Source organism: Mesorhizobium sp. M1182 (assembly GCF_040318335.1).
GTDB lineage: Bacteria > Pseudomonadota > Alphaproteobacteria > Rhizobiales > Rhizobiaceae > Mesorhizobium.
In genome coordinates, this window is sequence record NZ_JAMYMD010000032.1 from 1 (window position 1) to 57,671 (window position 57,671).

Sequence of the window (57,671 nt, forward strand, 5' to 3'; positions counted from 1 at the left end):
GGACCGTCCTGGTCGATCCTGGCACGCGCAGGATTGTAAAGGTCATCGAGTGAGCAAGCGCGTCGCTTTGAAGGGACATGCGGCGCGTCCAGCATTGTCGACATCCCGACGCAGAAAGGCCCGCCGTTTCGAAGCACGGCGGGCCTCATAGCGGAGACGAGGTCCGGACAATTTCTGAACCAGCATTGGCCTAGAACGCATGATCTCAGCACGCCCTGTGCTCGCCAGGCCCGAAACTTTGAGAGAATATTCCCGGCTTCGCATCTCGCGGGAAATACGGTGCTTTGATCCGACGGTCAGCATTCCCGATGATGCCGACAAGGCTTGGCACTCCGCCTGGCCGCAACGACTTCAGAACCGACGGGATAGATCATGTCTGGGAACACCAACACTTTGCTCTCATTTCTCTCCGCAAGTATAAGCTGGCGCGCCGGTCTGGCTGTACTTTTCGCGTCGGCGGTTGCGATTGTCGGCCTTGCTGCGCCGTCGCTCGCCGAGGACAAGACGGCGGTCAAGGTCGGTATCATGAGCGGCGAGGACGAGGACGTCTGGCGCGTCGTCACCGCCCAGGCGGCGGAGAGGGGCCTGACAATCGAGACCGTGGTGTTCAACGACTATACCCAGCCGAATGAAGCGCTCGAGCGTGGCGAAATCGACGCCAACGCCTTCCAGCACAAGCCCTATCTCGACAACCAGATCAAGACGCAGGGCTATCACATCGTCCCGGTCGGCTATACCGGGGTCTGGCCGATCGGCCTTTATTCCAAGAAGTACGCGAAGATTGCCGACCTGCCAGAAGGCGCGGTCATTGGCGTGCCGAACGACCCGTCCAATGAGGGCCGCGCACTGCGCGTCCTGCAGAGCGAACATCTGATCAAGCTCAGGGAAGGCACCGGCATTCTGGCGACGACCACCGACATCGCCGAAAACCCGAAGCACTTGGTCATCAAGGAGCTGGACGCAGGCATCGTCGGGCGCTCGGTGGAAGACCTCGACGCGGCCGTAGTCAACACGGATTGGGCGCTTAAAAGCGGCCTCACACCGGAGAATCGCATCGCCCAGGAGGCGGTGGCCGACAATCCCTACCGCAATTTCATCGCGGTCAAGGCCGGCAATGAAAACCAGCCCTGGGTAAAGACATTGGTCGCCTCCTATCAGAACGAAAAGGTGAAGGCCGAATTCGATCGGGTCTACAAGGGAACCGGCATCAGCGCCTATTGATGCCGAGCTCGACTGGGCGCCGAAGCCCGGCATGGTAAAGCGGTCCGCGCTTCAACGCGGACCGCGATCGCGTTTGCGGGACACCAATACAGGAACTTTCATGAACCAGCATTTCGCCTCGGTCACCGAAGTCATGCGTCCCGTCGGCGGCCGCTCCGCCGGACCGAACGATGTCGTGCGCCTCATCGAGCTGAAACGCCGCTTCGGCGCGACAGCGGCGCTGGACGGCGTGTCGCTCAGCGTGCGCCAGGGCGAGATCCTCGGCATCATCGGCCGCAGCGGCGCCGGCAAGTCGACGCTGATACGCTGCCTGAACGGCCTGGAGCGGCCGGATTCAGGACAGGTCTACATCGAAGGCCGCGACATCAGCCGGCTCGGCGAGCGCGAATTGCAGCCGCTGCGCCGGCGCATCGGCATGATCTTCCAGCATTTCAACCTGCTGTCCGCCAAGACCGTCGAAGACAATGTAGCGCTGCCGCTCAAGATCGAAGGCCGGCCCAGGGCCGAACGCCTGGCGCGCGCCGCCGAGCTGCTCGAGCTCGTCGGGCTGTCGGAGAAGGCGAAAGCCTATCCGGCGTCGCTGTCGGGCGGGCAGAAGCAGCGTGTCGGCATTGCCCGGGCGCTTGCGGCGCGCCCGGCGCTACTTTTGTCCGACGAAGCGACCTCGGCGCTCGACCCGGAGACGACGCGCTCCATCCTTGCCTTGCTGAGGGACATCAACCGGCAGCTTGGCCTGACCATCCTGCTGATCACGCATGAGATGGAGGTGATCCGCTCGATCGCCGACCGGGTCGCGGTGATCGACGCTGGGCGGATCGTCGAGCAAGGGCCGGTGTGGTCGGTCTTTGCCGACCCGAAATCGGCGATCACACAAAGCCTGCTCGGCGGCATCCGGCGGCAATTGCCGGCGGAGATCGCAAGCCAGCTAACGCAGAACGCCGGCGTGGAGGCGATCCTCAGGATCGACGTGGCCGGTGAGGCCGCGCGAAGCCCGCTTTTGTCCGATCTTGCCTCGGCAGTTCCCGGCTCGTTCCGCCTCGTGCATGGCGGCATCGATCACGTCCAGCAGCAGCCTGTCGGGACACTGTTCGTGGCGGTCGCCGGCAGCAATGAAGCTCACCTGGCAGAGGTGATCGCGTTCTTGAAAGCCCGCCAAGCGCGGGTGGAGGTGCTTGGCCATGTCGCCGGTTCTGTTTGAGCTTCTCGTCCGTTCAATCTGGGAAACGATCCTGATGACGGCCGCCTCCGGCCTCGTCTCGCTGATTTTCGGGCTGCCGCTCGGCCTGGCGCTGGTCGCCACCGACCGCGGCGGCATCGCCGAAAACCTGTGGGTGAACCGCGCGCTTGGCGCTGTCATCAACGGCTTCCGCTCGGTGCCTTTCATCATCCTGCTGGTCGCGCTGATCCCGGTGACGCGGCTGATCGTCGGCACCTCGATCGGCACCTGGGCAGCGATCGTGCCGCTGTCGATCGCGGCGACGCCCTACTACGCCCGGATCGCCGAAGTGTCGCTGCGCGAGGTCGACCACGGGCTGATCGAGGCAGCACGCGCCATGGGCGGCAACCGCTGGACGATTATTCGAGAGGTGCTGGTGCCGGAAGCGTTGCCGGGCATCGTCGCCGGCTTCACGGTGACGCTGGTGACGCTGATCGGCGCCTCGGCCATGGCCGGCGCCATCGGCGCCGGCGGCCTCGGCGACCTCGCCATCCGCTACGGCTACCAGCGCTTCGAGACGTCCGTCATGATCGCCGTTGTCATCGTCCTGATCATCCTGGTCTGCGGCATCCAGTGGGCCGGCGACCGGCTGGTCGCGAGGCTGGACCACAGAGCGTGACCGGCGAACCGCGGCCAATCAACGCCTTTAATTTCTGAGAAAGTTCAGATTGTTCTCGATGGTCTCGCTGGCCCAAGCGAGCTTTTCGCGATCGTCGGGGCGCAAGGGAGCCTCGACCGCGACGGTGAACAAGTGCCAGGCGAGACTGTCGGATAGAAGCCATGTGGTGACCTGTTCGCTGAAGATCACGTGCCCCTTATCGAGTGTCTTGATGTTGCCGGTAATCAAGTCCGCACAGTGCAACATGGCCTCGGGGTAAGGGCTATCACGCCATGCCGCTAATGCAGCTGCTACATCCATTCCGGCAAGCACTATGCCCTCCAGCCAGGGAACCGCGTTCCCTTCATCGGGATGCATGGTCATCGCTTTTCGCCAGGCAGCCTGAAACAGCTCCTCGACAGCCTGCTGTTCTTCCAACGGCCAATCGCGCCAGGAGGTCCTTTCGAGCTTTGCGGCAATCACGTTGGCGTCGAACCCCATCGAAGGTTCGCCTTGGATGGCAAGTTCAAGCACTCTCGGCAGAAAGTGCCGGTAGTCATCGACGTCGCCGACCGTCCATATGGCCGATCCGGCATAGGCGCCGAGGTTTTCACCACTGAGCTCCCGAAGCGGACCACTGGATACTCCCCGAAAGATCGATTCCAAATCCTTGTACGGCGAGCCATGCAGGTGGCGGGGCGATGGATAAGACGCGAAAGCGGCATAGACGCGTTCGACTGCGTGGGCCAGTTCAGACGAGAGATCAGCCTCCAGGGGATTTGGGTTGCTCATCCGCTACGACTCCGAACAGGTCTCTGGCTTGCTCTGCGGTATAGTAGCCAAGCTTGACATCCCGAGCGACCAATTGCGGATCGCGCTGCAACGGATCGCCGTAGCCGCCGCCGCCCGGCGTGCCGACGCGCACGCGGTCGCCTGTCTTCAGCGCGATGTCCTGTTCCTTGGAGAGGTGCTGCGGCACATGTTCCTCGCCGTTGCGGAACACGGTGACCGTGTTGACCGCGCCGTCCTTGCCGCCGAGCGCGCCTTGCGGGCCGAAGCGGCCGTGATCCATGACGAAAGAGGCGCGGGCGTCGCCGCGCAGGATCTCTACCTCATAGGCGAGCCCAAACCCGCCGCGGTGCTTGCCGGCGCCGCCCGAGCCTTCGCGCAGCGCATAATGCCGGTAGAGCACCGGGAAGGCCTGCTCCATGATCTCGACCGGCGGCGACTTGGAGATGCCGATGGTAGAGCAGCCATTGGTCAGGCCGTCGTGACCGGCATTGCCGCCATAGCCGCCGCCGGAGATCTGGTACATGACATAATCGCGGCCACGGACCGGATCGTTGCCGCCGAGCGCGAAATTGCCGCTGGAGCCAGCCGGAGCCGCCGTCACCCTGTCCGGCAGGGCCTGCACCATCGCCGCGAACACCGCCTCGGCGATGCGCTGCGAAACCTCAGCCGCGCAGCCCGATACCGGCCGCGGATATTTGGCGTCGAGGAAGGTGCCTTCCGGCCGCTTGACGATCAGCGGCTCGAAGGCGCCGGCGCTGATCGGCACATCGGGGAAAATGTGCCGCATGGCGAGATAGACCGAGGACAAGGTCGTCGCCAGCACGCTGTTCATCGGCCCAGCGCAGGGCTTTGACGAACCGGAGAAGTCGAAGCTGAGCGTGTCGCCCTGTTTTTCGGCCGCCAGCGCGATAGTCAGCGGCTCGTTTACCACGCCGTCTGAATCGACGAAGGCCTGCGAGCGATAGATTCCGTCGGGAATGGCCGATATGTTGACGCGCATCTGTTCAGCGGCGCGGCGCCGCAATTCGGCGATCGCTTCGACAACCGTTTCATCTCCGTAACGATCCAGGATTCCGTTAAGCCTGTCCTGGCCGATCAGCAGTGCCGCCGCCTGCGCGCGGATATCGCCAATGCGCTGGTCGGCGACACGGATGTTGGAGCAGATGATGGCGTAGATCTCCGGGTCGAGCACGCCCTTCTTGAACAGTTTCACCGGCGGCAACCGCAAGCCTTCCTGCTCGACCGCCGTTGCCGAGGCGGAGAATCCGCCCGGCACCGAACCGCCAATGTCGGGCCAATGGCCGGTGTTCGAAAGCCAGCAGAATATCCTGCCGTCGCGGTAGACCGGCATGGCGAAGCGCACATCCATGAGATGGGTGCCGCCGAGATAGGGATCATTGACGATGTAGATATCGCCCGGCTCGGGCGGCAGGCAGCGTCCGTCGGCGATCATCTCGATCACGGTTTTGGTCGAATACTGCATGACGCCAACGAACACCGGCAGGCCCTGGCTGCCTTGCGCGATCAGCGAACCATCGAGCGCCGAATAGATGCCATCCGAACGGTCATTGGCCTCGGCGATGACAGGCGAGAACGCGGCGCGCGAAAATGTCAGGTCCATTTCGTCGCAGACTTGCTGTAGCGCCGCCTGGATGACCGAAAGGGTGATGGCGTCGAGTTTTTCCATCTCAGGCCTCGCCGATATCGATGATGATGTTGCCGTCGGCATCCGATCGCGCCCGGTCGCCGGGCTCCAGCACAGTCGTCGCGTCCATCTGTTCGAGGATCGCCGGCCCCATGATGACTGCGCCGAGCGGCAGCTTTTCCCTGCTGTAGACCGGCGTATCGTACCAGCGCCCGCCATACCAGACCGGCCGGATTTCGCGCCGCGCCTCTTCGAGCGTTTTGGCGCGCCCAGCCGGATCGATCAGCCGGGACAGATCGATGGTCGGCCGCACGCCAGTGACCGACGTGTTGAGGTTGACCAGATTGGCGCGGATCTCGGGTAGCTCGACCTTGAAGCGGGCGAAATAGGCACTCTCGAACAGTTGTTGCAGTACCTCGCGTGTCACCGCAGACGACGGCAGCGGCACGTTGATGATATGCGTCTGGCCGACGAACTGCATGTCGGCGGAATGCGTGATACGGATTGCTTCCGGCTTCACCGCTTCCTTGCCGATCAGCTCCTCGCCTTCGTTTCGGTGCCGTTCCAATGTCTCGTGGAGTTGGGTTTCATCGAGACTGGCCACCGGCTGGTTGACCGTGTTGACGAAATCATGGCGCAGATCGGCGACGACGCAGCCGAGAGCATTGGTGATGCCCGGCCGCGCCGGCACCAGCACTTTCGGCAGGCCTAGTTCGCGCGCCAATGCCGTCGCATGCAGCGGCCCGGCGCCGCCGAAGGCGAACAGCGCGAAATCGCGCGGGTCGTGGCCGCGCGACACCGAGACCATGCGGATGGCGCCAGCCATTTTCACGTTGCCGAGCCGCAGCACCGCACCCGCCGCCTCGACGCCGGACAAGCCTGTGGCGCGGCCGATCCTGTCCTCGAATATACCGGTGACCCGCTCGACGGTGACCGGGTTTTCCACCGCGAGCAGCTTCTTCGGCGCCAGCCTGCCGAGCACCAGATTGGCGTCGGTGATGGTCGGCTCCAAGCCGCCGCGTCCGTAGCAGATTGGCCCGGGATTGGCGCCGGCGCTTTCCGGGCCGATCTGGATCAGGCCGGCCGCATCGACGCGGGCGATCGAGCCGCCGCCGGCGCCGACCGTATGCACCGCCACCATTGGCACGTGGATCGGCATCGCATATTCGATCTCGATCTCGTTCGACACCGCCGGCTCGGCGTTGCGGATCAGCGCCACGTCGGTCGAGGTGCCGCCCATGTCATAGGTGACCAGGTTTTCGAAGCCGGCGCGTTTTCCGGTATAGGCGGCAGCGATGACGCCGGAAGCGGGGCCGGACATGACGGTCTTGGCCGACTCACGTGTGACAAAGCGGGCCGAGATCATGCCGCCATTGCCGTTCATGATCAGGAAGTCGCGGGCGTAGCCTTTTGACGCCAGCTCCTTGCGCAGCCGCTCGACATAGCGTTCGAGGATCGGTTGCACCGAAGCGTTGACCGAAGCGGTCACCCCGCGCTCGAATTCGCGCGCTTCCGAAAGCAGGGCGTGGCCTGTCGTGATGTAGCCGTTCGGCCAAAGCTCGGCCGCGATCTCGGCGGCGCGCCGCTCATGCGCCGGGTTGGCGTAGGAATGCAGGAAATGGATGACCAGGGATTCGCAGCCGGCTGCGATCAGTTGTGAAATCGCTGTCCGCATCTCGGCCTCGTCGAGCGGGATGCGCGCCGCGCCCGAGGCCTCGACCCGCTCCGACACTTCGAACCGCAGATTGCGCGGAATGATCGGGACGAACGTGCCCGTCATGCCATAGGCCTGCGGCCGTGTCCGCCGGCCAAGCTCGATGACGTCGCGAAAGCCGCGCGTGGTGATCATGCCGGTCTTGGCCAGCCGGCGCTCCAGGACCGCGTTGGTGGTGGTCGTCGTGCCGTGCACGATGAGGTCGATGCCGTCGACCGGAAAGCCGGTGGCGCCAAGTGCTGCAACGACGCCGAACGCCTGGTTGTCGACCGTGGTCGGGGTCTTGGCGATATGCACCCGGCCACCGTCACGGCCGTCGATCAGAAGGAGGTCGGTAAAAGTTCCGCCGACATCGATGCCGGCGACGACGCCGCCAGTCGAATCCAGCGCTTGCGCCGAAAAATTCTGTCCCATTGTCGAAACCCGAAATGCCCGAACTGCCTAGATGCCTTAGTTTGGAAAGCTGTTTTACGGTGGCGTCTTGACGCAAATATCGTTTGTATACTAATAAATTCCGGACACAAGAGCTTACCGCTTCGGAGTGTGCAAACGGCACGCTGGAACCTGACCGGTTCGGGCGCGCAGGTGGAGATTTGGCGCCGGCGCTGAGCCGGCCCAGAAGGTTAGGTTTGATGAACACCACATCCGCGTTCAACACAGCCGGCGCCCGGCCGCTGCAGTTCCCGATACCGGCCAATGTCTATGCCGAAACCGTCGTCTCGGTGAAGCATTATACCGACCGGCTGTTTTCGTTCCGCATCACCCGGCCGCAGTCGCTGCGCTTCCGCTCCGGCGAATTCGTCATGATCGGCCTGCCCAATGCCGAGAAGCCAGTATTCCGCGCCTATTCGATCGCCAGCCCGTCCTGGGACGACGAACTCGAATTCTTCTCGATCAAGGTGCCGGACGGCCCGCTTACCTCGGAGCTGCAGAAAATCGGGATCGGCGATACAGTCATCATGCGGCAGAAGTCGACCGGCACGCTGGTGGTCGACGCGCTGACGCCGGCCAAGCGCCTGTTCATGATCTCGACAGGTACCGGCATCGCACCCTTCGCCAGCCTGCTGCGCGATCCCGACACCTATGAGAAGTTCGAGCAGGTGGTCCTGACCCATACCTGCCGCGACAATGCCGAGCTCACCTACGGCCAGGAGCTGGTGACAGCGCTTGAGAAGGACCCGCTGATCGGCGAACTGACCGGCGGCCGCGTCACGCTGTATAATTCGACGACGCGCGAGACCTCCGTGCGCATGGGCCGCATCACCGCGCTGATCGGCTCGGGCAAATTCTACACCGATCTCGGCATCGACAGGCTCAATCCCGAGACCGACCGCATCATGATCTGCGGCTCGATGCATATGCTCAAGGACGTCAAGGAACTGGCCGAAAGCCTCGGCTTCCAGGAAGGCTCGCTGCACCATCCGGCAAGCTTCGTCGTCGAGCGCGCCTTCGTCGGCTGAGACGCGCAGCTCAGCGTCCACTGGTTCGAGACCCTGATTTTGATCATGCGGTCAAAAATCTGGCTGCCTTGACCGCCTTTTTCCGCTATGACTGCTTGAAGGACTCGTGAAGCGCTGCTTCACGGTCTATCTTCGGCATAAGTCGCTGAACAAGGGGCAGGAGATGAGCAGCACAATCCGCGAAACCGATCTCGGCACGTCCAAGATCACGCCGCTGCCGGCGCGCGCCGCCGCCAATGCGCCGATGCCGCAAGCCCATGGCATTGCTCGCAATCCCGGCATGAGGCTCGATCTCGGCTTCATGGAATCGATGCGCGGCGTCAACCGCTCGGCGCTGGAACGCCGCGTCGCCAGCCTGACCAAAAGACGCTCGATCAAGGCCGATAACCAGGCGGCCTGGCTGCTGCGCGCCGTCGCCTGCATGGACCTGACGACGCTGAACTCGAACGACACGGAAGAGCGTGTGCGCAGGCTCTGTGCCAAGGCGGTCAACCCGTTCCGTCGCGACATCGTCGAGGGGCTGGGCATTACTGGTGAAAAGATCCGCCCGGCGGCGGTCTGCGTCTATCATCCCTTCGTCGCCACCGCCGTAGAAGCGCTGCGCGGCAGCGGCGTCCATGTCGCCGCCGTTTCGACCGCCTTCCCGCATGGCCTTGCACCGCTTTCGACGCGCCTGCAAGAGATCGAAGCATCGGTCCGCGACGGTGCCGACGAGATCGACGTCGTCATCCCGCGCGGCCTGGTATTCGGGGCGAAATGGCAGGAGCTCTATAACGAGATTGTCTCGATGCGCGCCGCTTGCGGCGAGGCCCATCTGAAGGTGATCCTCGGCACCGGCGACCTCGCGACGCTGCGCAACGTCATGCTCGCCTCGATGGTGGCGATGATGGCGGGTGCAGATTTCATCAAGACCTCGACCGGCAAGGAAAGCGTCAACGCGACGCTGCCGGTCGGCCTTGCCATGGTACGCGCCATCCGCGCCTATTTCGAGGAAACCGGCTATCTCATCGGCTTCAAGCCGGCCGGTGGCATTTCCACGGCAAAAGCCTCGCTCGACTGGCTGGTGCTGATGAAAGAAGAACTGGGCCGGCCGTGGCTGGAGCCGGAGCTGTTCCGCTTCGGAGCATCGAGCCTTTTGACCGACATCGAGCGCCAGCTCGAGCATCATCTGACCGGCCACTACTCGGCCAATCATCGCCACGCGATGGCGTGATTCGGAGCGCGCCATGAACATTCTCGAACGCTATCACGCCATGGAATACGGCCCGGCGCCGGAGGCGCGCAACGAGGCGGATGCGTGGCTTGCCGCGCGGGATTTCGGCAAAGCGCTGTTTATCGGCGGCGACTGGAAGGCAGCCAGCGGAGGCAAAACCTTCGACACCAGCGATCCGTCCTCGAGAAAGCTGCTGGCCAAGGTGTCGGATGCCGGTGCCGCCGATATCGACGCGGCGGTTTCGGCCGCCACAAAAGCGCTGCCGAAATGGAGCGCCAGCACCGGTTATCAACGCGCCAAAGTGCTCTACGCGATCGGCCGCGCCATGCAGCGCCACCAACGGCTGTTCGCGGTGTTGGAATCGATCGACAACGGCAAGCCGATCCGCGAAAGCCGCGACATCGACGTGCCGCTGGCCATCCGCCATTTCATCCATCATGCCGGCTGGGCGCAGGCGCTGGACAGGGATTTTCCAGGCCATAAGGGGGTCGGCGTCGTCGGCCAGATCATCCCGTGGAACTTCCCGCTCTTGATGCTGGCCTGGAAGATCGCGCCGGCGCTCGCCGCCGGCTGCACCGTGGTGCTCAAACCCGCGGAATTCACGCCGCTCACCGCCATCCTGTTCGCCGAGATCTGTGAACGATCAGGCGTGCCGAAGGGCGTCGTCAACATCGTCCAGGGCGGGCCGGAAGCGGGTGGGGCAATCGTCAATCATCCCGGCATCCAGAAGATTGCCTTCACCGGTTCGTCCGAGGTCGGCAAGATCATCCGCAAAGCCACCGCCGGTTCGGGCAAGAAACTGTCGCTGGAGCTTGGCGGCAAGTCGGCATTCGTCGTTTTCGAGGATGCCGACCTCGACAGCGCCGTCGAGGGTCTGGTCGACGGTATCTGGTTCAACCAAGGTCAGGTGTGCTGTGCCGGCTCGCGCCTTCTGGTGCAGGAAGGCATCGCCGATGCCTTCATCGCCAAGGTCAAGACGCGGATGAGCCGGCTGCGCGTCGGCAGCCCGCTCGACAAGAACACCGATATCGGCCCGCTGGTCGACTTGACTCAGCTCGATCGCGTCAAGGGCCTGATCGCCGAAGGCGCCAAGCAGGGCGCGATCTGCTGGCAGCCGGACTCGGCACTGCCCGCCGCGGGCTATTACCATCTGCCAACGCTGGCGACAGGTGTTTCGCCGGCTAACATCCTGGCACAGGAAGAGGTGTTCGGGCCGGTGCTCGCCACTATGACCTTCCGCAACACCGAGGAAGCGATCGAGCTCGCCAACAACACACGCTATGGCCTGGCCGCTTCGGTGTGGAGCGAGAACATCAATCTTGCCCTGCACGTCGCGCCGCAATTGAAGGCCGGCGTCGTCTGGGTCAACGGCACCAATATGTTCGACGCCTCCTGCGGCTTCGGCGGCTACCGCGAGAGCGGCTTTGGCCGCGAAGGCGGGCGCGAAGGCATGTTCGAATATCTCTCGGCAAAACTGCCGCTCGGCCCGATCATCAAACCGGCAACGTCGTCGGCCCGACCTGTCGAGCAGGCGGAAGGTGGCGCCATCGACCGCACGGCAAAGCTGTTCATCGGCGGCAAGCAGGTCCGGCCGGACGGCAATTATTCCTTCGCCATCGCCAGCGCCAAGGGCAAGCTTGCCGGCGAGATCGGTCTCGGCAACCGCAAGGATATCCGTGACGCCGTCGCGACCGCGCGCGCCTGCAAGGCCTGGCCGGAGGCGACCGCCTACAACCGCAGCCAGGTGCTCTATTACCTGGCCGAAAACCTTTCCGGCCGCGCAGACGAGTTTGCCGCCCGTTTGACCCAGCTCACCGGCGCGACCGCCAAGGCGGCGCGTGACGAGGTCGAGCTGTCGATCGAGCGCCTTTTCCTCTATGCCGGCTTGGCCGACAAATTCGAGGCCCGCGTCCACCAGCCGCCGGCCCGCGCCGTCACATTGGCGCTGCACGAGCCAGTCGGCGTCGTCGGCATCATCGCGCCGGACAATGCGCCTCTGCTTGGCCTGATCTCGCTGGTGGCGCCGGCGCTTGCCATGGGCAACACCGTAGTCGCAGTGCCATCCGAAAAATACCCGCTGCTTGCCACCGACCTCTACCAGGTCATCGAATATTCCGACGTTCCGGCAGGGGCCATCAATATCGTCACCGGCCGTAGCGCCGAGCTTGCCGGCGTATTGGCCAAGCATGACGATGTCGACGGGCTCTGGGTGTTCGCCGATGCCGAGACTTGCGCCAAGGCCGAGGCCGAGTCCATCGGCAATCTCAAACGCGTCTGGACCGGCAACGGCCACAGCCTCGACTGGCCCTCGAACGAAGCAGCCGGCGATGCCTTGCTGCGCCGTGCGATTGAGGTCAAGAACGTCTGGGTGCCATACGGCGACTGAGTGTCCCGGAGGGACGTCCGGGCTTGACGGGCCAACAAATGTTCTTTACCGAGAAAAAACATTTGGCCGGCAGGCGAATATCGAAACAGGCGGGATGGTAGTGCCCGGCTGGCACATTGCGCCCCGGCCTAATGCCGGTAAAAAGCCGAACGATCACAGACGGGCGAGGAGAAAAGCATGGCGGATCTGACAGGCAAAATCGTTGTCGTCACGGCGGCGGCGCAAGGCATCGGCCGGGCGAGCGCGCTGGCGTTCGCCAAGGCCGGCGCCGTCGTCCATGCCACCGACATTAACGAGGTGGTGCTCGCCGACCTCGGCAAGACGCCCGGTATCAAGACCCGCAAGCTCGACGTGCTGAACGACGAGGCGGTGAACGCCGCTTTTGCCGAGATCGGCGCCGTCGACGTGCTGTTCAACTGCGCCGGCTTCGTCCATTCCGGCTCGATCCTCGAGATGAAGGACGGCGATCTCGACTTTGCCTATGATCTCAATGTCCGCTCGATGATCCGCGCCATCCGCGCCGTGCTGCCCGGCATGCTGGAGCGCGGGGACGGCTCGATCATCAACATGGCGTCGCTGGCCAGTTCGACCAAGGGCGTGCCGAACCGCTTCGTCTATGGCCTAACCAAGGCAGCCGTCATCGGCCTGACCAAGTCGGTCGCCGCCGACTATGTCGGCAAAGGCATACGCTGCAATGCGATCTGTCCGGGCACGGTCGAAAGCCCGTCGCTGCAGGACCGCATGCATGCGCAGGGCGACTACGAAGCAGCTCGCGCCGCCTTCATCGCCCGCCAGCCGATGGGCCGCCTCGGCACGCCCGAGGAAATCGCCGATCTCGCCGTCTATCTGGCCGGCGCCACCTATACGTCGGGGCAGGCTTATAATATCGACGGTGGCTGGTCGATCTAAGAGGCCATTTAAAAACCCTACTCCGCCGGGCGCCTGACGCGGCTTTCTGCGCTTCCGGTGCTCACGTACTTTAAGTACGCTCCGCTCCGGTTCTCGAAACCCACGCCATTCGCCGCAGCGGAGCGAGTTTGCAAACGGCCTCTGGTCGCAACTGGGAGAAAACTGCATGAAACTGCTGCGCTATGGCGAGGCGGGGAGCGAACGCCCCGGCCTGCTCGATGCCGATGGAACGATCCGCGACCTCTCCGCCCATGTCACCGACATTGCCGGCAAGGCGCTTGACCCGGCATCGCTCGAGACATTGTCGAAGCTCGACCCGAAGACGCTACCGGCGGTTTCCGGCAAGCCACGCATCGGCGCCTGCGTCGCCGGCACCGGCAAATTCATCTGCATCGGTCTCAACTATTCCGACCATGCTGCCGAAACCGGCGCCACCGTGCCGCCGGAGCCGATCATCTTCATGAAGGCAAGCTCGGCTATTGTCGGGCCGAACGACGACGTGCTGATCCCGCGCGGCTCGGTGAAGACCGACTGGGAGGTCGAGCTCGGCGTGGTGATCGGCAAGACTGCAAAGTATGTCACCGAGGCCGAGGCGCTTGATTATGTCGCCGGCTATTGCGTCGCGCACGACGTCTCCGAGCGCGCCTTCCAGGCCGAGCGCCAGGGCCAGTGGACCAAGGGCAAGTCCTGCGACACGTTCGGGCCGATCGGCCCGTGGCTGGTGACCAAGGACGAGATCAAGGACCCGCAGAACATCCCGATGTGGCTGACGGTCAACGGCAAGACCATGCAGAACGGCTCGACCAAGACCATGGTCTTCGGCGTCGCTTATCTCGTCTCCTATCTCAGCCAGTTCATGTCGCTGCACCCGGGCGACATCATCTCTACCGGCACGCCGCCCGGCGTCGGCCTCGGCATGAAGCCGCCGGTCTTCCTGAAGCCCGGCGACGTGGTCGAGCTCGGTATCGAAGGGCTGGGCATCCAGAAGCAGACGTTCAAGGCGGATTTGTAGGCGGCGCTTTGCCTTCTCCCCTGGGGGCTAGCGTGCGCACACATCTGCTTCGGAGAGGTGTGCGCACGCTAGCCCACAAGGGGAGAAGGGGAGTCGGCACCTGCGCTATTTCAGCACCTTCCCATCGGCCCCAAACCGGTATGTCTTTGCCGGATCCGGCGTCGCGTAGAGCGTGGCACCCGGTTCGGCGTTATAGACGCCAAAAATGCGCACTGTGATCAAGCCGGCCTTCTCGCAGTCGAGATAGAGATTGGTGTCGGCGCCAAGGTGCTCGGCATGGACAACCGTGCCTTTCCAGGCACCGGATTTCGGATCGACGGTCAGGTGCTCGGGGCGGACACCAATGGTCTTGGCCGTCTCGCCAAGCCTGGCCCCGTCGACGAAGTTCATCTTCGGTGAGCCGATGAAGCCGGCGACGAATTCATTTGCCGGCGAATTGTAAAGCTCCATCGGTCCGCCGATCTGCTCGATCTTTCCCGCGTTCAGCACGACGATCTTGTCGGCCAGTGTCATCGCCTCGACCTGGTCGTGGGTGACATAGATCATCGTGGCCTTCAGCCGGCGATGCAATTGCGCGATCTCCAGCCTGGTGTTGACGCGCAGTGCGGCGTCGAGGTTCGACAGCGGCTCGTCGAACAGAAAAAGCTTGGGCTCACGCACCACGGCGCGGCCGATGGCGACGCGCTGGCGCTGGCCGCCGGACAACTCGGCCGGCCGCCTCGAGAGGTAGGGCTCCAGCGACAGCATCGAGGAAGCGATGCCGATGCGGCGGTCGATCTCGGCCGCCGGCGTGCCCGCCTGCTTGAGGCCGAGGCCCATATTGTTCTTCACAGTCAGATGCGGATAGAGCGCATAGGTCTGGAACACCATGGCGATACCGCGCTTGGCCGGCGGCGTGGCGGAGACGTCCGCCCCGTCGATCACCACGCGGCCCGAGGTCGAGTCCTCCAGCCCGGCAATGACCCTGAGCAGCGTCGACTTCCCGCAACCGGATGGACCGACGAAGACGACGAACTCGCCATCCGTCACCTCGAGGTTGATGCCCTTCAGCACCTCGACCGGCCCAAAGGCTTTTTTCACGTTCTCGATGTTCAGCGAGCCCACGGCTTCGTCCCTGTTCTAGAGTTTCACGGCGAGGCCGCTGCGCACGCTCTCGTCTGCGGCAAGGCAGACGGCGAGCGACTTCACCGCGTCGTCCATGTGGCGGGTCAAGTCCAGATCCTCGCGGATCGCCTTCAGCACAAACGCCTGTTCCAGGTCGCAGAGGTCCTGATGGCCGGGCTCGCCTTGCATCGACAGCATTTCGTCCGGTTTCGCGAACTTGCCGTCGGCGCCGGTCGCCGCGCTGTGCAGGCGGATGGTCGAGGTCTTGGTGTGGGTGTCGATGTCGTCGGACCTGACACCCTCCTTCATGACGATCGACACGCAGCCATTGGGCGAGATCACGTCCTTGACGAAGAAAGCCGTCTCCGAAATCATCGGCCCCCAGCCGGCCTCGTACCAGCCGACCGAACCGTCGTCGAATAGCACCTGCAGATGACCGTAATTGTACATTGACGGCGCGATCTCGTCGCTCAGCCTCAGCCCCATGCCGCGCACCTCGACTGGCCTGGCGTCGGTGATCTGCAGCATCACGTCGAGATAATGCACGCCGCAATCGACGATCGGCGATGTCGTCTGCATCAACTGCTTGTGCGTCTCCCAGCTATGGCCGGAGGATTGCTGGTTGAGGTTCATGCGGAACACGTAAGGGCCGCCGAGCTTGCGCGCCTCGGCGATCAGCCGGATCCAGGACGGGTGATGGCGCAGGATGTAGCCGATCACCAGTTTTTTGCCGTTGGCCTTGGCTGCCGCGACCACGCGCTTTGCATCGGCGACCGTCGTTGCCAGCGGCTTTTCGACGAAGACATGGCAGCCGGCCTCGAATGCACTGACCGCATAGTCGGCATGGCTGTCGGAATAGGTAGCGATGCAGGCGACATCGGGCTTTTCGTCGCGTAGCGCCTCGTCGAAGGAACGCCGGATGGCGTAGGTCGAAAGCCCTTCCGGCAGCGGCACATCGGAGCGGTTGACCAGCGCGGCGATCTGGAATCCCGGATTGGTGTGATACGCCAACGCATGGCTGCGCCCCATATTGCCGAGGCCGGCGATGACAACGCGAAGGGGTTGGTCCATTTCAGTTTGCCTTTAGTAGAGCGCGGGCTTTCAGGTCCATCCTAATACTCGATCCATACTCACTGGCGATCTGCAGAGCAGCCTTTTCGCTTTCACAACGTGCCAGAAGTCCGAACCCGTATGTATCGACTCCCTCTTTGATCAGAGAAGACCTCCGGTCGTCCGGCAACGGACGATCCAGATCCAGCGCCTCGGTGAATGCCTTGGATTGCTCGCTAACCATCAGGGAGTTGACACGCCAGACGATATGACAGTTGTATTCCTTCGGTCGACGCTCGATCCCGAACCGAGTCAGCCAGACAGCTGCATTGAGATAGAACTGCGGTCCCCAGGCAGACTTCTGAAGGTTAAGCAGACAGACCGTTTCCGGCCATTCGCGATAATAGTTTGTTTTGCGAACGCCGCGGAATCTGTGGCGGATTGCCGACTCGGTGAGGCCTCGACTGATCGCGTCCCGACCCTCACTCACTTGACCGCTCCCGAAGTGATGCCGCGGATCAGCTGCCGCGAGAAGATGACGTAGAGGATCAGCACCGGCATGATCGCCAGCGACAGTGCCGCCAGGATGGCATTCCAGTTGGTGACGAACTGGCCGAGGAACAGTTGCGCGCCGAGCGTCACCGTCTTGGTTTCCTCCGACGGCGCCAGGATCAGCGGGAACCACAGATCGTTCCAGATCGGGATCATGGTGAAGACGGCGACCGTTGCCATAGATGGCCTGACCAGCGGCAACACCAGGCGGAAGAAGATGGTGTATTCCGATAGCCCGTCGATGCGGCCGGCGTTCTTCAGGTCGTCGGAGACCTGCTTCATGAATTCCGACAGGATGAAGACGGCAAGCGGCAGGCCCTGCGCCGTGTAGACCAGGATCAGCGCCGTCAGCGTGTTGACCAGCCCGCTCGCCACCATCAGCTGCAGGATGGCGACGGTGCCGAGGCGGATCGGGATCATGATGCCGAGCGCCAGATAGAGCCCCATCAGCGAATTGCCGCGGAAGCGGTATTCCGACAGCGCGAAGGCAGCCATGGCGCCGAACAAAAGCACGAAGAACAGCGAGGCGACGGTGACGACAAGGCTGTTCTGGAAATAGTGGATGAAGTCGCCCTGGCCGATCACCGTGGTGTAGCCGATCAGGTCGAAGGTCCCTGGCGTCGGCGGCGTCAGCGGCGCGCCGAAAATCCCTGCGCGCGATTTGAACGAATTCATGATCACGAGGATGACCGGAAAAAGCGCGATTGCGGTGTAGGTCAGAAGGATCGCATGCGCGCCGATGGTGCGGGGCAGCGAGCGGGTTGCGGTGCTCATGGTCGCGCTCCCCTAAAACTGGTAGCGACGCAAGCGCGTCTGTACGAGGAACAGATAGACGCAGACGCCGCCGAGGATGATCAGGAACATCATCGTGGCGATCGCCGCGCCCATGTTGGGATCGCCGACCTGCAGCTGGAAACCGAAGAAGGCGCGGTAGAGGAAGGTGCCGAGAATATCCGTTGAATAGTTCGGCCCGGCCAGCGCGCCTTGCGCGGTGTAGATCAGGTCGAAAGCGTTGAAGTTGCCGACGAAGGTCAGGATCGAGATGATGCCGATCGACGGCAGGATGAGCGGCAGCTTGATCTTCCAGAACTGCGCCATCCCAGTGATGCCGTCGCATTCGGCCGCTTCGATCACCTCTTCGGGAATGGACAGCAGTGCCGCATAGATCAGCATCATCGGGATGCCGACGAACTGCCACACCGAGATCAGGCTGAGCGCGGTCAGCGCATATTGCGCCTTGCCGAGCCAGGGCGTGAACAGGCTTTTCAGGCCGACAAGGTCCATCATATGCGGCGCCACGCCCCATAGCGGCGACAGGATCAGCTTCCAGGCGAAGCCGACGATGACGAAAGACAGGATCGTCGGCACGAAGATCGCCGTGCGGTAGAAGGCGGAAAACCGTAGCCTGGGGCTGGACAGAAGTGCGGCCAAAAGGACGCCGATCGGGTTCTGCACCAGCATGTGGATGATGAAGAACCAGACATTGTTCCTGAGCGCGTTCCAGAAATTGACCGACCAGTTGGGATCACCGAACAGCATGCGGAAATTTTCCAGTCCGACGAAGACCTGCGACTGGTTGATGTTGCGGAACAGCGACAGCTGCAGCGTGCCGGCCAGCGGCAGGATCATGATCGCCGTATAGACCAGCAGCGCCGGCGCCAGGAAAACGCCGATATGCCAACGGAACGGTCTTTTCAGTGCTGCGGCCATGCGTTCGGTCCCCGCCGATCAGGTCTTGCTATTGCCGCCAAAGGGCGCGGCGCCTCCCTCCCCCTCGAGGGGAGGGTACCTCGCAAAGCGAGGCGGGTGGGGTCGGCAGAGGAGCACGCCATCGTCGTTCGACCGTGCTTTCCAGCAGCGATCAAGCCGCAGTCTGCCTCGACCGACCCCCTCTGTCGCCTTCGGCGACATCTCCCCCTCGAGGGGGGAGACAACGCTTCGCCGCGCTTTACTTCGCCGGCTTGTACCAGCTGTCGAGGCCGTCCTGCAGCTTCTTGGCGGCAGCTTCCGGCGTGTCGGTGCCGTTGATGACGTTGGCCGATTCAACCCACGTCTCGTTTTCGAGGTTCGGCGTGCCGCGCGACAGGATCTGGTAGGTCGAGCGGATCGTCGACTTGCACTTGCCGCGCCAGGAGACGAATTCCTGGGCCAGCGGGTCTTCCATCTTCACCGGGGTGTTGTTCAGGCTGAAGAAGCCCGGCAGCGCGTTGGCGTAGATGGTGGCGAAATCCGGCGAGGCCACCCAGGACAGGAAGGTCTTGGCCGCATCCGCGTTCTTCGAGGCCGCATTGAGGCCCATGCCGATGTCGGTGTGGTCGGAGATGTAGCAGGTGTCGCCGGCCTTCTGCACCGGCGGCGGGAAGGCGCCCATCTTGAACTGCGCCTGCGTGTTGAACAGGCCGATCTCCCACGAGCCGGCCGGGTAGATGGCGGCGCGACCGAGCGTGAACAGGTTCTGGCTGTCCGGATAGGTCTGCGCCTCGAAGCCGTCGCCGAGGTAGTCCTTCCACTTGGCCAGTTCCTTGAAGGGCTCGACCCACTGCGGATCGGTCAGCTTCTGCTCGCCCTTGATCAGCGCCAGGCGACCTTCCTCGCCCTTCCAGTAGTTGGGGCCGATGTTCTGGTAGCCCATGGTCGCCGCTTCCCAGAGGTCCTTGGTGCCCATCGCCATCGGGATGTAAGTGCCGTCGGCCTTGATCTTGTCGAGCGCGGCGAAGAATTCGTCGCGCGTCTCCGGCACCTTGATGCCGAGCTTGTCGAAGGCGTCCTTGTTGTAGATGAAGCCATGGATGACGGAGGCCATCGGCACGCAGAAACTCGACTTGCCGTCGTCGGTCTGCCAGGCGGCCTTGGCGACGTCGGAGAAGTTCTCCATGCCGGGCAGGGTCGAGATGTCGGCGAGGTTGCCCTTCTTGAAGAGTTCCAGCGACTTGTCGAACGGGCGGCAGGTGATCAGGTCGCCGGCCGAGCCGGCGGCGAGCTTGGCGCCGAGGGCGGCGTCATATTCGGTCGGCGCCGACGGCGCGAACACCACCTTGATGCCCGGGTTCTTGGCTTCGAAGGCCGGGATCAGCTTGTCCTTCCAGATGGCAAGGTCGTCGCCGCGCCAGCTTTCGATGTTGAGCGTTACGTCGTCGGCATACGCCCCCCCGGCGGAGCCGAGAATGCTGGTGCCGAGAAGAAGTGCCGTCAGTAGCTTCGTTGTCATGCTCAGTCTCCCTGTTGACCTTTTTCAGGTTCGGTTTTGATGAGAACAGAGGCATTGCGCCCCTTGCTCCCCTCGATCGCGGAAAGGGCCGGCCGCAGCTTGTGGCCAGTCCCTTCCAATATCTTCTCGGCTGCATCGGCGCTGGCGGCGCCGGCGGCGAGCAGAATAGCGGTCTTGACGACGCCGCCGCTCCTTTCGAGCAGGCGCGCCGCCTCGTCCTTGTCGCGCCCGCTGACGGCGGCGACGATGCGTGCGGCGCGGTCGCGCAGCTTGATGTTGTCGGCCATGAGGTTGACCATGTAGCCGTCATGGACATGGCCGAGATGGATGGCGGCGAGCGTCGACAGCATGTTGAGCGCGATCTTCTGGGCGGTGCCTGCGCCCATGCGCGTTGAGCCGGCAATCAGCTCCGGCGGCGTTTCGAGCAGGATGGCGATGTCGGCCAGCCGCAACAGCGGCGCATCCCTGTTGTTGGCGATGGCAATGGTCGCCGCACCGCGGCGCCTGGCGTCCTCGATCGCCCTGACTGCATAAGGTGTCGAGCCGCTGGCCGAGACGGCGATCAGGCAGTCGCCCTTGCCGATGCGGGCGGCGGCAACTGCTGCCGAAGCTTCCTCGGTGTCGTCCTCCGGCCCGCCGGCCAGTGTCTTGAAGGCCTCGTCGCCGCCGGCGATCAGGATGGCGATGCGGTCGCGTTGGATGCCGAAAGTGCCCGGCAGCTCAAGCGCGTCGGCCAGTGCCATCAGGCCCGAACTGCCGGCAGCCGCATAGGCGAGCTTGCCGCCGCTTTTCAGTCTGCTTGCGATGATTTCGGCTGCCGCAGCAATGGCAGGAATGGCGCCGTGCACGGCCTTGGCGGCCTCGATCTGTGCGTTGGCCAAAGAGGAAAGGACGGCTTCCGGGGCCTGGATATCCAGTCCCTCGGCATTCTGGTGAAGCGCTTCGGTGCGCGTTTCGGCCATCCGCTTTCCTCCAATCGAGAAAACCATACCAAAAAAATACCACTTGTCCACACGCATTAATGAAATCCTTGCGGCAGTGCAGGCTTGCGAACGAAATTGGCTGATTTTCCAACAAACTACGCCTTAACTTTTTTGAAACGGAAATTAATCCTTGGCTATTGGTATTTTATTGGTATTATCCGCCCGGAGGAGAAATCGCGTGAAATTCGTGCTCGGCATCGATGGCGGCGGCACCAGCTGCAGGGCGGCCCTTGCAACGGCCGACGGCATCGTCCTCGGCCGCGCCAAAAGCGGTGCCGCCAACATCCGAACCGATCTCACCGGCGCCAGGACGAACATCGTCGACGCAGCGCAGCAGGCCTTTGTCGCCGCGGGCAAGGATCCCGCACTGATCCCGCAAACTCCGGCCGTTCTCGGTCTTGCCGGCGCCAATGTCGGCACCTACCGGCAGCAGCTCGAAGCGATCCTGCCGTTTCGCATCAGCCGTGTCGAGACCGACGCCGAGATCGCGCTGGAAGGCGCGGTTGGCTCCGGCGACGGCGCCATGGCCATACTCGGCACGGGCACCGCCTATATGGCACGCAAACAAGGCAAGTCGCGCGCCATCGGCGGCTGGGGGTTCCAGGTCGGCGACCAGGGCAGCGGCGCCCGTATCGGCCGCGACCTGCTCGAGCAGACGCTGCTCGCCTATGACGGCATCCGCCAGGGATCGCCGCTGACGGAGACCATGCTCGCCATCTTCCGTAACAATCCCGAGGATCTGGTCGAATTCACCACCAACGCCAAGCCCGGCGATTTCGGCGGCTTCGCGCCCAAGGTGTTCGAACATGCCGAAAAAGGCGACGTCGTCGCTATCTGGATCCTCGACAAGGCGGTCGCCGATGTCGAAGCAGCGCTTGGCGTGCTCGACCTGGGCGGCGGCGATCCGCTCTGCCTGCTCGGCGGGTTGGCGCCGCTTTACGCGCCGCGCCTGTCGGCCCGCTACCGGGCGCTGCTGAAACCGCCGCTCGACGACGCGCTGGGCGGCGCGGTTCAGATGGCGGCTCGGATTTTCGCAAACACGGCGGAGGCAGCTCGATGAGTGAGGCCGCCGACCAGATATTCGCGGCGCTGAAACAATCGTCGCAGAGTGGCGCGCCGCTCTATCTGCAGCTCAGGAAGAGTATCGAGGATGCGGTCAAACGCGGGCTGATCGGACCTGGCGATGCGCTGCCTTCCGAGCGCGACATCGCTAGCAAGGCCGACATTTCGCGCGTCACCGTGCGCAAGGCGGTGCAGGACCTGGTCAAGGGCGGCATCCTCGTCCAGCGCCATGGTTCCGGTACCTTCGTTGCGCCACGTATGGAGCGCGTCGAGCAGTCGCTGTCGATGCTGACCTCGTTTACCGAGGACATGGCACGGCGCGGCATGGCGGTGCGTTCGGCTTGGCTCGACCGCGGCCTCTATCCGCCGTCGCCCGACGAGATGATGGTGCTCGGCCTGGCGTCGAACGAATTGGTGGCGCGCGTGGCGCGCCTTCGTATCGCCAACGACACGCCGCTGGCGATCGAGCGCGCCTCGCTATCGACAAGCGTGCTGCCCGATCCGGCGGCGATTGGTTCGTCGCTCTACGCCGCGTTGGAAAAGACCGGCAACAGGCCGGTGCGGGCGGTGCAGCGCATTTCCGCCACCAATCTCGGCGATAGCGACGCACAGCTGCTGGAAGTACCGCCGGGCATTGCCGGCCTGCACATCGAGCGTATCTCCTATCTGGCGAGCGGCAAGGTGATCGAGTTTACCCGCTCCATCTACAGGGGCGACGCCTATGATTTTGTCGCCGAACTCCGGCTGAGCGGGCCGGGCGAAGAGGGCCGGCCATGACCGCGACAACGACCCATATGCGGCGCGAGATCGAGGAGATCCCGGAGGCCACCGCCCGTCTGCTCGATGGCTCGGCCGCGGTGCTGACGGAAGCTGGACGCGGCATTCGCGAGCGCGACCCGAATTTCGTCGTCACCGTGGCGCGCGGCTCGTCCGACCATGCCGCGACCTTCATGAAATATGCCGTGGAGTTGACCGCCGGGCTGGCGGTTGCATCGGTCGGCCCGTCGATCGCCTCGATCTATGGCGCCAAGCTGAAGCTGGGCGGCTCGGCCTGCCTGGCGATCTCGCAGTCCGGCAAGAGCCCGGACATCGTTGCAATGGCGCAAGCGGCGAGGACCGGCGGTTCGCTGACCGTCGCCATCACCAACACCGCCGATTCGCCGCTGGCGCGGGCTTCGGACTACGCGATCGACATCCTGGCCGGACCGGAGCGCAGCGTCGCGGCGACGAAGACCTTCGTCAATTCAGCCGTCGCAGGACTCGCCTTGATGGCGCATTGCACCGGCGACGAGAAACTCCTGGTGGCGCTCGCGCGCTTGCCGGAGCATTTTCGCAAGGCGATCGCCTGCGACTGGATGGCGCTGGCTGGGGCACTCGAGACGCCGAAATCGCTGTTCATTCTCGGCCGCGGCCCGTCGGCGGCGATCGCCAACGAGGCGGCGCTGAAATTCAAGGAAACCTGCGCCATGCATGCGGAAGCCTATAGTGCCGCCGAGGTCATGCACGGCCCGCTGGCGCTGGTCGGTCCCGGTTTCCCGGTGCTGGCTCTGGCTGCTCGCGATGCGTCCGAGCCATCGGTGGCCGATGCCGCCGACAGCCTGGCCGGCAAGGGCGCTGCCGTCTTTGTGACGTCGAACAAGGCAAAGAGCGCTCAGCGCCTGCCGCATGTCGCAACCGGTCATCCGCTGACCGACCCGCTGACGCTGATCGTGTCGTTCTATGGTTTCGTCGAGGCTTTTGCCCGCCATCGCGGCCTCGACCCCGACACGCCGCCCAATCTGCGCAAGGTAACGGAAACCCTATGAGCGACCGTTTTGCCCTGACTGGCACCCGGATTTTCGATGGCGACGACTGGCACGACAATGCGGCGCTTGTCGTGCGCGACGGCCTCGTCGAGGCCATTGTTGCCGCCGGTGCCATTCCATCCGATGTTGCGCGTATCGAGACCGGCGGCGGCATGCTGGCGCCTGGCTTCGTCGATCTGCAGGTCAATGGCGGCGGCGGCGTCATGCTCAACGACCATCCGGACGTCGCCTCGATCGAGACCATCTGCCGGGCGCACGCACCCTTCGGCACGGCGGCGCTGTTGCCGACGCTGATCACCGACACGTCCGAGATCACCGCCGCGGCGGTTGCGGCCGGAGCCGAAGCGGCACGGAGGAAGGTGCCGGGGTTCCTGGGCCTGCACCTCGAAGGGCCGCATCTGTCGATCGCCCGCAAGGGCGCACATGACCCGGCTTTGATCCGGCCGATGCTAGACTCCGACCAGACGATGCTGATCGCCGCACGGAAAGACCTGCCCGTGCTGCTGACGACGGTGGCGCCCGAATCCGTCGAGCCCAGCCAGGTGTCGGCGCTTAGCAAGGCCGGCATTGTCGTCAGCATCGGCCATTCCGATACCGGCTATGCCACGGCTCGCGCCTTTGCCGAGGCCGGCGCAACGGTGGTCACCCATCTGTTCAATGCGATGAGCCAGATCGGCAATCGCGAGCCGGGGCTGGCGGGCGCCGCAATCGATACAGGCACATTCTATGCCGGCATCATCGCCGACGGTATCCATGTCGATCCGGCCACCATGGCCATCGCCTTGCGCGCCAAGCAGGGGCCGGGCAAGATCCTGCTCGTTACCGATGCCATGGCGACAATCGGCACCGACATGACCTCGTTCACGCTGAACGGCCGCACCATCCACCGCAAGGATGGCAGGCTGACACTTGCCGACGGCACGCTGGCGGGCGCGGATCTCGACATGATTTCCGCGGTGCGCTTCATGCACCGCGTCGTCGGCCTCGACCTCGACGAAACCTTGCGCATGGCCTCGCTCTATCCGGCGCAGGCGATCGGCCAGTCGCACCGGCTCGGGCGCTTCGCCAACGGTACCGCGGCCAACATCGTTTCGCTGTCGGACGATCTGGACATTAAAAGCGTCTGGATCGATGGTGCCAGGGTTTTTGCAGGCAGCCCTGCTCGTTAGGTTAGCCGGCTTTGGACGTATAGAGGTCCTTGTAGGCTTCGCGCAGCAGGTTCTTCTGCACCTTGCCCATCGTGTTGCGCGGCAGTTCGTCGACGAAGATCACCCGTTTCGGATGCTTGTACCTAGCGAGGCGCCCGGCGATGGCCTCAACGATCCCTGCGGCGCTGATGGTCGAGCCCAGCGCCCTCACCACGACAGCGGTGACGCCTTCGCCGAAATCCGGATGGGCAACGCCGATGACAGCGCTTTCGGCGACGCCAGGCAGTGCGTCGATCTCGCTCTCGACTTCCTTTGGATAGATATTGTAGCCGCCGGAAATGATCAGGTCCTTGCCGCGGCCGACGATGTGGACATAGCCGTCAGCATCGATCAGTCCGAGATCGCCGGTGATGAAGAAACCGTCGTCACGGAACTCCGCTTTGGTTCTTTCCGGCATGCGCCAGTAGCCGCAAAAGACATTGGGACCCCTCACCTCGATCATGCCGACATCGCCCTTGGCAAGTGTTTCGCCGCTCTCGGGGTCGGTGATGCGCAGGGAAACGCCGGTCAGGGGAAACCCGACCGTGCCGGCACGCCGCTCGCCATCATAAGGATTCGACGTGTTCATGTTGGTCTCGGTCATGCCGTAGCGCTCGAGGATGGCGTGGCCGGTGCGCTCTCGCCAGGCTCTGTGCGTCTCGGCCAAAAGCGGCGCCGAGCCGGAAATGAACAGACGGATGTTTTTCGCCGCTTGCCGGTTCAAACCGTCCTGCTGCAGCAGGCGGACGTAGAAGGTCGGCACGCCCATCAGCACGGTGGCCCGCGGCAGCAGCGAGACGATGCGGGCCGGGTCGAATTTGGTTTCGAACAGCATCGAGGCGCCGGCCATCAGGACGACATTGGTGGCGACGAAAAGGCCATGCGTGTGGAAAACCGGCAGCGCGTGAATCAGCACGTCTGCGGCAGTGAAGCGCCAGAGGTCGACCAGCACCCGCGCATTGGAGGCGAGGTTTTCGTGGCTGAGCATGGCGCCTTTCGAACGGCCGGTGGTGCCGGATGTGTAGAGGATCGCAGCAAGGTCGTCCGGTCCGCGCGCCACGTCGTGGAAGTCCATGGCCGTCTCGGAGGCGCGATCGGTCAACGAACCCTCGCCCTTGCTGCCGAGTGTCGCGACCGCAGCGCCCGAGGCCTGCGCCAAAACGCCGATCTCGGTCACTCGCGCCGGGTCGCAGACGATCAGTCGTGGTTCGGCATCCCTGAAGAAGTAGTCGAGTTCGGTCAGCGTATAGGCGGTGTTGAGCGGCAGGAAGATCGCGCCGGCACGCAGGCAAGCGAGATAAAGGAAAATGGCCTCCGGGCTCTTCTCGACCTGAACGGCGACGCGGTCGCCGGCTTCGACGCCCAGCTGCGACAGCACATGTGCCAGTTGAGCGGAGCGCGCCAGCATTTCGCCATAGCTGATCGAGCGCCCGTCCTCTGCCTCCATCAAAAGGCGTCCGGGCGTGGGCATCCGGGCACGGAAAGCATCGAACAGATGGTTGCTCAAAAGTCCCCCCGAGCGGCTGTCTCCGGCCGAACGGCGGCGGTCAGCCGGCCGCCTTGTCCGCCGCTGCCCTGATTGCCTCGATGTTTGCCCGATAGGCTGCGACGCTGCCGCCCTTGAAAATGGCCGCACCGGCGACCAGCACGCTGGCGCCGGCGGCGGTGACCAGGGGCGCAGTTTCCGGCGAAATGCCGCCGTCGATCTCGATCCGGATCGGCCTGTCACCGATCAGCGCCTTCACCCGCTTCACCTTGTCTACGATCGCCGGAATGAAGGCCTGGCCGCCGAAGCCCGGATTGACCGTCATGATCAGGATAAGATCGAGCCGGTCGAGCACGTATTCGATCATCGTCTCCGGTGTCGCGGGGTTGAGCGACACGCCGGCCTTCTTGCCAAGGTTTTTGATCGTCTGCAGCGAGCGGTCGAGATGCGGCCCGGCTTCGGCGTGCACCGTGATGCCGTCGCAGCCGGCCTCGGCGAAGGCGGCCAGATAGGGGTCGGCGGGGGCGATCATCAGATGGCAGTCGAAGAAGGCCTTGGTGCGGTTGCGGATCGCCTTGATCACCGGCGGCCCGAAGGTGATGTTGGGGACGAAATGCCCGTCCATGACGTCGAGATGGATCCAGTCGGCGCCGGCGGCCGCCACCGCCTCGACCTCGTCGCCGAGCTTCGAGAAATCGGAAGCCAGCACCGATGGCGCGATCAGGGTTTTTTTGCTCATGACGCGGTCTTCCCGAACGCCTCGGTTTACGGACCCTCTGTATCGCCTGCCTAGACCATGAGTCGAGTCCGGAAAGTGGAAGCCGGTTTGTTCTTCCGCTGATGCCACGGCTTCAGGTTTTCGCTGCTCTTTCATCTGCCAGCCAAAGAAAAACCCCGCCGGATCGCTCCGGCGGGGTTTTCTTGATCGAATGATCACCCGTTTGAAGTTCGCGCGCGATCCTATTGCTCGAGCTGCGGCTTGCGCCTTGGCAGCTGCTGAAGAACATCTGGATTCAGCAGCAGGCTCGGTTTGCGGATCGGTTGGCACTGGCCATTAATCGGCCGCGCGCCCGGTGCGCACTCCAGCCGCGGTTTGCGGCAGGCGCCGTCGCGCAGCTCTGTCCCACGCGGGCAGACGCAAACGCCACGCTTGTTGTGGATCTGACCGGGTATCGGGCACTCCACCACAACAGGCTTCTTGCGCCTGCAGGCATTGCCTTGCACTTCCGTACCCCGCGGGCAGACGCAATCGCCGTTGGCGTCGTGGATCTGCCCGCGGATGGTGCACTGCTCCGGCTTCGGCTGGATTGGCCGGCAGGCATTGCCCCTGACTTCCGTACCCCGCGGGCAGACGCAATCGCCACCGGCGTCGTGGATCTGACCGCGGATGGTGCACTGCTCCGGCTTCGGCTGGATTGGCCGGCAGGCACTACCCCTGACTTCCGTGCCCCGCGGGCAGACGCAATCGCCGGCAGCGTCGTGGATCTGGCCACGGATGGTGCACTGCTCGGGCTTCGGCTCTTTCCCCACGCAAGCGCCGTTCTCCAGTTCGGTTCCGTGCGGGCAGACGCAGCGTCCGTCTTCGGTACGGATCTGGCCTTTGAGCAGAACGCAAGGTTTTGGCTTCGGCACGATGACCGTGCCGCCGCCGGACGAGCATTGGCCGTTGCGGAAGGTCGTGCCGGGCGGGCAGACGCAGTTGCCGGCGTCGTTCATGACGAAGCCTGCCGAGCATTCCTTCTTCACCTCATTCCTGATGGTGAAGGGATGACAGGCATAGGCCTTGCCGTGATCGCCCTGCACGTTGGCCGCGCCGCGGGACAACACGTCGCCGCCGCCTTGCACCGGCGTGTCGGGAGAGAGCACGCCGACGCAGTTCTGACCATTGACAGTGCCCTGCAGATTTGCCAGGCGACCGTCGTCGGGAAGCACCACGGTCACGTTGTGAACGTGGCTTTCCCCGGCGCCGAGCGTCAGTTGAGCGATGCAGGACACAGGCAAGATTGCCGGCTCCGGCGAGCAGCCGAAGGGCGGATCGATCGAGGTGATCGCAACGCCCTCCAGCCGGCCGAGGCCTTCGACGCCGATCGCATCGCCGATGCGAACCGGGCCGGAGAAGGCGCTCGCGCCATCGTTCGTGATGGCGATCTCGAACGAGCAGGGCTGGCCGGGCTTGCACTCGGCATCGCCGGTCTTCTCGACGCGGATGGTCGAGGCGCCGCCGCCCTTGGCGCAGGCCTGGCCGATCGGATAGACGATGTCGTCTCCCGGAGCCGGGCCGTAGGAGCCGCGTGCGCAGTTCTCGAATTCGCCGTTCGCGGCAACCGTCACGTCGAAATGGCGGCTGGTTCCAGGCGTCATGACGGCGCCGGCAAGCTGGCACGACAGCGCATTGGCCGGAACCGGTCCGCAAGTCCATTCCGCGCCGTCTGGGGTGACGGTCTGGATCTGGACCGGCGCTCCGCCGGCTATCAGCGTCGCGGCATCGTTGACCCGTACCGGACCGGTCGGGGCAGTGGTGCCGAGGCTGATGACGGTAATGCGGCAGGAAACGACCGCAGCACCGGCCAGCGAACCATTGCAAACCTTGGTGATGCGCAGGGCCGGCTGGCCGGCATTCGGATGACGGATGCGTTCCTTGGTGCAGGCCCTGTTGTTGGTGATGTCGTTCTCACCGGGAATAGCCTTCACCTCGGCGCAGTTCTCGACACTGTCGGGCCGGTAGTTGGCCGGCATCACCGCCCTGACGAAGATCGGCGTCGAGGCGCCAGGCAACAGCACGATGCCGGCATTGTCGCAGCGGAACTGGCCGGGGCCGTTCGGTCCGCATGTCCATGGCGGCGTCGGGCCGAAGGTCGAGGATGCCGGCACGCCGCCCGGATAGGTATCGACGACCGTCAGCGGCCCATTATAGGGGACGCTGCCATTGTTGATTATGTCGACCACGAAGGTGCAGACGCCATCGGCCGAACAGAATTCGGTGCGGGCGCGCTTCTTCAGGATCAGGTCGACCTTCTTCTCCACCGGCGGCCGGCAGTTGCGGTCACGATCGCCACGCCGGCAGACCGGGATCGAAGCACAGCCGCGATCGTTTTGCTGGCTGCCGAAAAGCGGCTTGCCGCTGGCGCCGTAATTGTAAGTGGCGCAGTTGCGCAAGGCGCTGCCTCGCCAGCCTGCGGCCAGCTTGAAGCCGAGCTTGAGGTCGACAGAGGCACCCGGATTGAGCGTGGTCACCGGATGAGTGCAAATCATCGGGGTGGTTCCAGGCGCGCAGACCCAAGGCGGGTTCGGCCCTGAATCGAGGGTGGAGCCGGCCGGCAGGGTGACTTCGTTGAGCACGATCTTGCCGTGGTAGGGTGCATCGCCGACATTGGTGACCCTGATGGTGAAGTCGCAGCCGCCACCCATCGTGCAACGTTGCACGTCGGCGCGCTTTTCGACTTTCAGATCCGGTTCCTTGTCCTTCGGTGGGCAGCGCTGATCACGCGGGATGACGATATCGACAGTCTGCGTACAGCACAGGCCCCAGCCCTCCCTCGGGCCGGCATAGGTTTCGATACCGGTGACGATGATGTGGATGACGTCGCCGGGTGAAGCGCCGACGATCTTCCAATTGAGCACACCGCCGCCGGCCGGCACCAATTGCGTGTCGGGAATGATGGTGATGCCGGGTGTCGTCGTCGAAAGCTGCACCCATTTGCCAGCCATCTCTGGGCCGACCGGCATGTGGTAGATGAAGGCGCCGCCGCCGGGCACGCAATCAACCGTGCCTCGCTCCACCTTGAAGCATTCCTTGCCGGGAGGTGGAGGCGGCGGGTTGCACCTGGTGACGTCGATCTTGATCGAGGTCTTTGCACCCGTGAGGTAATTGCCGTCGTCCGGCTTGCCCGGGTCCTGCGACGGGATTTCGATGCCGGCGCCGCGTTCGCGGCTCACCTTGACCAGGCCCTGGTTGTGAACGATCGTCGGCGACGGAAACGCCGCATGGTCGATCTTGGCGGTGATCTGGAAGGTGACGGCGCGCTCGTTCGCAGCGCCGATGCCGTCGAGATCGCTGGCGGAAATCCGGAAATCGGGCACCGCCGCGGTATCGTCCGGTGTAGCCGAACTGCTGATCGCAGCACCGGGCAGCGGTCCGCCGGACGCATCGGTGCCGTCGCCGGTCACATGCACGCCGACGATGCGCAGGCCGTGCGGGAGCTGGTCCCTGAAATCGAGCCTGACCTTTTTCAGCATGGCGGCGAGGTCCGGGCTGGCAAAACCCTGCGGATTGCCGCGCAAGCCAAAGCTCAGCGAGTATACGACATAGTCGCAGCCTCTCTGGGTGCCTTTCTTGGTGAAGAAGGGCACAATCCGGCCCGGCTCCGGATTGACGATGCGAGGATTGTCGAAATCGAGCCTGGGATCTGGAACGGCAGTGTAGATGCCCGCATCGGCAGGCTTGGTCTTGGCCGGAGCAAGGTCTTCAGCGAAGCCTTGCAGCGGACTCAGCATGGCGACCGCGATACCGGCCGCCATCAGCCAGCGCACACCGCGCCTGGCGAGTGACAGGGGTTTCACGATGGTCTCCATGACGAATGATTGTTTGCCGGTTGATTGGCTGCTTGTCGCAGGCGGGAAAAATGCGAGATTGCTCATCTTCCCCTCCTCACGGTTCGCAGCTGACGGCTGGGGTTCTGAGCGGCAAGGTCATCTTGCAGCAAGGATAGTAGCCACCCTTGTCGCTATCGGACTGCCTGTAGAAGCAGAGCCCGACATCGACCGTATCGCCAGGGTAATGGCCGGTGATGCCGATCGTGTATGGCGCGCCGGGCGCATGCGACAGAGGTGAAGTCACCCCAACGCCAGGCGTCCTGGACAGAGCCTTGATCGAATCGCCGCCAAAGCCGGCATGGTCATGGAGATAGAGATCGGCCTCGAGGCCGGAGGGCGTGCAGAAATACCTGACATCCTCGACATCGAGGCAAGGAGGCAGATTGCCGGGGGGCGGAAAGTCCGGCGGATAGAACGGTGGCAGATAGCCGCCCGGCACCTGCTCGTAATAGCCGGCACGGCCTTCGCAGGGGCGCCAGACCTCGACGTCGCCGACATGGCCTTCGACTTCCGGGTCTTCGAAATAATTGTCGAAGTCGACGAACCACGAGCCGAAAGGCGGCATGTTGGCCGGCTTGACCAGTGCCGTCGGCGTGATTTGCACGCCGTGCACGGCGAGTGGCCCGCCGGCTGCGAGTTGTTCGGCAAGCTCCGGGTTGTCGCGCAACTTGTCGCCGGTATCGACCAGCGTGTCGGTGCAGACGCCGGTATCGAGATTGCCTTCGGCATCGTAGCCATATTGCAGGTCGAGGCCGCCGGCCGACTGTCGGTTGTCTTGCGGGAAGCCGACCGCATATTCCTGCGGCACTTCCACCCAGGCCGATTCCGTCGCCGGATCGTCCGGATTTTCGCGCCAGTAGCGGATGACCTGACCCTTGCCGGAATCGGCGAACTGGCTGTAGTCGTAGCGGTTCTCCACCGGGCCGCGCTGGGCCAGGTACATGAAGCCTTCGTTGTCGAAGGCGATGTCGGTGACCGCGTAATCCTTGTCGGCCTTGACCGTCAGTTCCCAGCGCGGGTCGCCGGCGAAACTGCCGTCGCCGGCAACGCCTACCGACCAGATCTCCGCCTTATCACCGACCGAATAATAGAGCCGGTCGCCACGATAGGCGACCGACCAGACGCGGCGCTCGTCCTGCGTGTAGCCCCAGCTGTCGGGGTCCTCGCTGTCGAAGGCAGCACCCTGGATGTCAATCACCGAGCCGTCGTCGGCAAGGGCGGCAAGCCCGTGCGCCGGGCGGCCGGCTATGCCGTGGTCGAACGTGTCGAGCAGCGCGCCATTGGCGTCGATGCGGTGGATGAGGCCGGTGTCGAGATCGCTGGCGAAGAACTGGCGGTGGATATTGTCAAAAGTGACGTCGCCGATGCCGGAACCGCTATTGGTGTCGATATCGGCGAATTTCGAGACGGCGCCGGTAATGCCGTCGATCTTCCAGATCGTTCCGGGGCCGCCGCCGTTTTCGGTGCCGAACTGGCCGTCCATGAAGACAGCGTCAGCCGTGCCGCGGCGCTGCCGCTCCGGCCGGCCGTCGGCGTCGCCGTCTGGCGTGACTATGCGGATGCCGTGCAGCGACGTGGCGCCGGCATAGAGGTTTGGAATGGCCGATGGGACGCCGTCGCGCACGCCGTCGTCGTAGGTGATGCCGAACACCTGGCCGATTTGCCCGGCTGTGACCTCGAACGGTGGCGGGGTGAAGACCAATTGGCCAGACGCCGGCCCGCCCAGCCTTGAGACGTCGAAGATGCGCAAGGTCGCGCGCGCCGTGTCGATGAAGGTTTCGTCGACGGGATCGACGCCCGGCGGCAGGCCTTCCTCGAAATTGGGAATGATGGTGCCGGAGAATCCGGTCATTGCCATCGAGCCGGGATAGATGATCCGGGTTTCCTGAGCCTGTGCCGAGCCACCGAGCCAGAGCCCAGCGGCGAGCGCCAGGATCGACAATCCGCTGGCAGCCTCGATGGCGCGGCGCAAACGGCCGGCACGAGAGCGCACGAACGCGCCGTGGTCGCAAGACATGGATCTCCCCCCACAGGTCATGGGAGAAACATCCGGTCCCGGCGCGCAAATCAGGGCAAGGCGCGGCGTTCCGGCACGTTCATCCCTGATCGAATTGTCTGCTTTCCTCAACGTCACGATACGCCTGGGTCCGCGCAGGGTCAACGGAACCGGCGAAAAGCCCAGCGCATCGACCCGGTCCCGAAGGCGATGGTCGCGCTGAGCTCCTGCTGTTCCCGGAGACCATGGAGCCTCTGGATCTGTGGTCATGGGGCTTTCCTTTCCGGGGCCGCACCACGCGGCACCTGAGCATCAGTCGCGGGGCGAGGCGGAAAGGTTCATGGGCCGGGGGCCGGCCCGGCTGGATCACCGCCGAAAATACGGGCCTGCCGGTCCCGAATCCGATCAACCGCGATGAATGGTGAACGCCTTGCGCAGAATGCTTGCGCGCCACGCAGCCTGTTCTTATATACGCGCCAAGCCGTCCAGCGCCGAATGCCGGTTGCCGGAGCGGAATTTCTTGTGAACAGGGGCTTTCGTCGGAACGCCTGTACGGGTCCTGAGAGCCTGCTTAGCGGAGAGATTAGAGAAATGGCAAAAGTAATCGGTATCGATCTGGGAACAACCAACTCCTGTGTCGCCATCATGGACGGCAAGGAATCCAAGGTGATCGAGAATGCGGAAGGCGCCCGCACGACCCCTTCCATCGTCGCCATCAACAGCGACGGCGAGCGCCTCGTCGGCCAGCCGGCCAAGCGCCAGGCGGTTACCAATCCTGAGAACACCATTTTCGCGGTCAAGCGCCTGATCGGCCGCCGCTACGACGATCCGGTGACGGAGAAGGACAAGAAGCTTGTCCCCTACAAGATCGTCAAGGGCGACAATGGCGACGCCTGGGTCGAGGCCGGCGGCAAGAAGCAGTCGCCTAGCCAGATCTCGGCGATGATCCTGCAGAAGATGAAGGAAACGGCGGAGGCCTATCTCGGCGAGAAGGTCGAGAAGGCAGTCATCACCGTTCCGGCCTATTTCAACGACGCCCAGCGCCAGGCGACCAAGGATGCCGGCAAGATCGCCGGCCTCGAAGTGCTGCGCATCATCAACGAGCCGACGGCGGCAGCACTTGCCTATGGACTGGACAAGAAGGAAGGCAAGACGATTGCCGTCTATGACCTTGGCGGCGGCACGTTCGATATTTCGGTGCTCGAAATCGGCGACGGCGTGTTCGAGGTGAAGTCGACCAATGGCGACACCTTCCTCGGGGGCGAGGATTTCGACATGCGTCTGGTCGAATATCTGGCGGCCGAGTTCAAGAAGGAACAGGGCATCGACCTGCGGAACGACAAGCTCGCCCTTCAGCGCCTCAAGGAAGCGGCTGAAAAGGCCAAGATCGAGCTGTCGTCCACCACGCAGACCGAGATCAACCTGCCCTTCATCACCGCCGATGCCACCGGCCCCAAGCACCTGACGCTGAAGCTGACGCGGGCGAAGTTCGAGAGCCTGGTCGAGGATCTCGTCCAGCGCACGATCGATCCTTGCAAGGCGGCGCTCAAGGATGCCGGCCTGAAGGCCGGCGAAATCGACGAAGTCGTCCTGGTCGGCGGCATGACCCGTATGCCCAAGATCCAGGAGATCGTGAAGCAGTTCTTCGGCAAGGAGCCGCACAAGGGCGTCAACCCGGATGAGGTCGTCGCGTTGGGCGCCGCTATCCAGGCCGGCGTGCTGCAGGGCGACGTCAAGGACGTGCTGCTGCTCGACGTGACGCCGTTGTCGCTCGGCATCGAGACGCTGGGCGGCGTATTCACGCGGCTGATCGAACGCAACACGACGATTCCGACAAAGAAGAGCCAGGTGTTCTCCACGGCCGAGGATTCGCAGTCGGCGGTGACCATCCGCGTCTTCCAGGGCGAGCGTGAAATGGCCGCCGACAACAAGGCGCTCGGCCAGTTCGATCTGGTCGGCATCCCGCCTGCGCCGCGCGGCGTGCCGCAGATCGAGGTCACCTTCGACATCGACGCCAACGGCATCGTCAACGTCTCGGCCAAGGACAAGGGCACCGGCAAGGAGCACCAGATCCGCATCCAGGCGTCCGGCGGCCTTTCGGACGCCGACATCGAGAAGATGGTCAAGGACGCCGAGGCCAATGCCGAAGCCGACAAGAAGCGGCGCGCGCTGGTCGAGGCCCGCAACCAGGCCGAGGCGCTGGTGCATTCCTCGGAGAAATCTCTGAAGGAATACGGCGAGAAGGTTTCCGAGGCCGACCGCACGGCGATCGCCGATGCGATCGCGGCGCTGAAGACCGCTGCCGAAGGCGACGATGTGACCGAGATCGAGGCCAAGACGCAGACGCTCGCCGAAGTCTCGATGAAGCTCGGCCAGGCCATGTACGAGGCTTCGCAGAAGGAAGCCGCCGAGGCCGACGCCAAGGCTGATGCCGCCAAGGACAGTGACGTCGTCGATGCCGACTTCGAGGAAATCGACGAAGACGACGAGAAGAAGAAGTCGGCCTGAACCGCCTGACGGTACAGGTAAGGGAAAAAGCCCGGCGCACAGCCGGGCTTTTTTGCAACCCTTTGCCGGAAAAACGCTGAGCTGCCCGAAAAAATGCGGACAAAGCCTCGTAGACACTGGCATCGCGGCTCCATCACACCTAAATCGGAACAGCGTGCCGGCAAACGACGCAACGATGCTTCAAGACGTTGACTATCCGGACTGCGGGAAAACATGAAAGCTGATTTTTACGAAACGCTAGGCGTGCAAAAGGGCGCCGACGAGAAGGAGCTCAAGAGCGCTTTTCGCAAGCTCGCCATGCAGTTCCATCCCGACCGCAACCCAGGCGACCATGCCTGCGAGCACAAGTTCAAGGAAATCAACGAAGCCTACGAGACACTGAAGGACCCGCAGAAGCGCGCCGCCTATGATCGCTTCGGCCACGCCGCCTTCGAGCACGGCGGCATGAATGGCGGGGCGCAAGGCTTTGGCGCCGGCGGCTTCGCCGACATTTTCGAAGACATTTTCGGCGACATGATGGGCGGGCGCCAGCGCCGCTCGTCCGGCGGCCGCGAGCGCGGCGCCGACCTGCGCTACAATATGGAAATTACGCTGGAAGAGGCATTTTCCGGCAAGACCGCGCAGATTCGGGTGCCAGCCTCGATTTCCTGCTCGGAATGCTCGGGCAGCGGCGCCAAGCCTGGCACCCAGCCCGTCACCTGCTCGATGTGCAACGGCCACGGCAAGGTGCGCGCCACGCAAGGCTTCTTCTCGATCGAGCGCACCTGCCCGCAATGCCAGGGGCGCGGCCAGACCATCAAGGATCCGTGCCCGAAATGCGCCGGCCAGGGCCGTGTCACCGAGGAGCGCTCGCTGTCGGTAAACATCCCTGCCGGCATCGAGGATGGTACCCGCATCCGGCTGGCCAATGAGGGCGAGGCCGGCCTGCGCGGCGGCCCGTCGGGCGATCTCTACATCTTCCTCGCGGTCAAGCCGCACGAATTCTTCCAGCGCGACGGGGCCGATCTTTATTGCAAGGTGCCGATCTCGATGACGACGGCAGCGCTTGGCGGCTCGTTCGAGGTGACGACACTGGACGGTACCCAGACGAAGGTGAAGGTGCCGGAAGGCACCCAGAACGGTCGCCAGTTCCGCCTCAAGGGCAAGGGCATGCCTGTGCTGCGCCAGCCCAATATCGGCGACCTCTACATCCAGACCGTGGTTGAGACGCCGCAGAACCTTTCGCGCCGTCAGCGCGAATTGCTGGAGGAATTCGAGCAGCTTTCCTCAAAGGACAATTCGCCTCAGTCGAGCGGATTTTTCGCCCGCATGAAAGACTTTTTCGAAACGTTCGGCGAGCACTGAAGCTGATCCCTGGAAAACGCTTCCCGAGCGTCATCAACACCTTATCCGGGGATTCGCCTTGTCTTGCACCTCGTAACTGCTAAGTAGCATGCGAGGGAGCGTTGAGGAGGACTTTCAATGACGCGTAGTCCCGGACTGCGAAAGACGCTGGCGGAAAAGTTCGACGACGAGCTGAAGTTCTTCAAGGGCTGGATCGACAAGCCGAAGGCGGTCGGTTCGATCGTCCCGACCAGTTCCATCACCGCAGGCAAGATGGCCTCGATCGTCGATCCGACATCTGGCCTGCCGGTGCTCGAGGTCGGGCCCGGTACAGGCGTCATCACACGCGCCATCCTCGCCCAGGGCATAAAGCCTGAGAATCTCTACGCGGTCGAATATTCCACTGATTTCGTGCGCCATCTGCGCCAGCTTTATCCAGGCGTCAACGTCATCGAGGGCGACGCCTTCAATCTCGACGCGACGCTTGGCGACAAGCGCGACCTGATCTTCGATTCTGTGATATCGGGCGTGCCGCTGCTCAATTTCCCTGTCGCCCAGCGCATCGCCTATGTCGAGAGCCTGCTCGACCGTATCCCGGCGGGCCGGCCGATCGTGCAGCTGACTTACGGGCCGCTGTCGCCGATCCCGCCGGGCCGCGGCGACTATACGGTCGAGCATTTCCATTTCGTCATCCGCAACATTCCGCCGACGCAGCTTTGGATCTACCGACGCGGGGCCGCATGAATTGAAGCGTTGGGTTTGAATAGCACTTGTCTTATACCCATCGGGTGACAAGGCGGACCCATGGCTGTGATCCCGAAAATTCTCGTCGTCGCCGGTTCGTTGCGCAGCGGCGCCTATAGCGGCAGGACCGCCGACGTGGCACAGAAGGAACTTGCCATGCAGGGCGCCGAGGTGACCCGCATCTCGCTCGCCGACTATCCGCTGCCGATCCTCGACCAGGATTTGGAAAAGGACGAAGGCATTCCCGAAAACGCCGTCAAGCTCGGCCGGATGATCGCCGCCCATGACGGGCTGCTGATCGCGACGCCCGAATATAACGGCTCCATTCCACCGCTGCTCAAGAACAGCATCGATTGGGTGAGCCAGCTGCGCAAGGATGGCGGCCGGACGTTCAGGCCGCTTGCCGGCAAGGTCGCCGGCCTCTGCTCGTCTTCCAACGGACCCTTCGGCGGGATACGCTGCATCAACCATCTGCGCGCCGTTCTGGTACGCTGCCGGATGGAGGTGGTGACACCGGAGTGTTCGGTGCCGGAGGGCGGCTACGCCTTCGACGACGAGGGCAACTTCCGGGACGAAAGACTACGCCAATCGATGGAGCACCTATGCCGAACGCTGATCGAAACCTCGCGCATGCTGTCGACGCGGATCGAGGCATGATCCCGGACGCCGCGCATGCCGACACGATGCAGGAACGGCTGATCGTCGGCCTCGACCTGCCGACGCTGAAGGAAGCCGAGAAAGCGGTGCGCGAGCTCGACGGGATCGTCTCCTTCTACAAGATCGGTTACCAGCTCGCCTTTGCCGGCGGGCTCGATTTCGCCCGCGAGCTGGCCAGCGGCGGCACCAGGATCTTTCTCGACATGAAGCTCCTCGACATCGATAACACCGTTGCCAAGGGGGTCGACAACATCGCCAGGATGGGCATGAGCATGCTGACCATCCATGCCTATCCGAAGACGATGAAGGCGGCGGTCGAAGCCGCGAGGGGCAGCGACCTTTGCCTGCTCGGGGTCACCGTGCTGACCTCGATGGACGAGCAGGACGTGATCGACGCCGGCTATGAGTATGATCCGCATACGCTAGTGCTGAGGCGCTCCGAGCAGGCGCTGCATGCCGGCATGGGCGGCATCGTCTGCTCGGCCGAAGAAGCCGAGGCGGTGCGCCGCATCGTCGGCCCCGACCTGGCGGTCGTGACGCCGGGAATCCGGCCGAAGGGCAGCGACCATGGCGACCAGAAACGCGTGGTGACGCCGGCGCAGGCGATCCGCAACGGCTCCAGCCACCTCGTCGTCGGCCGGCCGATCGTCGGTGCGGCCGACAGGCGGGCGGCAGCGGAAGCGATCCTCGATGAAATGCGCTCGGCCTGAGGGCAGGAATTAACCCGGAGAAAAGCCATGCCCAAGGGATACTGGATCGCTCGCGTCGACGTGCGCGATGCGGAAGGCTACAAAGACTATGTCGCCGCCGCCAAACCGACCTTCGATCGCTTCGGCGCCAAGTTCCTGGCGCGCGGCGGCGCACATGAGAAGGCCGAGGGGCCGGGCCGCGACCGCAACGTGATCATCGAGTTTCCGTCGCTTGCGGCGGCGCATGACTGCTACCACTCGCCCGAATACCAGCGCGCCGTCGCGATCCGCCAGAAGGTGGCCGATGGTGAAATCGCGCTGGTCGAGGGGATTTAGGCGAGAAGCCGGTTCGCCGCTGCCTCCGCCATCGCGTCGGCGAGGCTCAAGCCCCATTGCTGGCGACAGTAATCGCGGAAATCGAAGCAGGGCAAGCCGGGGCAGACCTCGAACTCGATGAGGTGGACGCTGTCGTCGGCTTCGACCCGGAAATCGATGGAAAACACATCCCGCAGGCCAAGCCCGACCATCAGGCGTTCGGCGATGCGACGGATTCTTGCATCGGCTTCAGGCTGGCTGCCGGCGACCGGCAGCAGCACCGGCTCGGTATATTTTCCCGCAGCTTTCGCCGCTGCGCCGGTATCGCCGTAAAGCGCCAGGCTGTCCTGCATGGTCTGGAAATCGCCGCCCGAATCGACAAAGGCGATGCCCAGCGCCTCGACGCCGGTATCCGGCCGCAATCCGAGAAAACTGGCGCGCGCGTTGCGGCCGGCGACATAGGGCTGGACGATGACATCGTCGCGATAGGCGGCGAAGACGCGCCGGCTAAGCTCCAGCGCATGGCCGAGATCGTGGCAGTGCGAATCCGGCCAGATGCCGATTTTGGCGCCGAGCCGGTTCGGCTTGACGAACCAGCCGGCGGGCGAGGCCGGTGGCGCGACCAGCCAGGCGCCGTCACGGGCAAGGCCCGCCTGCGGCACCGGCAGGCCAAGCGCGCCGAGCACGGCGCCGGACCGGAACTTGTCCTGACAGAGCGCGAACAGCGCATCGTCGGCGCCGATCGCCTTGAGGCCATTCAGCCGTGCCAGAGCCGGTGCCGCGCCGCCGCGGAAATAGGCGACGCCGTCGGTCAGCGTCCAGACTAGCGTGGTCTTCGGGTCCTCGCCGCCGAGAAGGCTTGCGGCGTCGTCGAGCGCCAGCGGGGCAAATGACAAGCCGCGCTTCTGGCAAGCGGCGGCAAGTGCGTCGAATTCAGCAGCGAAGTCGGTCGATTGCGCCAGATAGGAGGCGATTTCGGCGGCACGCTCCGGCACGTGGTTATCGGCGACCAGCCGATCGAAGCAAGCCTTTTCTGGCTCGTAGACAAGGATCAGCTTCGGCTCGCGGCTTGACATGATCGAAACGATTTCCCGGCAGCACGATTGCCTAAAGCAATTCCAGGAAAAGTGTGAAACGGTTTTCCGTCCGGAATTGCGTCAAAACAAAGAGATAGAGCGTTTCAGCGTTCCCGCGAAACGATGAACCGTTCTAGCATCGCACGGCGAATGCATTCGGCTTTCGCGGAACCGACGTCAGCCGGACGCCTGCACGACAGCAACGGCGCCATCTTCCTGGTTGACCATGATCTTTTCCGAAAACCGGTTCCCACTTTTCGGGATCATGGTCTAGCCAATCAGCACGCGTGGCTCGAAGCGACCATTGACTGGAATGTCGAGCATGAATGTCATGCCGGCTTGCGGGTCGAGCAGGCGCTGCTTCTCGCTTTTGCCCGACCAGGCGGAGGTGACCGCCAGCCGGTCGGCATTCCTGCCGACGAAAGCCGGACAGGAAGGCTGCGTCGCCGGCATCGCCACCGAACGGACGAGCTTGCCGTCGGGTCCATAGGCTTCGACGACGCTGCCGCCCCAGCAGGCGTTCCACAATATGCCGTCACGGTCGAGCACCGAACCATCGATATAGCCCTTGGCCGAACGGTGGTCGACGAAGACCTTCGGTTCGCCAACCGGCAGTCCGGTCACCGGATCGCAGCCGACGCGCATCAACAGCCCGGTGCTGGTGTCGGTGTAATAGGCGATCGTCCCATCCTCGGAAAAGCAGATCGAATTGGGCACCGTGACGTCGGCATAGAGCCGGCGCAGCTCGCCCTTGAAGAACCAGTAGATCGAACCGGCACCCTTCTCCTCGCCCTTGCCCATGGTGCCGACCCACAGCGCGCCGCAAGGGTGAACGCGTGAATCGTTCGAGCGGGTGACCGTATTGTCGGCCTCGATCGGCGTGTGCAGCGTCAGCTTGCCGGTCGCGACGTCGCGGACATGCAGACCGGTCTCGGTGGCGATCAGCTGGCGTTGGTCGTCGATGATGCAGATGGCGCTGGCCATCTGACCGAGCTCGTGGATTTTGACAGCACCGCCCGACAGGCGCTGTTCGAGGAGCTGGCCGTTGACGATGTCGAACCAGTAGAGCGTGTCGGTGGCAGGGTCATAGCTTGGTCCCTCGCCGAGTTGGCAGACATGGTCGGAAAAAACCGAAACAATGGTCTCGCTCATCATGCCGCTCCAAACGCCGCGTCCCAGGCCTGAACTGCGGCTTTCGCTCGCGCTGCCACTTCGTCGACGCTCATGCCCGGCTTGAAGAGGCTGGAGCCAAGACCGAAGACGCTGACGCCGGCTGCCTTGTAGCCGGCAAAATCCTTATCTGAAACGCCGCCGACCGCGCCGACCAGCACACTGGCCGGCAGCACCGCGCGCATCGCCGAAATGCCTGCCGCGCCAAGCACGCTCGCCGGGAAGAATTTCAATGCCGAGGCGCCGAGCCGGATTGCCTGGAATGCCTCGGTCGGCGTGAACACGCCGGGCATCGTCACCATGCCGTAGTGCATGGCCCGGCCCATGACCTCGGCATCGATATTGGGGCTGACCAGCAGCCGCCCGCCGGCCTTGTGCAGGCCGTCGACATCGGCGGCGCTGAGCACCGTGCCGGCACCGACCAAGGCTGTTGGAGGAAGCGCTCCGACAATGCTGGCGATGGAGGCGTAAGGATCGGGAGAGTTGAGCGGCACCTCGATCGCTTCGACACCGGCGCCGAAGATCGCCTGGCCGATCGCCACCGCCTCGCTTGGCTTGAGGCCACGCAGGATGGCGACCAGACCCCGCTCGAGCTTTGGAAAAGGTGCGGTTTCGGTCATGCGGCAACTCCATTTCCAGCGATCATGCCATTTTCGCGCGCGGCTTCAGCAAGACCGGCACGCACCGCCTCGTCGGCGTCGACCACCCTGACCGCGAGCCCGGCAAGGCCGAGCGCCTCGGCATAGAGCTTGCCGAGTGCGCCCGACGCGATCAGCACGACGGGCACGGCACTCGCCCCATAACGGCGATTTGCCGAAGCGATCTCGCCGCCGATCAGCAGGCCGGACAGGCACGCGGCGGCATCCTCGGGCTTCAGATCCTGCAGCAGGCTGGCGGCGCGGATCGAGAACAGTCTTGAACCGATGTCACCGCCTTCGGCCAACGGCTTCAGGCACCACTCCCGGAAAAATGGATTTTCGGCGGCAACCGGCTTCGGCGGCTCGCCCAGCGAATGGCGCAGGATCGAGTGCGCGGCCAGCACCGAAAACAGCTCGCCGGTCGGCCAGGTGCCGAAACCGGCAACAGAGCCGTCCTCGACCAGCACCCATTTCGAATGGGTGCCAGGCATGCAGACGAGATGGCGTCCCTTTGCCGGCAAACCGGCGCCGGCAAGCTGCGTCTCCTCGCCGCGCATGACATCCGGGGCGTCGGCCAGACGCTGGGCAAGGCCGGGCACGATGCGGATGTCGCGGCGCTGGCCGGGAATGCGGGCAGCGCCGGCGAGAATAGCGCCGATCGGCGCCGGCACGCTGACATAGGGTGCCTCCAGCCAGCCCTGGCGCGAACCGGCCATGCCGCAAATGATGACCGGCAGCGCCTCGGCTGCGCCCAAGGCAGCCAGATGCCCTTCGAGAATGGACGAAAATCCTTTAGCCTGGGCGGTGATCAGCCCGTCATCGCCGCGCCGCTCGGCGAGAACCTTGCCGGCGCCGTCGAGCAGCCAGACCCTCATGCGGGTGGTGCCCCAGTCGACGGCCGCGACGGAAGCTGCCTTGCTCGATGAGATCACAGGAACCCCCCATCGACGATCAGCATCTGCGCGGTCAGCATGCGTGAGGCATCCGACGCCAGGAACAGCACGGTGCCGACAATGTCTTCCGGCTGCATCACCTCTTTGATGCACTGTTTGGCGACATGAGCGGCGAGCGCTTCTTCGGTGACCCAGAGCTTTCTCTGCCGCTCGGTGATCACCCAGCCGGGCGCGATCGCGTTGACACGGATGCCGTCGACGCCGAGCTTGCCGGCAAGACCCTTGGTGAGACCGACGATGCCGGCCTTGGCGGCGGTGTAGGCCGGCATATCGGGATGGTTGATGAGAAACGACGTCGAGGTGAAGTTGATGATCGAGCCGCCGCCGGCCCGCTTCATGCCCGGCGCCACCGCCTGTGCGCTGAAGAAATGCGGGCGCAGGTTGATGGCATGGTTGTTGTCCCAGAACTCCACCGTGACGTCTTCGACGGCATGGCGGTCATCCTGCGCGGCATTGTTGATCAGCACGGTCACGTCGCCATGCGCCTTGGCGGCTTTAGCCGCCGATAGCCGCAACGCCTCGATGTCGCGTATGTCGGTCTTGAGATAAAGCGGCCGCCGGCCCAGTTCCTTGTCTAACCGATCGGCCAGCGCCACACTCGGACGGTCCGCGATATCGATGAAGGCGACCTTTGCCCCCTGGCGGACAAAACCTTCGGTCAAGGCAGCACCAATGCCGGAGCCGCCACCGGTGATCAGCACCGAAGCGCCTTCGAGGTCGGCAAAGCGTGCCGATGGCATCATGAAATTCTCTCCCGGTCCAATGATCTCGGTCGGCCGGCGCGCATCCTATCCAGCCGTGTCGGGCGGGCAAGGGCGAAAGAGTGGATTGTCAGGACTTATGTCCGGCAAAAGGCCGCACGGGCCGCCGATCGATCAGCTGCCCAGCCGGACGCGGTACAATTCGACGGCGGCTCCGCTGGTCCCGGCAACCGGCTCAAGCCATTCCGGCACGCTGCCGCGCATCAGCCCGGCAAGAAAGCCTGCCGGCGCCTTGGCTGCGAGGAGCTTGCTTTCGGCGCTGCCGGGGCACAGCGCGACGATGCCGACGTGATGATCCGCCAGGATGGTCCTGGCATCGGCATCGGACCCAAGGAAGGCATCGAGCGCCAACAGGTTGCCGGCGACGTTGCGATGATAGGGCCCGGCGAAGACGCGATGTCCGGAATAGGCCAGGATCGGCGATCCGAGATTGGAAATTGCCAGTATGGTGGTGCCTGGCAGGCGGCCAAGCGCCGCAAAGGAGGCCATGCGCTGGCAAGCGACATCGGCGCCGTCGCCATTATCCGCCGTGGTGTTGCTGTCGTCGAAGGCTACCGAGGTCGCCGCGGCAGCCCCAGTCCAGACCGCATTCACTGAAACCAGCCAGACGGCGGCCATGCGCAGCGCCACGCCGCGCGACGCGCTGACCTCTGCCCGTTGACGCCATTTGGCAATCCAGGCGGCAAGCGGGATGACGGCGAAGGCGATCGAGAATGTCGAACCGCGCACCTGCCAGGCACTGACGATGAAGGCCACGACAAGCAGCGCGCCGACAAGGCTGTCCTGCCGCCGCCAGCCGCCACGGCCAAGGCGAAGCGCCATCAGCACGAGCGCGATGAGCGGCGTGGCATAGCGCGCCACCACCCCGGCCGGATCTTCAGCGAGCAGCTTGAACAGCGACTGCGCCTCGTCGATGTGATCAAGCCATAGCTCCTTGAGGCGCGGATCGAGGTTGGCGTAGGGCGCTGCCAGGCATTGTGGGAACAAAAAGACGATGACAGCGGCCAATACCAGGGCAAGCAGGCCAAGCGAGGCGATGCGCCGTTGGCGCGTGCGGCCGGCGGGCTCGATCGACGCTATCGCCGCAAGGCCGGTTCCGGCAATCGCCGCGACGACGAACTGCACGGCCGAGAAGGCGTCGCATTGCGCCTGACCCCAGGCAGACGGCGCAATGGTGGCGACAAAGACGAGAGCGGACACGCCGGCAAAGCCGAGGCCGAAATCCCGGGCGATCAGCCTCTCGCCATTGGCGCCGAGGGCGAACAGCATGGCAACAGAGGCGCCGATGGTGGCCACATAAGGCGCGGTCTCCATGCCGACGGCCAGCATCAATCCGGTGCACAGGCCGGAGAGCAATGCCGCCGGCCTGCGCGTTGGCGCTTCAAGCAACAGGCTCAGGCTGGCCATGCTCAGCATCAGCTGGACATTGTGGTGATCGAGCGCGCCAGGCGAAAAAATGCCGAGGAAATACAGTGCGGCAGCGCCGATCACGACAGCGGGCAGCACGGCGCTGTCACCGGCAAAGCTGCGCGCGGCGCGAGCCGTGAAAAATACGGTCAGGCAGAAGAGCAGCGCCGGCCACAGCACTTGCGCAACATTCTCGGCCAAGGCCGCGCTGCCGGTCAGGGCCGATACGGCGATGATGATGGCGGCGATCGGCGCATCGACCAGCCGCGACCAATGCATGACGAAACCGCCTTCCAGGCCCATCCTGTACTGGTGGAGATCGAACCACCTTTGGCCGGCCAGCATGTCGCGAACTTCGACGAGGCGCAGCAGATTGTCGTTGTCGCCGCCGGCATTGGTCAGTGCCGGGAAGCCGGCAAAGGCATTGACGGCAAGCGCCAGCACCGTGGCAAGCAGCGCCAGCGCGATATCGGACCTCCAAATGGAGGCGCCATCGTCGGCTGTGCTCATATCGGGACCTTTGGAAGGAATACGGGGCGGTTTAAACCTAGCCTTAACAGCTTCAATAAATAGTAAAGCCGCCCGAGCGAGGCCGGCGTTTGAGCGGTCAGGGGCCTCACAGGGCATCCGGAGACGAAAATGCCACAAGAAGTGCGCCATGAGCCAAGCATCGCCGTGCTCCTGCCTTGCTACAATGAGGAGCTGACGATCGGAGAAGTGGTGCGGCGCTTTCGCGAAACGCTGCCTGCCGCAGCGATCTATGTCTACGACAACAATTCGCGCGACCTGACGGCGCTCCGAGCCCGCGCCGCCGGCGCCATCGTGGTGCGCGAGCCGCGCCAAGGCAAAGGCAATGTCGTGCGCCGCATGTTCGCCGACATCGAGGCCGACATCTACCTGATAGCCGACGGCGACGGCACCTATGCGCCGGAGGACGCGCCGCAACTGATCAACACGCTGCTGACCGAGCGCTCCGACATGGTGGTGGGCACCAGGCGCGGTGTCGCCAACGACGCCGGCAGGACAGGCCACGCCTTCGGCAACCGCATCTTCAACAGCCTCTACAAACGTTTGTTCGGCTCGGACTTTACCGATATCTTCTCGGGTTACCGCGCCTTCACCAGGCGCTTCGTCAAGAGTTTTCCCGCCGTTTCCGGCGGTTTCGAGATCGAGACCGAAATGTCGGTGCACGCCTCGCAGCTCAAATTGCCGGTCAGCGAGATCGGGCTCGACTATGGCCGCCGGCCGGAAGGCTCCTCGTCGAAGCTGTCGACCTTTCGCGACGGCGCGAAGATCCTGTGGATGTTCGCCATGCTGATGAAGGAGACGCAACCGCTGCGTTTCTTCGGCGCTTTTTCGGTGTTCTTCCTGGCATCAAGCCTGTTTCTGATGGCGCCGGTGCTGATCGAGTTCGCCGAAACCGGGCTTGTGCCGCGCATGCCGACGTGGGTGCTGTCGGTAGGGCTGCTGCTGCTGTCGATGCTGGCGGCGGTGACCGGGGTAATCCTCGATTCGGTGTCGCGCGGCCGGGCCGAGCAGAAGCGCATCTTCTATCTGTCGATGCCTTCCGGCCGCGTCGAACGCGAACGCGCAAGCGCGCTCGCGACTTTGAAGACCGGACCGCGCAAGACCCCGCGGGCGGCTTAGAGCCGTAAATGGGACGCCTCGCCCGCTTCATTGTCGCCGGCGGCATCGGCTTCGTCGCCGACGCGGCGGCGCTTTGGCTGGTGCTGGCGACAACGCCGCTTGGCCCCTTCGCAGCCCGAATCATCTCGATCGGTTTTGCCCTGTCCGTCACCTGGCTGATCAATCGCCATCTGACCTTCTCGCCTTCCAGCCGCGGCGTCGCGCAAGAGGGCGCACGCTATGGCGGCGTCGGCATCGCCACCAGCCTCGTCAATTATCTCGTCTATTGCGCCATGCTGTTCGCGCTGCCGATGGTGCCGCCGCTCGTCGCCCTTGCGGTCGCCTCGCTGGTTGCCATGGCGCTGTCCTTCCTCGGCTATTCCAAGCTGGTCTTCGACCGCTGAGAACTATCGCGTCGAGGTCTGCGCCAAGCGAAGCGTAGCCTCATCGTGACCTTGGCCGATTGGCAGAAGCCGCCGATTTCCTTATATCGCTGTCGTCGATGCATCGGCCCGAAAATCGGAATCGATTTTCGGAAAAGCACGATGCATGGATTCAAAAAATGTTGGAGCGTACTTTGTGCGTCCAAGTGGATCGCTCCAAGTGCGCCGGAGAGCACCCATGCCCCTGAAAGTCGCCGTCCAGATGGACCACATCTCTACCGTGTCGATTGCCGGCGACACGTCGTTTGCGCTGTCGCTGGAAGCGCAGCGGCGCGGCCACCAGCTGTTCCACTACACGCCCGACCGGCTGTCGCTGCGCGAAGGCAAGGTGTTTGCCCGTATCGAGGCGATGCAGGTCCGCGACGAGAAGGGCAACCATTATTCGCTGGGCGAGAAGGTGCGCACCGATCTTGGGGAGATGGACGTCATCCTTTTGCGGCAGGATCCGCCCTTCGACATGAACTACATCACCACCACGCATATCCTCGAGCGCATCCATCCGAAGACGCTGGTGGTCAACGACCCGGCCTGGGTGCGCAACAGCCCGGAAAAGATCTTCGTCACCGAATTTCCCGACCTGATGCCGGACACGCTGATCACCAAGGACCCGCTCGAGGTCGCCGCCTTTCGCAAGGAGTTCGGCGATATCATCGTCAAGCCGCTCTACGGCAATGGCGGCGCCGGCATCTTTCACCTGCACGAGGCCGACCGCAACCTCGCCTCGCTGCTCGAAATGTTCGGCCAGATGTTCCGCGAACCCTACATCGTGCAGCGCTACCTCAAGGAGGTGCGGGCTGGCGACAAGCGCATCATCCTGATTGACGGCGAGCCTGTCGGCGCCATCAACCGCGTGCCGGCCGAGCATGATTCGCGCTCCAACATGCATGTCGGCGGCCGCGCCGAAAAGACCGAATTGACGGAACGCGAACGCGAGATCTGCGCCCGCATCGGCCCCGCGCTGAAGGAGCGCGGCTTCATCCTCGTCGGCATCGACGTCATCGGCGACTACATGACCGAGATCAACGTGACCTCACCGACCGGCATACGCGAAGTGCAGCGCTTCGGCGGCGCCGACATCGCCAGCCTGTTCTGGGATGCCGTGGAGGAGAAGCGCAACTAGCCTCGCTTCGCGAGCGGCCGCGTTGCAAACCATTGCAGCCGTGGCGCTCAGCTGTTCCCCAAATGTTCTTGCCTTCGCCGGGCGATTATATATTTGACAAACCCAACAGGATGAGCGATAACGATTCCAAGGAGTTATCGCCATGTCCGTTCTGTCCCGCCCCTACTTCCATAACGAAGCCGCCGCATTTGAGCATGTAGAGGGTATGCTGTGGCCGCAGGGTCCGGTCTGCCATCACTGCGGATCAATGGACAAGCACTACAAGCTGGCTGGCGTTCGCTCCAAGGCTTCCAAGAAGAACCCGCATGGCGTTGAGCGCCACGGCCTCTACAAGTGCGCCGCCTGCCGTGGCCAGTTCACGGTTCGCATGGGCACGATCTTCGAGGAAAGCCATTTGCCCCTGCACAAGTGGTTGCAGGCCATTCACCTCATGTGCTCGTCAAAGAAGGGCACTTCCTCGCACCAGCTCCACCGCGTTCTGGAATGCACCTACAAGACCGCGTGGTTCCTGTCGCACCGCATCCGCGAGGCCATGCGCTCGGATGACTTCACGCCTATGGGCGGCAATGGCAAGTTCGTTGAAGTGGACGAAACCTACATTGGCCGTCTCGCTGGCGTTCCCAAGCAGAAGACCGGCGCGGCTCACAAGAACACCGTGCTTACCCTTGTGGAGCGTGGCGGCATTGCCCGTTCGTTCCACATCGACAGCGCCACGGTTGCTCGCGTGTTGCCGATCGTCAACGCCAACATCCACAAGGAAAGCGTCTTCATGTCGGATGAGGCCCGCGTTTACGACAACATCGGTCCCGAGTTCGCGGCCCATGGCAAAATCAACCACGGTCGTGAGGAATACGTTCGCGGCATGGTCCACACCAACACCGTCGAAGGCTTCTATTCGATCTTCAAACGCGGCATGAAGGGCGTTTACCAGCATTGCGCCGAACACCACCTGCACCGCTATTTGGCAGAGTTCGATTTCCGCTATTCGAACCGTTCGGCCATGGGTATCGAGGATAATGTTCGCTCGCTCATCGCCTTGAAGGGTGCCAAGGGCAAGCGCCTCACGTACCGGCAACCTGCTTGATGCGAAGAAGGATCACTACCGAAAGCCGGTGCAGTTAAAGTTGCCGCTTTGGAAGGGAGAACCATTTCGGAAGCGTAACAGATAGGTCAAATGGAAAACCCGCCCTTGCGGGGCGGGTTTCGTCAACCACCTGTGGTCATGACGCTTCTCCTTTGAGGAGCTAAACGATATCTGCTCAACATAGTTCCGAGATAAGACATTGACAACCGGGTTTATGCATCTCGTGTTAATGATTCGATAACCTCAAGCCCGTTCGTACAAAATGACCTCTCCAGCTGCCCGTACCATCAAAGTAGCCCAAGGGCGGAGCTTCTCATAATTATGCCGCGTCGGTGTTATGACAACTGCATTACGATCTTCCCGGCCATGGGATAGGGCATTCCGAATTTTCCGAACCACCCCACAAAAATTTTGGAGGCCGGAATTTATGAATTCCGCCTTGCTGGTTTTGTCAGCCACAAATGGCTTAAGTTCAAATCCTCCATCAAATTTCATCGGCCCGGAGAAGGCCGCAATATTTCCTTCGATAATGGGCCAAAGGACGCTTGGGTCCACTGTCTGAACCATTATGTGCTCGAATTTCTGGTAGTCGTTAACGTTGGAAGACCGCACCGCCGCTATTACTCGTTCGGTCGCGTCAAAAATGTCGTCGAGGGCATGCGGAGTCATAAGAACCTTACGCACTGCCTGCTTGGGCATGCTTTCAACATAGGAAAACGCCGCATGCTCAATAATCCGGAACGCATAGAGAAAGCGTCGCGCTGGGTCATCTCCTTGGCATGCCTCCCAAAATTGTAATATCTCCAAATCTATGGGTCTTCCTAAAATGTTTTGTGGAAATCCTGAAAGCCGATATCGCACGCGGGGTGCAGCGTCAGGTCCCTTTGATAACTGCGGCGCGTGGACGATAACCCTGGGGCTCGCGTCATCGTAGTAAGACATGTAGAAATTGAGGTTTAGGACGAACGAAACCAGATCATCTTCTGACAATTCAATGTCGCGAATCCAAAAACTGGAAGGGGAGCCAAAGAGTGAACCGTCATTTCGTTCTTCCAACGAAGCATCACAAAATCTTCTAAAGGAAGCTAGATTTCTGTAGCCCATATCGGGCGGGCCGATAGAGAAGAAAACCGATGCAATTGCTAGGAGGCGCTCGCTCGCGGATCCAAAATTGCAAATGTAAGACTTCCCGCCAAATACGTATTCAAATTGGCGCCCAAACACATCGGTGGTGAAGGGTCCTAACTTGAAGGCGGTCCAGACAACCTCCAGACTTTTGGTATCACGGTGATAAATCGCTGAAAGACGCTCCGGCAACGCGATATTCAACAGGGCATCTATCAAATCCTCCGGATCATTGGGAATCTCCAGCGCGATTGAAGGGTCGCCCCATGGGGAAACAATCGCCAAAAGCGTTTTCCCGCGAGAATTGATCGCCTTCAGTTCTGTTTTTGGATTACTATCTAAGAACGGGGTGAGCCGCGCACGAATCTCTGGCTCTTCCATTCTTAAACACCCCCACGTTAAGGTGGAAAGATGACACCAGCTACAAAGAGTCAAGTAGAGAAGTTCAAGCAGGCTGCCCGCGAACTGGAAACCGACCAGTCCGAGGAAGCCTTTGACCGCGTGTTGAAGAAAGTGGCGAAGTCGCCTCAACCAAAGGACGACAAGCCGAAGAAGGCAAGCAACGTATCGTCAAAATAATTGAACGGAACGGGGACGAAACGATTTGCAAAAGACAGCGAATTCAGCCAAGATTCACTTGTTAAAAAAAGACCCCGCCTAAGCGGGGCCAGTTGGCACTAAGGGAGATTATCGTCTTAGTAGGACGGGAAACTCCTGCAATGCTCGCGGACGAACTCAAGTCGTCCAAAACGTACACGCACGTAGTAGGTGACGTGTACGGCCTTCGGCCAAGAACATGCGATCATGTTCGTGTCCTCCGCCGGGATAGCCCCCGGTTAACCGGAACGCAGGATCGCGCCCCGCCGGGTTCAGGGCGGGTCCTGTGGCCGGTCTGGAGTAGACCGAATCAGATATTATTCGATTCAATTGTGCGCGACGACTCCAAGAAGCCGCCGTTCCCGGTTTTCACAGCCGCCATTCCCCTACGGCTGGGTAACGCGGCTCTAGCCCCTTTCGCAGCCTATCCCGTCGTGATCGCGATCAAGATCATAGATATCTGCACCTACGACAGTGACCGGTCCGCGTACATACGCTGGGCCATTGCCGCTCCCGGATGAACAATCGACATCGCTGGCTATGGGGACGCAAGCGCCTGTGTAGTTTGGATCGCAGGATTGCTGGGCATGAGCGCAACCAAAGAATGACGTTACGCCAAGAGCGACAACGCACAGACGACGAATGGCCATGACTGCCCCCCGGCTTTAGACCCAAAGAACACCTTAGAGATGCAGATGGGCCAGCGCAAGTTCGGTTTAATCGTCATCTAGGGATACAAAATATTGCAGCGCACCCTTTTACCATGCGGTGCAACATAGGTCCGCTTCAAAAACATTAGCCAAGAACAGCCGCAAAGCGGACTCTCTGGAGTCTTTCTGCTAAATATCGTTGGGTTAGAAACACAGTCGATTCGGAGAAAGCAATGTCAAAAGTCCTAGCCTTCCATTCAAAACTTGTCGGTACAAGCGTGCACCACGATAACAACCAGTGCACGGAAGGAAACAACATCGAAACGAAGAACCGGGTTTCCGGCACCGGCGGCTTGCCGAAGTGCGATCACTGCAAGCGCTTGTCTTGATCAGGACAGGGCCTTTTTGGAGAACACCATTTCCCAAAGAGGCCCTGTTAGCTCGCCATCGTCAACGGTCCAGATGCGGCGCACGCACGACACCGGCAGGCCGTGTGCCGCCGCTATAGCGAAGGCTCTGAAACCTTCCGCTCTTCCGCCAAAGAAGCGGATAGTCGGCTCTGGGAATACGTGACCGTTCCCGCCTTCGCACGACTCTGAGGTCTCAACCCCTTCCCGCCGCAAGATGTGCACGTAGGGGGCTATCCCAGCGTCCATTGGCATGTCTAGTTCAAGCCCGAATGACCTGTGCAGGCTTTGGATGTCTTGGTCCATCCGCCCCAACGCGGGCGCTTGATCGCGGTTCCTTGGTGCAGAATGAGCTGCCGGCCTGTCGAGGATCATATTCCTATACTCCTGCCGGGTTTGTCAAATATATAATCGCCCTTCGCCGGAAATCTGTGGTTGTCTCGGGTGACGCCGTTCGCGGCATGATCGCAAAGGCTTGGGGCAAAAGCCTGCATCTGGGGTGAAGACATGGTGGCGCGGGTTCGCACGGTTGCTTTCCAGGGCATCGAGGCCGTGCCGGTCGATGTGCAGGTGATGATCGCGCCGGGCAAAGTCAACATGCACATCGTCGGGCTGGCCGACAAGGCTGTGGCCGAAAGCCGCGAGCGGGTGCAGGCTGCACTTCATGCATCCGGCCTGTCGATGCCGTCGAAGAAGGTCACCGTCAATCTGGCGCCCGCCGACCTGCCCAAGGAGGGCAGCCATTACGATCTGCCGATCGCGCTCGGTTTGATGGCGGCGCTCGGCGCCATTCCGGGCGACATGCTGGCCGGCTATGTCGTGCTTGGCGAATTGTCGCTCGACGGCACCATTGCCGCGGTGGCGGGCGCGCTGCCGGCGGCGATCGGCGCCAATGCCGAAGGCAAGGGCTTGATCTGCCCGTTCGCCTGCGGGCCGGAAGCGGCCTGGGCCGGCAAGGATTTCGACATATTGGCGCCGCGCAGCCTGATCGCCATCGCCAATCATTTTCGCGGCACGCAGGTTCTGTCGCGGCCGGAAGCCGGCATCCCTGCCGCGGCGCGCGACCTGCCCGACCTCGCCGACATCAAGGGCCAGGAGACCGCCAAGCGGGCGCTGGAGGTGGCGGCCGCCGGCGGCCACAATCTTTTGATGGTCGGACCGCCGGGGTCGGGAAAGTCGATGCTGGCGCAGCGGCTGCCGTCGATCCTGCCGCCGCTGGCGCCCAAGGAATTGCTCGAAGTCTCGATGATCGCCTCGGTGGCCGGCGAACTCGGCGAAGGAAAACTCACCGACCGGCGGCCGTTCCGCGCGCCGCATCATTCGGCCTCGATGGCGGCGATGGTCGGCGGCGGTCTGCGCGTGCGGCCGGGCGAGGCCTCGCTTGCCCATCACGGCGTGCTGTTCCTCGACGAGTTCCCCGAATTCTCGCCGCAGGCGCTCGATGCACTGCGCCAGCCGCTCGAGACCGGCGACTGCATGATCGCGCGCGCCAATCATCGCGTCACCTATCCGGCGCGTATCCAGCTGGTCGCGGCGATGAACCCGTGCCGTTGCGGCATGGCCGGCGAGCCGGGCTATCGCTGCCTGCGCGGCGATCGCTGCCGCACCGACTACCAGGCGCGCATTTCCGGCCCGCTGCTCGATCGCATCGATCTCAGGATCGAGGTGCCGGCGGTCTCGGCCAGCGATCTGATCCGGCCGGATCGGGCGGAGAAAAGTGCCGCCGTCGCACTACGTGTTGCCCGCGCCCGTACGATCCAGCGCGAGCGCTTCGAGCGGCTCGGCGCGACCGCCACCACCAACGCCCATTGCTCGCCGTCAGTCATCGAGGAGATCGCCGTGCCCGATGCCGCCGGCCTGTCGCTGCTGAGGGATGCCAGCGAAAAGCTCGGCTTTTCCGCACGAGCCTATCACCGCGTCTTGAAGGTGGCGCGGACCCTGGCCGATCTCGAGGCCAGCGAGACGGTCGGCCGCATCCATCTGGCCGAAGCGATTTCCTATCGCATGAGTTCGGAGCGGATGGCGCAGGCGGCGTGACGTTCCCCTCCCCCTTGAGGGGAGGGTGGCCGCGAAGCGGCCGGGTGGGGTCGCCGGTGAGACGCTCGGCCTGTCGCATTTCGAAACCGGCCGAGGTGCGGAGCGTTGCGATGTTCCTCCTAAGGCGCACCGTCAGAATTGGGTTGGCGCACTGCATTGGCGACCCCACCCGGCCCTTCGGCCCACCCTCCCCTCAAGGGGGAGGGGGACGCCGGCGCTTACCCTTGGCCGGCGTGCATCGTGCTTTCGGTTCAGCCGTTATCCCGCGCCTTCAGCTCCAGCCGCCGTGCGTGCAGCACCGGCTCGGTGTAGCCGTTGGGTTGCACGCGCCCCTTGAAGACCAGGTCGCAGGCGGCGAGGAAGGCGATGGACTTGTCGAAATCCGGCGCCATCGACCGGTAGAGCGGATCGCCGTCGTTCTGGCGGTCGACGATCGCCGCCATGCGTTTCATCGTCTCCATGACCTGCTCGGGCGTGCAGACGCCGTGATGCAGCCAGTTGACGATGTGCTGCGAGGAGATGCGCAGCGTGGCGCGGTCCTCCATCAGACCGACGTCGTTTATGTCAGGCACTTTCGAACAGCCGACGCCCTGGTCGATCCAGCGCACGACATAGCCCAGAATGCCTTGCGCATTGTTGTCGAGCTCCTTCTGGATGTCTTCTGGCGACCAGTTCGGCCGCACAGCGACCGGCACCGACAAGATGTCGTCGAGTTTTGCCTTGGGCCGGCTCTTCAGCGCCGCTTGCACGGCATGGACGTCGACCTTGTGATAATGGGTGGCGTGCAGCGTCGCTGCCGTCGGCGACGGCACCCAGGCGGTGTTGGCGCCGGCCTTGGGATGCGCGATTTTCTCGGCCAGCATCGCCGCCATAAGGTCGGGCATCGCCCACATGCCTTTGCCTATCTGGGCGTGGCCGGCCAACCCACATTCCAGCCCGATGTCGACGTTCCAGGCTTCGTAGGCGGCGATCCAGGCGGCCTGCTTCATGTCGCCCTTGCGGATCATCGGGCCGGCTTCCATCGAGGTGTGGATCTCGTCGCCGGTGCGATCGAGGAAGCCGGTGTTGATGAAGACGACGCGTTCTTTCGCGGCGCGGATCGCCTCCTTGAGGTTGACGGTGGTGCGCCGCTCCTCGTCCATGATGCCCATCTTGATGGTGTTTTTGGGCACGCCGAGCAGCGCCTCGACGCGGTCGAAAATCTCGACGGCGAAGGCAACTTCGTCGGGCCCGTGCATCTTGGGCTTTACGATGTACATCGAGCCGGCGCGAGAATTGGCGCGGCGCCCGTTCACGCCGATGTCATGCAGCGCGATCAGCGCCGTCAGCGCCGCATCCATGATGCCTTCCGGCACCTCGTTGCCGTCGCGGTCCGATATCGCCGGATTGGTCATAAGGTGGCCGACATTCCTGACCAGCATCAGCGAGCGGCCGGGCAAGGTCAGCGTGCCGCCATCGGGCGCGGTATAGGTGCGGTCGGGGTTGAGCCTGCGGACAAAGCTCTTGCCGGCCTTGGTGATCTCCTCCGCCAAGTCGCCCTTCATCAGGCCGAGCCAGTTGCGGTAGACCAGCACCTTGTCCTGCGCATCCACTGCGGCGATCGAATCCTCGCAGTCCTGGATGGTGGTCAGTGCCGATTCCAGCACGACATCGGCAATGCCGGCCGGATCGGTGCGGCCGATCTGGTTGTTGCGGTCGATGACGATTTCGATGTGCAGGCCGTTCTTGGTGAGCAGCACGGCTTCAGGGTCGGCGGCATCGCCGCGATAGCCGGCAAACTGTCTGAGGTCGGCAAGCGTGGTGGCGCCGGCACCCTCGCCGAGCCGCAACATGCCGTTGGCGACCGAAAGCCCGTTGACGCCGGCCCATTTGCCTGTGGTGAGCGGCACCGCCTCGTCGAAGAAGCTTTTCACCCAGGCGACGACCTTGGCACCGCGCGCCGGATTGAATTTGTTACCTCGCTCGGCGCCGGCCGTCTCCGGGATAGCGTCGGTGCCGTAGAGCGCATCGTACAGCGAACCCCAGCGCGCATTGGCGGCATTCAGCGCATAACGCGCGTTCATCACCGGCACCACCAGCTGCGGCCCGGCAACCAAAGCGATTTCCGGGTCGACATTTTCGGTGGTCACGCTGAACGCCGGCCCCTCGGGCAGCAGATAGCCGATCTCGCGGAGGAACGTCTTGTAGGCCTCCATGTCGACGGGCGCGCCATTGTCGCGATACCAGCGGTCGAGCTTGTCCTGCATGGCATCGCGCTTTTCGAGCAGTGCCCGGTTTTTTGGCGAGAGATCATGGACGATCGCCGAAAAACCGCTCCAGAATGCCCCCGCTTCAATGCCGGTGCCCGGCAGCGCCTCGTTCACGACGAAATCATGAAGCTCGCGGGCAATCCGCAATCCGGCGATCTCGACGCGATCGGTCATCAGGGCTTCTCCAGACGAAAGGCTAGGCCGGGCCTTTGGCATGTCACGGTGGCAGGGTCAATTCAGCTCAGGGTGAAGGTAGGGCGTTTTCGCTGCCGATCTCCCCCTTGAGGAGGGCGATTACGCGCTCACACCGCAATCCTTGGCCGTCCCGACGCCACCGCCACGACGTGCGCCTCGATGAACATGCGCTGGCCCTCTACGGTGGAGACGCGGTATTCGCTGGCGATTTCGATCTCGGCGCTGTCGGTGCCGGCGTCCTTCGCCCGCCCGGCGGCAATCGCCCGCACATCCTTCTCCGCCGCGGCGATTGCCGCCGCCTCGTCGTTGAAATCGCGCACGCTTTCGCCTGAGGCGACGCGGAATAGCCCTTCCTTGGGCTGGCTGACCCGCGCCTCGGCCGATACCCGGACCTGGCCGACGACGGCGCCGAGCGCGTTGGCGACATCGGTATCCTGCGGCACCACGCATCGATTGCCGACCAGCTCGGTCAGGCCGGCATAGTGCAGCGGCGCCGAGGCGCCGAGGCCGATCACCGGACGGTCGAGCGCGACGCTGAGCCGGGCGATGCCGGGATGCGCGTCGACGGCGCGCTGGACCAGGGCATGGGCGACGGTCGCCGCGCCATCCAGCCCGTCCTCGGCAAAGGCGGTCTCGAGGATGACTTCCGCCGACAGGCGGGTCAGCGCGGTCAGCACCCGTTCCGAGATCGCCTCCGGCGAGGCG

The 57,671-nt window shown here is 63.3% G+C and carries 47 protein-coding genes (1 of these 47 running past the window's edge); 24 read left to right on the top strand and 23 right to left on the bottom strand.

Annotated features, from left to right (window positions below):
• Positions 1 to 372: 372 nt before the first annotated feature.
• The 3 genes from NKH33_RS26675 (at position 373) to NKH33_RS26685 (ending at position 3,056) form a co-directional block, all read left to right on the top strand.
• Positions 373 to 1,221, top strand: coding sequence for a MetQ/NlpA family lipoprotein (locus NKH33_RS26675; RefSeq protein ID WP_352922239.1), 849 nt, complete (start codon positions 373 to 375; stop codon positions 1,219 to 1,221).
• Positions 1,222 to 1,321: 100 nt separating this feature from the next.
• On the top strand, positions 1,322 to 2,419 hold the full coding sequence (locus tag NKH33_RS26680) for a methionine ABC transporter ATP-binding protein (RefSeq protein ID WP_502906775.1): 1,098 nt from the start codon (positions 1,322 to 1,324) through the stop codon (positions 2,417 to 2,419).
• Complete coding sequence (locus NKH33_RS26685; protein ID WP_352922242.1) at positions 2,400 to 3,056, top strand: methionine ABC transporter permease; 657 nt, start codon at positions 2,400 to 2,402, stop codon at positions 3,054 to 3,056. The genes NKH33_RS26680 and NKH33_RS26685 overlap by 20 nt, the downstream gene beginning before the upstream one ends.
• A gap of 27 nt (positions 3,057 to 3,083) precedes the next feature.
• Here the strand turns inward: NKH33_RS26685 and NKH33_RS26690 are convergent, their stop codons facing one another.
• Genes NKH33_RS26690 through NKH33_RS26700 form a run of 3 tightly spaced genes read right to left on the bottom strand, consistent with a single transcriptional unit; the run spans position 3,084 to position 7,600 of the window.
• Positions 3,084 to 3,827 carry a hypothetical protein gene (locus tag NKH33_RS26690; RefSeq protein WP_352614251.1) on the bottom strand — a complete coding sequence of 248 codons (744 nt, stop codon included), beginning with the start codon at positions 3,825 to 3,827 and terminating at the stop codon, positions 3,084 to 3,086.
• Positions 3,799 to 5,514, bottom strand: a complete 1,716-nt coding sequence (locus NKH33_RS26695; RefSeq protein WP_352922243.1) for a hydantoinase B/oxoprolinase family protein — start codon at positions 5,512 to 5,514, stop codon at positions 3,799 to 3,801. Before NKH33_RS26695 ends, NKH33_RS26690 begins: the two co-directional genes overlap by 29 nt.
• A 1-nt stretch (position 5,515) precedes the next feature.
• Positions 5,516 to 7,600, bottom strand: a complete 2,085-nt coding sequence (locus NKH33_RS26700; RefSeq protein ID WP_352922246.1) for a hydantoinase/oxoprolinase family protein — start codon at positions 7,598 to 7,600, stop codon at positions 5,516 to 5,518.
• Positions 7,601 to 7,818: 218 nt separating this feature from the next.
• Between NKH33_RS26700 and NKH33_RS26705 the strand changes: the two genes are divergently transcribed.
• From NKH33_RS26705 to NKH33_RS26725, 5 genes are all read left to right on the top strand, one after another.
• On the top strand, positions 7,819 to 8,646 hold the full coding sequence (locus tag NKH33_RS26705; RefSeq protein ID WP_352771472.1) for a ferredoxin--NADP reductase: 828 nt from the start codon (positions 7,819 to 7,821) through the stop codon (positions 8,644 to 8,646).
• 163 nt (positions 8,647 to 8,809) lie between these two features.
• Positions 8,810 to 9,859: a deoxyribose-phosphate aldolase gene (deoC, locus tag NKH33_RS26710; RefSeq protein ID WP_352922248.1), complete on the top strand. Its 1,050-nt coding sequence runs from the start codon at positions 8,810 to 8,812 to the stop codon at positions 9,857 to 9,859.
• Between the two features lie 13 nt (positions 9,860 to 9,872).
• A complete protein-coding gene (locus NKH33_RS26715; protein ID WP_352922251.1) occupies positions 9,873 to 12,245 on the top strand; it encodes an aldehyde dehydrogenase family protein in 2,373 nt (790 codons plus the stop codon).
• 177 nt (positions 12,246 to 12,422) lie between these two features.
• On the top strand, positions 12,423 to 13,154 hold the full coding sequence (locus NKH33_RS26720) for an SDR family oxidoreductase (protein ID WP_352922253.1): 732 nt from the start codon (positions 12,423 to 12,425) through the stop codon (positions 13,152 to 13,154).
• Between the two features lie 166 nt (positions 13,155 to 13,320).
• On the top strand, positions 13,321 to 14,166 hold the full coding sequence (locus tag NKH33_RS26725; protein ID WP_352684100.1) for a fumarylacetoacetate hydrolase family protein: 846 nt from the start codon (positions 13,321 to 13,323) through the stop codon (positions 14,164 to 14,166).
• Positions 14,167 to 14,271: 105 nt separating this feature from the next.
• Here NKH33_RS26725 and NKH33_RS26730 read toward each other — a convergent pair whose 3' ends face one another.
• The 7 genes from NKH33_RS26730 to NKH33_RS26760 all read right to left on the bottom strand — a co-directional run bounded on the left by NKH33_RS26730 (position 14,272) and on the right by NKH33_RS26760 (position 21,042).
• Positions 14,272 to 15,270 carry an ABC transporter ATP-binding protein gene (locus tag NKH33_RS26730; RefSeq protein ID WP_352527632.1) on the bottom strand — a complete coding sequence of 333 codons (999 nt, stop codon included), beginning with the start codon at positions 15,268 to 15,270 and terminating at the stop codon, positions 14,272 to 14,274.
• Between the two features lie 15 nt (positions 15,271 to 15,285).
• On the bottom strand, positions 15,286 to 16,341 hold the full coding sequence (locus NKH33_RS26735) for a Gfo/Idh/MocA family protein (RefSeq protein WP_352819627.1): 1,056 nt from the start codon (positions 16,339 to 16,341) through the stop codon (positions 15,286 to 15,288).
• 1 nt (position 16,342) lies between these two features.
• The gene (locus tag NKH33_RS26740) at positions 16,343 to 16,810 is read right to left on the bottom strand and encodes a DUF4304 domain-containing protein (RefSeq protein WP_352614241.1); all 468 of its coding nucleotides are present in this window, start codon (positions 16,808 to 16,810) and stop codon (positions 16,343 to 16,345) included.
• The gene (locus NKH33_RS26745) at positions 16,807 to 17,646 is read right to left on the bottom strand and encodes a carbohydrate ABC transporter permease (protein WP_023718923.1); all 840 of its coding nucleotides are present in this window, start codon (positions 17,644 to 17,646) and stop codon (positions 16,807 to 16,809) included. Before NKH33_RS26745 ends, NKH33_RS26740 begins: the two co-directional genes overlap by 4 nt.
• Positions 17,647 to 17,658: 12 nt before the next feature.
• Complete coding sequence (locus tag NKH33_RS26750) at positions 17,659 to 18,582, bottom strand: carbohydrate ABC transporter permease (RefSeq protein WP_352819623.1); 924 nt, start codon at positions 18,580 to 18,582, stop codon at positions 17,659 to 17,661.
• Positions 18,583 to 18,820: 238 nt separating this feature from the next.
• The gene (locus tag NKH33_RS26755; protein WP_352819621.1) at positions 18,821 to 20,080 is read right to left on the bottom strand and encodes an ABC transporter substrate-binding protein; all 1,260 of its coding nucleotides are present in this window, start codon (positions 20,078 to 20,080) and stop codon (positions 18,821 to 18,823) included.
• A 2-nt stretch (positions 20,081 to 20,082) separates the two neighbouring features.
• A complete protein-coding gene (locus tag NKH33_RS26760; RefSeq protein ID WP_031212743.1) occupies positions 20,083 to 21,042 on the bottom strand; it encodes an N-acetylmuramic acid 6-phosphate etherase in 960 nt (319 codons plus the stop codon).
• Between the two features lie 199 nt (positions 21,043 to 21,241).
• On the opposite strand from NKH33_RS26760, the gene NKH33_RS26765 reads away from it, so the two are divergent.
• The 4 genes from NKH33_RS26765 to nagA are packed head-to-tail and all read left to right on the top strand — an operon-like array spanning position 21,242 to position 25,099.
• Positions 21,242 to 22,123: a glucosamine kinase nucleotide-binding domain-containing protein gene (locus NKH33_RS26765; protein WP_352472799.1), complete on the top strand. Its 882-nt coding sequence runs from the start codon at positions 21,242 to 21,244 to the stop codon at positions 22,121 to 22,123.
• Positions 22,120 to 22,902 carry a GntR family transcriptional regulator gene (locus NKH33_RS26770; protein WP_352472800.1) on the top strand — a complete coding sequence of 261 codons (783 nt, stop codon included), beginning with the start codon at positions 22,120 to 22,122 and terminating at the stop codon, positions 22,900 to 22,902. The genes NKH33_RS26765 and NKH33_RS26770 overlap by 4 nt, the downstream gene beginning before the upstream one ends.
• Positions 22,899 to 23,930, top strand: coding sequence for an SIS domain-containing protein (locus NKH33_RS26775; protein ID WP_036239401.1), 1,032 nt, complete (start codon positions 22,899 to 22,901; stop codon positions 23,928 to 23,930). Before NKH33_RS26770 ends, NKH33_RS26775 begins: the two co-directional genes overlap by 4 nt.
• Positions 23,927 to 25,099, top strand: coding sequence for an N-acetylglucosamine-6-phosphate deacetylase (gene nagA, locus NKH33_RS26780; protein WP_352819617.1), 1,173 nt, complete (start codon positions 23,927 to 23,929; stop codon positions 25,097 to 25,099). Before NKH33_RS26775 ends, nagA begins: the two co-directional genes overlap by 4 nt.
• Position 25,100: 1 nt before the next feature.
• On the opposite strand, the gene NKH33_RS26785 is transcribed toward nagA, so the two are convergent.
• From NKH33_RS26785 to NKH33_RS26800, 4 genes are all read right to left on the bottom strand, one after another.
• On the bottom strand, positions 25,101 to 26,624 hold the full coding sequence (locus NKH33_RS26785; protein ID WP_352922259.1) for a malonate--CoA ligase: 1,524 nt from the start codon (positions 26,622 to 26,624) through the stop codon (positions 25,101 to 25,103).
• A 40-nt stretch (positions 26,625 to 26,664) separates the two neighbouring features.
• Positions 26,665 to 27,342, bottom strand: coding sequence for a ribulose-phosphate 3-epimerase (gene rpe / locus NKH33_RS26790; RefSeq protein WP_352449613.1), 678 nt, complete (start codon positions 27,340 to 27,342; stop codon positions 26,665 to 26,667).
• A 221-nt stretch (positions 27,343 to 27,563) separates the two neighbouring features.
• Positions 27,564 to 31,241, bottom strand: a complete 3,678-nt coding sequence (locus tag NKH33_RS26795) for a DUF7929 domain-containing protein (protein ID WP_352922261.1) — start codon at positions 31,239 to 31,241, stop codon at positions 27,564 to 27,566.
• Positions 31,242 to 31,251: 10 nt separating this feature from the next.
• Entirely contained in the window at positions 31,252 to 33,213 is a 1,962-nt protein-coding gene (locus tag NKH33_RS26800) for a hypothetical protein (protein WP_352922264.1), read from the bottom strand.
• Positions 33,214 to 33,783: 570 nt separating this feature from the next.
• On the opposite strand from NKH33_RS26800, the gene dnaK reads away from it, so the two are divergent.
• The 6 genes from dnaK (at position 33,784) to NKH33_RS26830 (ending at position 39,449) form a co-directional block, all read left to right on the top strand.
• Positions 33,784 to 35,700 carry a molecular chaperone DnaK gene (dnaK, locus tag NKH33_RS26805; RefSeq protein ID WP_023679851.1) on the top strand — a complete coding sequence of 639 codons (1,917 nt, stop codon included), beginning with the start codon at positions 33,784 to 33,786 and terminating at the stop codon, positions 35,698 to 35,700.
• 213 nt (positions 35,701 to 35,913) lie between these two features.
• On the top strand, positions 35,914 to 37,044 hold the full coding sequence (dnaJ, locus tag NKH33_RS26810) for a molecular chaperone DnaJ (RefSeq protein WP_023679852.1): 1,131 nt from the start codon (positions 35,914 to 35,916) through the stop codon (positions 37,042 to 37,044).
• Between the two features lie 117 nt (positions 37,045 to 37,161).
• Positions 37,162 to 37,767: a phospholipid N-methyltransferase PmtA gene (gene pmtA, locus NKH33_RS26815; protein ID WP_023679853.1), complete on the top strand. Its 606-nt coding sequence runs from the start codon at positions 37,162 to 37,164 to the stop codon at positions 37,765 to 37,767.
• A 60-nt stretch (positions 37,768 to 37,827) separates the two neighbouring features.
• Entirely contained in the window at positions 37,828 to 38,424 is a 597-nt protein-coding gene (locus tag NKH33_RS26820) for an NADPH-dependent FMN reductase (RefSeq protein ID WP_352571544.1), read from the top strand.
• Positions 38,421 to 39,134 (top strand): orotidine-5'-phosphate decarboxylase, encoded by a 714-nt coding sequence (gene pyrF, locus NKH33_RS26825; protein WP_023679855.1) that lies wholly within the window; start codon positions 38,421 to 38,423, stop codon positions 39,132 to 39,134. The genes NKH33_RS26820 and pyrF overlap by 4 nt, the downstream gene beginning before the upstream one ends.
• Positions 39,135 to 39,161: 27 nt before the next feature.
• A complete protein-coding gene (locus NKH33_RS26830; protein WP_352922266.1) occupies positions 39,162 to 39,449 on the top strand; it encodes a DUF1330 domain-containing protein in 288 nt (95 codons plus the stop codon).
• Here the strand turns inward: NKH33_RS26830 and NKH33_RS26835 are convergent.
• From NKH33_RS26835 to NKH33_RS26860, 6 genes are all read right to left on the bottom strand, one after another.
• Positions 39,446 to 40,504: a D-alanine--D-alanine ligase family protein gene (locus NKH33_RS26835; RefSeq protein WP_352922269.1), complete on the bottom strand. Its 1,059-nt coding sequence runs from the start codon at positions 40,502 to 40,504 to the stop codon at positions 39,446 to 39,448. The genes NKH33_RS26830 and NKH33_RS26835 overlap by 4 nt on opposite strands.
• 270 nt (positions 40,505 to 40,774) lie before the next feature.
• Positions 40,775 to 41,656 (bottom strand): SMP-30/gluconolactonase/LRE family protein, encoded by an 882-nt coding sequence (locus NKH33_RS26840; RefSeq protein ID WP_352449619.1) that lies wholly within the window; start codon positions 41,654 to 41,656, stop codon positions 40,775 to 40,777.
• A complete protein-coding gene (locus tag NKH33_RS26845; protein WP_352820815.1) occupies positions 41,656 to 42,294 on the bottom strand; it encodes a 2-dehydro-3-deoxy-6-phosphogalactonate aldolase in 639 nt (212 codons plus the stop codon). Before NKH33_RS26845 ends, NKH33_RS26840 begins: the two co-directional genes overlap by 1 nt.
• Positions 42,291 to 43,241, bottom strand: a complete 951-nt coding sequence (locus NKH33_RS26850; RefSeq protein ID WP_502901214.1) for a 2-dehydro-3-deoxygalactonokinase — start codon at positions 43,239 to 43,241, stop codon at positions 42,291 to 42,293. The genes NKH33_RS26845 and NKH33_RS26850 overlap by 4 nt, the downstream gene beginning before the upstream one ends.
• Positions 43,241 to 44,008: an SDR family NAD(P)-dependent oxidoreductase gene (locus NKH33_RS26855; RefSeq protein ID WP_352614229.1), complete on the bottom strand. Its 768-nt coding sequence runs from the start codon at positions 44,006 to 44,008 to the stop codon at positions 43,241 to 43,243. The genes NKH33_RS26850 and NKH33_RS26855 overlap by 1 nt, the downstream gene beginning before the upstream one ends.
• Positions 44,009 to 44,140: 132 nt before the next feature.
• Positions 44,141 to 45,943: a GtrA family protein gene (locus tag NKH33_RS26860; protein ID WP_352922272.1), complete on the bottom strand. Its 1,803-nt coding sequence runs from the start codon at positions 45,941 to 45,943 to the stop codon at positions 44,141 to 44,143.
• Between the two features lie 129 nt (positions 45,944 to 46,072).
• Between NKH33_RS26860 and NKH33_RS26865 the strand changes: the two genes are divergently transcribed.
• The 4 genes from NKH33_RS26865 to NKH33_RS26880 all read left to right on the top strand — a co-directional run bounded on the left by NKH33_RS26865 (position 46,073) and on the right by NKH33_RS26880 (position 49,706).
• Positions 46,073 to 47,080, top strand: coding sequence for a glycosyltransferase (locus NKH33_RS26865; RefSeq protein ID WP_352922274.1), 1,008 nt, complete (start codon positions 46,073 to 46,075; stop codon positions 47,078 to 47,080).
• 8 nt (positions 47,081 to 47,088) lie between these two features.
• Entirely contained in the window at positions 47,089 to 47,463 is a 375-nt protein-coding gene (locus tag NKH33_RS26870; protein ID WP_352684065.1) for a GtrA family protein, read from the top strand.
• Between the two features lie 217 nt (positions 47,464 to 47,680).
• Positions 47,681 to 48,622: a glutathione synthase gene (gene gshB / locus NKH33_RS26875; RefSeq protein ID WP_352903551.1), complete on the top strand. Its 942-nt coding sequence runs from the start codon at positions 47,681 to 47,683 to the stop codon at positions 48,620 to 48,622.
• A gap of 142 nt (positions 48,623 to 48,764) precedes the next feature.
• The gene (locus NKH33_RS26880; RefSeq protein ID WP_352922277.1) at positions 48,765 to 49,706 is read left to right on the top strand and encodes an IS1595 family transposase; all 942 of its coding nucleotides are present in this window, start codon (positions 48,765 to 48,767) and stop codon (positions 49,704 to 49,706) included.
• A 243-nt stretch (positions 49,707 to 49,949) separates the two neighbouring features.
• Here NKH33_RS26880 and NKH33_RS26885 read toward each other — a convergent pair whose 3' ends face one another.
• Positions 49,950 to 51,212: a hypothetical protein gene (locus NKH33_RS26885; protein WP_352922279.1), complete on the bottom strand. Its 1,263-nt coding sequence runs from the start codon at positions 51,210 to 51,212 to the stop codon at positions 49,950 to 49,952.
• A 30-nt stretch (positions 51,213 to 51,242) separates the two neighbouring features.
• Here NKH33_RS26885 and NKH33_RS26890 point away from each other — a divergent pair, with 30 nt between their 5' ends.
• Both NKH33_RS26890 and NKH33_RS26895 read left to right on the top strand, forming a co-directional pair.
• A complete protein-coding gene (locus NKH33_RS26890; protein WP_352922281.1) occupies positions 51,243 to 51,410 on the top strand; it encodes a hypothetical protein in 168 nt (55 codons plus the stop codon).
• Between the two features lie 1,582 nt (positions 51,411 to 52,992).
• Complete coding sequence (locus tag NKH33_RS26895; RefSeq protein ID WP_352922282.1) at positions 52,993 to 54,522, top strand: YifB family Mg chelatase-like AAA ATPase; 1,530 nt, start codon at positions 52,993 to 52,995, stop codon at positions 54,520 to 54,522.
• Between the two features lie 251 nt (positions 54,523 to 54,773).
• On the opposite strand, the gene NKH33_RS26900 is transcribed toward NKH33_RS26895, so the two are convergent.
• Positions 54,774 to 56,945: a malate synthase G gene (locus NKH33_RS26900; RefSeq protein WP_352922284.1), complete on the bottom strand. Its 2,172-nt coding sequence runs from the start codon at positions 56,943 to 56,945 to the stop codon at positions 54,774 to 54,776.
• Between the two features lie 128 nt (positions 56,946 to 57,073).
• On the bottom strand, positions 57,074 to 57,671 hold the 3' end of the coding sequence (locus tag NKH33_RS26905) for a hydantoinase/oxoprolinase N-terminal domain-containing protein (RefSeq protein ID WP_352922286.1). It continues 1,430 nt past the right edge of the window; 598 of the gene's 2,028 nt are visible here — the last part of the coding sequence; its start codon lies beyond the right edge, outside the window; the stop codon is at positions 57,074 to 57,076.

Bases quoted from the DNA above. Each gene is read 5' to 3' on its own strand.
- NKH33_RS26680 (WP_502906775.1), top strand. From the start codon at position 1,322: ATGAACCAGCATTTCGCCTCGGTCACCGAAGTCATGCGTCCCGTCGGC.
- NKH33_RS26775 (WP_036239401.1), top strand. From the start codon at position 22,899: ATGACCGCGACAACGACCCATATGCGGCGCGAGATCGAGGAGATCCCG.
- NKH33_RS26745 (WP_023718923.1), bottom strand. From the start codon at position 17,646: ATGAGCACCGCAACCCGCTCGCTGCCCCGCACCATCGGCGCGCATGCG.
- NKH33_RS26750 (WP_352819623.1), bottom strand. From the start codon at position 18,582: ATGGCCGCAGCACTGAAAAGACCGTTCCGTTGGCATATCGGCGTTTTC.
- NKH33_RS26735 (WP_352819627.1), bottom strand. From the start codon at position 16,341: ATGGACCAACCCCTTCGCGTTGTCATCGCCGGCCTCGGCAATATGGGG.
- NKH33_RS26870 (WP_352684065.1), top strand. From the start codon at position 47,089: ATGGGACGCCTCGCCCGCTTCATTGTCGCCGGCGGCATCGGCTTCGTC.
- pmtA (WP_023679853.1), top strand. From the start codon at position 37,162: ATGACGCGTAGTCCCGGACTGCGAAAGACGCTGGCGGAAAAGTTCGAC.
- NKH33_RS26800 (WP_352922264.1), bottom strand. From the start codon at position 33,213: ATGTCTTGCGACCACGGCGCGTTCGTGCGCTCTCGTGCCGGCCGTTTG.
- NKH33_RS26695 (WP_352922243.1), bottom strand. From the start codon at position 5,514: ATGGAAAAACTCGACGCCATCACCCTTTCGGTCATCCAGGCGGCGCTA.
- NKH33_RS26690 (WP_352614251.1), bottom strand. From the start codon at position 3,827: ATGAGCAACCCAAATCCCCTGGAGGCTGATCTCTCGTCTGAACTGGCC.
- NKH33_RS26840 (WP_352449619.1), bottom strand. From the start codon at position 41,656: ATGAGCGAGACCATTGTTTCGGTTTTTTCCGACCATGTCTGCCAACTC.
- gshB (WP_352903551.1), top strand. From the start codon at position 47,681: ATGCCCCTGAAAGTCGCCGTCCAGATGGACCACATCTCTACCGTGTCG.
- NKH33_RS26855 (WP_352614229.1), bottom strand. From the start codon at position 44,008: ATGATGCCATCGGCACGCTTTGCCGACCTCGAAGGCGCTTCGGTGCTG.
- rpe (WP_352449613.1), bottom strand. From the start codon at position 27,342: ATGAGCAAAAAAACCCTGATCGCGCCATCGGTGCTGGCTTCCGATTTC.
- NKH33_RS26830 (WP_352922266.1), top strand. From the start codon at position 39,162: ATGCCCAAGGGATACTGGATCGCTCGCGTCGACGTGCGCGATGCGGAA.
- NKH33_RS26700 (WP_352922246.1), bottom strand. From the start codon at position 7,600: ATGGGACAGAATTTTTCGGCGCAAGCGCTGGATTCGACTGGCGGCGTC.
- NKH33_RS26900 (WP_352922284.1), bottom strand. From the start codon at position 56,945: ATGACCGATCGCGTCGAGATCGCCGGATTGCGGATTGCCCGCGAGCTT.
- nagA (WP_352819617.1), top strand. From the start codon at position 23,927: ATGAGCGACCGTTTTGCCCTGACTGGCACCCGGATTTTCGATGGCGAC.
- NKH33_RS26725 (WP_352684100.1), top strand. From the start codon at position 13,321: ATGAAACTGCTGCGCTATGGCGAGGCGGGGAGCGAACGCCCCGGCCTG.
- NKH33_RS26770 (WP_352472800.1), top strand. From the start codon at position 22,120: ATGAGTGAGGCCGCCGACCAGATATTCGCGGCGCTGAAACAATCGTCG.
- deoC (WP_352922248.1), top strand. From the start codon at position 8,810: ATGAGCAGCACAATCCGCGAAACCGATCTCGGCACGTCCAAGATCACG.
- NKH33_RS26860 (WP_352922272.1), bottom strand. From the start codon at position 45,943: ATGAGCACAGCCGACGATGGCGCCTCCATTTGGAGGTCCGATATCGCG.
- NKH33_RS26675 (WP_352922239.1), top strand. From the start codon at position 373: ATGTCTGGGAACACCAACACTTTGCTCTCATTTCTCTCCGCAAGTATA.
- NKH33_RS26705 (WP_352771472.1), top strand. From the start codon at position 7,819: ATGAACACCACATCCGCGTTCAACACAGCCGGCGCCCGGCCGCTGCAG.
- NKH33_RS26720 (WP_352922253.1), top strand. From the start codon at position 12,423: ATGGCGGATCTGACAGGCAAAATCGTTGTCGTCACGGCGGCGGCGCAA.
- NKH33_RS26845 (WP_352820815.1), bottom strand. From the start codon at position 42,294: ATGACCGAAACCGCACCTTTTCCAAAGCTCGAGCGGGGTCTGGTCGCC.
- NKH33_RS26895 (WP_352922282.1), top strand. From the start codon at position 52,993: ATGGTGGCGCGGGTTCGCACGGTTGCTTTCCAGGGCATCGAGGCCGTG.
- dnaK (WP_023679851.1), top strand. From the start codon at position 33,784: ATGGCAAAAGTAATCGGTATCGATCTGGGAACAACCAACTCCTGTGTC.
- NKH33_RS26760 (WP_031212743.1), bottom strand. From the start codon at position 21,042: ATGGCCGAAACGCGCACCGAAGCGCTTCACCAGAATGCCGAGGGACTG.
- NKH33_RS26885 (WP_352922279.1), bottom strand. From the start codon at position 51,212: ATGGAAGAGCCAGAGATTCGTGCGCGGCTCACCCCGTTCTTAGATAGT.
- NKH33_RS26755 (WP_352819621.1), bottom strand. From the start codon at position 20,080: ATGACAACGAAGCTACTGACGGCACTTCTTCTCGGCACCAGCATTCTC.
- NKH33_RS26715 (WP_352922251.1), top strand. From the start codon at position 9,873: ATGAACATTCTCGAACGCTATCACGCCATGGAATACGGCCCGGCGCCG.
- pyrF (WP_023679855.1), top strand. From the start codon at position 38,421: ATGATCCCGGACGCCGCGCATGCCGACACGATGCAGGAACGGCTGATC.
- NKH33_RS26890 (WP_352922281.1), top strand. From the start codon at position 51,243: ATGACACCAGCTACAAAGAGTCAAGTAGAGAAGTTCAAGCAGGCTGCC.
- NKH33_RS26865 (WP_352922274.1), top strand. From the start codon at position 46,073: ATGCCACAAGAAGTGCGCCATGAGCCAAGCATCGCCGTGCTCCTGCCT.
- NKH33_RS26685 (WP_352922242.1), top strand. From the start codon at position 2,400: ATGTCGCCGGTTCTGTTTGAGCTTCTCGTCCGTTCAATCTGGGAAACG.
- NKH33_RS26795 (WP_352922261.1), bottom strand. From the start codon at position 31,241: ATGAGCAATCTCGCATTTTTCCCGCCTGCGACAAGCAGCCAATCAACC.
- NKH33_RS26880 (WP_352922277.1), top strand. From the start codon at position 48,765: ATGTCCGTTCTGTCCCGCCCCTACTTCCATAACGAAGCCGCCGCATTT.
- NKH33_RS26820 (WP_352571544.1), top strand. From the start codon at position 37,828: ATGGCTGTGATCCCGAAAATTCTCGTCGTCGCCGGTTCGTTGCGCAGC.
- dnaJ (WP_023679852.1), top strand. From the start codon at position 35,914: ATGAAAGCTGATTTTTACGAAACGCTAGGCGTGCAAAAGGGCGCCGAC.
- NKH33_RS26835 (WP_352922269.1), bottom strand. From the start codon at position 40,504: ATGTCAAGCCGCGAGCCGAAGCTGATCCTTGTCTACGAGCCAGAAAAG.